Origin of the sequence: Streptomyces sp. NPDC056734 (assembly GCF_042790455.1) — a bacterium.
Lineage (GTDB): Bacteria > Actinomycetota > Actinomycetes > Streptomycetales > Streptomycetaceae > Streptomyces.
The window spans coordinates 197,404-255,074 of sequence record NZ_JBHTZD010000007.1 but is presented as its reverse complement, the minus strand read 5'-3'; the positions used below and the strand labels follow the sequence as shown (position 1 = coordinate 255,074).

At 71.9% G+C, this 57,671-nt stretch carries 44 protein-coding genes and 3 tRNA genes (1 of these 47 running past the window's edge); 27 read left to right on the top strand and 20 right to left on the bottom strand.

Features of this window, described 5'->3' with window-relative positions; all coding sequences use genetic code 11:
• The first annotated feature begins 27 nt into the window (after positions 1–27).
• The 4 genes from ACFRFC_RS13195 to ACFRFC_RS13180 all read left to right on the top strand — a co-directional run bounded on the left by ACFRFC_RS13195 (position 28) and on the right by ACFRFC_RS13180 (position 3,092).
• On the top strand, positions 28–204 hold the full coding sequence (locus ACFRFC_RS13195) for a hypothetical protein (RefSeq protein ID WP_382682363.1): 177 nt from the start codon (positions 28–30) through the stop codon (positions 202–204).
• Entirely contained in the window at positions 204–497 is a 294-nt protein-coding gene (locus tag ACFRFC_RS13190) for a Dabb family protein (protein ID WP_382682366.1), read from the top strand. Before ACFRFC_RS13195 ends, ACFRFC_RS13190 begins: the two co-directional genes overlap by 1 nt.
• A gap of 241 nt (positions 498–738) precedes the next feature.
• Complete coding sequence (locus ACFRFC_RS13185) at positions 739–1,716, top strand: SigB/SigF/SigG family RNA polymerase sigma factor (protein WP_382682369.1); 978 nt, start codon at positions 739–741, stop codon at positions 1,714–1,716.
• A gap of 464 nt (positions 1,717–2,180) precedes the next feature.
• Complete coding sequence (locus tag ACFRFC_RS13180) at positions 2,181–3,092, top strand: RNA polymerase sigma factor SigF (RefSeq protein WP_382682372.1); 912 nt, start codon at positions 2,181–2,183, stop codon at positions 3,090–3,092.
• 188 nt (positions 3,093–3,280) lie between these two features.
• Here ACFRFC_RS13180 and ACFRFC_RS13175 read toward each other — a convergent pair whose 3' ends face one another.
• On the bottom strand, positions 3,281–3,472 hold the full coding sequence (locus ACFRFC_RS13175) for a hypothetical protein (RefSeq protein ID WP_382682375.1): 192 nt from the start codon (positions 3,470–3,472) through the stop codon (positions 3,281–3,283).
• Positions 3,473–3,996: 524 nt separating this feature from the next.
• Between ACFRFC_RS13175 and ACFRFC_RS13170 the strand changes: the two genes are divergently transcribed.
• Together ACFRFC_RS13170 and ACFRFC_RS13165 are read left to right on the top strand one after the other, a co-directional pair.
• Complete coding sequence (locus tag ACFRFC_RS13170; RefSeq protein WP_382682378.1) at positions 3,997–4,449, top strand: MarR family winged helix-turn-helix transcriptional regulator; 453 nt, start codon at positions 3,997–3,999, stop codon at positions 4,447–4,449.
• 84 nt (positions 4,450–4,533) lie between these two features.
• A complete protein-coding gene (locus ACFRFC_RS13165; protein WP_382682381.1) occupies positions 4,534–6,978 on the top strand; it encodes an MFS transporter in 2,445 nt (814 codons plus the stop codon).
• Here ACFRFC_RS13165 and ACFRFC_RS13160 read toward each other — a convergent pair.
• The 8 genes from ACFRFC_RS13160 to bla all read right to left on the bottom strand — a co-directional run bounded on the left by ACFRFC_RS13160 (position 6,953) and on the right by bla (position 18,970).
• The gene (locus tag ACFRFC_RS13160) at positions 6,953–7,870 is read right to left on the bottom strand and encodes a TetR/AcrR family transcriptional regulator (RefSeq protein ID WP_382682383.1); all 918 of its coding nucleotides are present in this window, start codon (positions 7,868–7,870) and stop codon (positions 6,953–6,955) included. The genes ACFRFC_RS13165 and ACFRFC_RS13160 overlap by 26 nt on opposite strands.
• A 39-nt stretch (positions 7,871–7,909) precedes the next feature.
• On the bottom strand, positions 7,910–10,270 hold the full coding sequence (locus ACFRFC_RS13155; RefSeq protein WP_382682866.1) for an MMPL family transporter: 2,361 nt from the start codon (positions 10,268–10,270) through the stop codon (positions 7,910–7,912).
• Positions 10,271–10,564: 294 nt separating this feature from the next.
• The gene (locus tag ACFRFC_RS13150; protein ID WP_382682386.1) at positions 10,565–12,679 is read right to left on the bottom strand and encodes an ArnT family glycosyltransferase; all 2,115 of its coding nucleotides are present in this window, start codon (positions 12,677–12,679) and stop codon (positions 10,565–10,567) included.
• Complete coding sequence (locus ACFRFC_RS13145) at positions 12,676–14,376, bottom strand: glycosyltransferase (RefSeq protein ID WP_382682389.1); 1,701 nt, start codon at positions 14,374–14,376, stop codon at positions 12,676–12,678. Before ACFRFC_RS13145 ends, ACFRFC_RS13150 begins: the two co-directional genes overlap by 4 nt.
• A 13-nt stretch (positions 14,377–14,389) precedes the next feature.
• The gene (locus tag ACFRFC_RS13140) at positions 14,390–15,985 is read right to left on the bottom strand and encodes a sensor histidine kinase (protein ID WP_382682391.1); all 1,596 of its coding nucleotides are present in this window, start codon (positions 15,983–15,985) and stop codon (positions 14,390–14,392) included.
• Positions 15,982–16,722 carry a response regulator transcription factor gene (locus ACFRFC_RS13135; protein WP_382682394.1) on the bottom strand — a complete coding sequence of 247 codons (741 nt, stop codon included), beginning with the start codon at positions 16,720–16,722 and terminating at the stop codon, positions 15,982–15,984. Before ACFRFC_RS13135 ends, ACFRFC_RS13140 begins: the two co-directional genes overlap by 4 nt.
• 333 nt (positions 16,723–17,055) lie before the next feature.
• The gene (locus tag ACFRFC_RS13130; protein ID WP_382682397.1) at positions 17,056–17,949 is read right to left on the bottom strand and encodes a DUF2797 domain-containing protein; all 894 of its coding nucleotides are present in this window, start codon (positions 17,947–17,949) and stop codon (positions 17,056–17,058) included.
• A gap of 67 nt (positions 17,950–18,016) precedes the next feature.
• The gene (gene bla, locus ACFRFC_RS13125) at positions 18,017–18,970 is read right to left on the bottom strand and encodes a class A beta-lactamase (RefSeq protein WP_382682400.1); all 954 of its coding nucleotides are present in this window, start codon (positions 18,968–18,970) and stop codon (positions 18,017–18,019) included.
• Between the two features lie 195 nt (positions 18,971–19,165).
• Here bla and ACFRFC_RS13120 point away from each other — a divergent pair, with 195 nt between their 5' ends.
• The 3 genes from ACFRFC_RS13120 to ACFRFC_RS13110 all read left to right on the top strand — a co-directional run bounded on the left by ACFRFC_RS13120 (position 19,166) and on the right by ACFRFC_RS13110 (position 23,082).
• Positions 19,166–20,113: a LysR family transcriptional regulator gene (locus tag ACFRFC_RS13120; RefSeq protein WP_382682402.1), complete on the top strand. Its 948-nt coding sequence runs from the start codon at positions 19,166–19,168 to the stop codon at positions 20,111–20,113.
• Entirely contained in the window at positions 20,110–21,018 is a 909-nt protein-coding gene (locus ACFRFC_RS13115; protein WP_382682404.1) for a serine hydrolase, read from the top strand. Before ACFRFC_RS13120 ends, ACFRFC_RS13115 begins: the two co-directional genes overlap by 4 nt.
• A gap of 222 nt (positions 21,019–21,240) precedes the next feature.
• The gene (locus ACFRFC_RS13110) at positions 21,241–23,082 is read left to right on the top strand and encodes a CocE/NonD family hydrolase (protein WP_382682406.1); all 1,842 of its coding nucleotides are present in this window, start codon (positions 21,241–21,243) and stop codon (positions 23,080–23,082) included.
• 59 nt (positions 23,083–23,141) lie between these two features.
• Here the strand turns inward: ACFRFC_RS13110 and ACFRFC_RS13105 are convergent.
• Both ACFRFC_RS13105 and ACFRFC_RS13100 read right to left on the bottom strand, forming a co-directional pair.
• Positions 23,142–23,214: transfer RNA gene (locus ACFRFC_RS13105), tRNA-Arg, on the bottom strand.
• Positions 23,215–23,428: 214 nt separating this feature from the next.
• A tRNA-Ser gene (locus tag ACFRFC_RS13100) sits at positions 23,429–23,519 on the bottom strand.
• A gap of 190 nt (positions 23,520–23,709) precedes the next feature.
• On the opposite strand from ACFRFC_RS13100, the gene ACFRFC_RS13095 reads away from it, so the two are divergent.
• Both ACFRFC_RS13095 and ACFRFC_RS13090 read left to right on the top strand, forming a co-directional pair.
• The gene (locus ACFRFC_RS13095; RefSeq protein WP_382682409.1) at positions 23,710–24,210 is read left to right on the top strand and encodes an SSI family serine proteinase inhibitor; all 501 of its coding nucleotides are present in this window, start codon (positions 23,710–23,712) and stop codon (positions 24,208–24,210) included.
• A gap of 300 nt (positions 24,211–24,510) precedes the next feature.
• Positions 24,511–28,890 (top strand): PAS domain-containing protein, encoded by a 4,380-nt coding sequence (locus tag ACFRFC_RS13090; protein WP_382682411.1) that lies wholly within the window; start codon positions 24,511–24,513, stop codon positions 28,888–28,890.
• 96 nt (positions 28,891–28,986) lie between these two features.
• Here ACFRFC_RS13090 and ACFRFC_RS13085 read toward each other — a convergent pair whose 3' ends face one another.
• From ACFRFC_RS13085 to ACFRFC_RS13075, 3 genes are all read right to left on the bottom strand, one after another.
• A complete protein-coding gene (locus tag ACFRFC_RS13085; RefSeq protein ID WP_382682868.1) occupies positions 28,987–30,642 on the bottom strand; it encodes a long-chain fatty acid--CoA ligase in 1,656 nt (551 codons plus the stop codon).
• Between the two features lie 118 nt (positions 30,643–30,760).
• Entirely contained in the window at positions 30,761–31,318 is a 558-nt protein-coding gene (locus ACFRFC_RS13080) for a SigE family RNA polymerase sigma factor (RefSeq protein WP_382682414.1), read from the bottom strand.
• Between the two features lie 495 nt (positions 31,319–31,813).
• On the bottom strand, positions 31,814–32,140 hold the full coding sequence (locus ACFRFC_RS13075) for a hypothetical protein (RefSeq protein WP_382682416.1): 327 nt from the start codon (positions 32,138–32,140) through the stop codon (positions 31,814–31,816).
• Positions 32,141–32,497: 357 nt separating this feature from the next.
• Between ACFRFC_RS13075 and ACFRFC_RS13070 the strand changes: the two genes are divergently transcribed.
• Positions 32,498–33,406, top strand: a complete 909-nt coding sequence (locus ACFRFC_RS13070; RefSeq protein WP_382682418.1) for a bifunctional DNA primase/polymerase — start codon at positions 32,498–32,500, stop codon at positions 33,404–33,406.
• Here the strand turns inward: ACFRFC_RS13070 and ACFRFC_RS13065 are convergent.
• Complete coding sequence (locus tag ACFRFC_RS13065) at positions 33,381–34,448, bottom strand: GlxA family transcriptional regulator (protein WP_382682421.1); 1,068 nt, start codon at positions 34,446–34,448, stop codon at positions 33,381–33,383. The two genes, ACFRFC_RS13070 and ACFRFC_RS13065, sit on opposite strands and share 26 nt — an antisense overlap.
• Positions 34,449–34,738: 290 nt before the next feature.
• Here ACFRFC_RS13065 and ACFRFC_RS13060 point away from each other — a divergent pair, with 290 nt between their 5' ends.
• The gene (locus ACFRFC_RS13060; RefSeq protein WP_382682424.1) at positions 34,739–36,142 is read left to right on the top strand and encodes an erythromycin esterase family protein; all 1,404 of its coding nucleotides are present in this window, start codon (positions 34,739–34,741) and stop codon (positions 36,140–36,142) included.
• Positions 36,143–36,267: 125 nt separating this feature from the next.
• On the opposite strand, the gene ACFRFC_RS13055 is transcribed toward ACFRFC_RS13060, so the two are convergent.
• Positions 36,268–36,354: transfer RNA gene (locus ACFRFC_RS13055), tRNA-Ser, on the bottom strand.
• Positions 36,355–36,414: 60 nt separating this feature from the next.
• Positions 36,415–37,908, bottom strand: coding sequence for a S1C family serine protease (locus ACFRFC_RS13050; protein ID WP_382682427.1), 1,494 nt, complete (start codon positions 37,906–37,908; stop codon positions 36,415–36,417).
• Positions 37,909–38,176: 268 nt separating this feature from the next.
• On the opposite strand from ACFRFC_RS13050, the gene ACFRFC_RS13045 reads away from it, so the two are divergent.
• From ACFRFC_RS13045 to ACFRFC_RS13035, 3 genes are all read left to right on the top strand, one after another.
• Positions 38,177–39,013: a glycerophosphodiester phosphodiesterase gene (locus tag ACFRFC_RS13045; RefSeq protein WP_382682429.1), complete on the top strand. Its 837-nt coding sequence runs from the start codon at positions 38,177–38,179 to the stop codon at positions 39,011–39,013.
• A 328-nt stretch (positions 39,014–39,341) separates the two neighbouring features.
• The gene (locus ACFRFC_RS13040; RefSeq protein WP_382682432.1) at positions 39,342–39,893 is read left to right on the top strand and encodes an ATP-binding protein; all 552 of its coding nucleotides are present in this window, start codon (positions 39,342–39,344) and stop codon (positions 39,891–39,893) included.
• Between the two features lie 385 nt (positions 39,894–40,278).
• A complete protein-coding gene (locus ACFRFC_RS13035) occupies positions 40,279–41,244 on the top strand; it encodes a DUF5926 family protein (protein WP_382682435.1) in 966 nt (321 codons plus the stop codon).
• A 324-nt stretch (positions 41,245–41,568) separates the two neighbouring features.
• Here ACFRFC_RS13035 and ACFRFC_RS13030 read toward each other — a convergent pair whose 3' ends face one another.
• Both ACFRFC_RS13030 and ACFRFC_RS13025 read right to left on the bottom strand, forming a co-directional pair.
• Complete coding sequence (locus ACFRFC_RS13030; protein ID WP_382682437.1) at positions 41,569–42,399, bottom strand: hypothetical protein; 831 nt, start codon at positions 42,397–42,399, stop codon at positions 41,569–41,571.
• 56 nt (positions 42,400–42,455) lie between these two features.
• Positions 42,456–43,121, bottom strand: coding sequence for a bifunctional DNA primase/polymerase (locus ACFRFC_RS13025; RefSeq protein ID WP_382682440.1), 666 nt, complete (start codon positions 43,119–43,121; stop codon positions 42,456–42,458).
• Positions 43,122–43,742: 621 nt separating this feature from the next.
• Between ACFRFC_RS13025 and ACFRFC_RS13020 the strand changes: the two genes are divergently transcribed.
• A complete protein-coding gene (locus tag ACFRFC_RS13020; protein ID WP_382682442.1) occupies positions 43,743–45,185 on the top strand; it encodes a PP2C family protein-serine/threonine phosphatase in 1,443 nt (480 codons plus the stop codon).
• A 142-nt stretch (positions 45,186–45,327) separates the two neighbouring features.
• Positions 45,328–46,833 carry an aminopeptidase P family protein gene (locus tag ACFRFC_RS13015; RefSeq protein ID WP_382682444.1) on the top strand — a complete coding sequence of 502 codons (1,506 nt, stop codon included), beginning with the start codon at positions 45,328–45,330 and terminating at the stop codon, positions 46,831–46,833.
• Between the two features lie 136 nt (positions 46,834–46,969).
• On the opposite strand, the gene ACFRFC_RS13010 is transcribed toward ACFRFC_RS13015, so the two are convergent.
• Positions 46,970–47,419, bottom strand: coding sequence for an ATP-binding protein (locus ACFRFC_RS13010; protein WP_382682447.1), 450 nt, complete (start codon positions 47,417–47,419; stop codon positions 46,970–46,972).
• Positions 47,420–47,619: 200 nt separating this feature from the next.
• Between ACFRFC_RS13010 and ACFRFC_RS13005 the strand changes: the two genes are divergently transcribed.
• The 9 genes from ACFRFC_RS13005 to ACFRFC_RS12965 form a co-directional block, all read left to right on the top strand.
• On the top strand, positions 47,620–48,444 hold the full coding sequence (locus ACFRFC_RS13005) for a hypothetical protein (protein ID WP_382682449.1): 825 nt from the start codon (positions 47,620–47,622) through the stop codon (positions 48,442–48,444).
• A gap of 268 nt (positions 48,445–48,712) precedes the next feature.
• On the top strand, positions 48,713–49,474 hold the full coding sequence (locus ACFRFC_RS13000) for a YcnI family protein (protein ID WP_382682452.1): 762 nt from the start codon (positions 48,713–48,715) through the stop codon (positions 49,472–49,474).
• Positions 49,475–49,555: 81 nt separating this feature from the next.
• Complete coding sequence (locus ACFRFC_RS12995; protein WP_382682455.1) at positions 49,556–50,209, top strand: SCO family protein; 654 nt, start codon at positions 49,556–49,558, stop codon at positions 50,207–50,209.
• Positions 50,206–50,688 carry a copper chaperone PCu(A)C gene (locus ACFRFC_RS12990; RefSeq protein ID WP_382682457.1) on the top strand — a complete coding sequence of 161 codons (483 nt, stop codon included), beginning with the start codon at positions 50,206–50,208 and terminating at the stop codon, positions 50,686–50,688. The genes ACFRFC_RS12995 and ACFRFC_RS12990 overlap by 4 nt, the downstream gene beginning before the upstream one ends.
• A 13-nt stretch (positions 50,689–50,701) precedes the next feature.
• Positions 50,702–52,696, top strand: coding sequence for a copper resistance CopC/CopD family protein (locus ACFRFC_RS12985; protein WP_382682460.1), 1,995 nt, complete (start codon positions 50,702–50,704; stop codon positions 52,694–52,696).
• Positions 52,697–52,705: 9 nt separating this feature from the next.
• Positions 52,706–54,166, top strand: coding sequence for an iron uptake transporter deferrochelatase/peroxidase subunit (efeB, locus tag ACFRFC_RS12980; RefSeq protein WP_382682463.1), 1,461 nt, complete (start codon positions 52,706–52,708; stop codon positions 54,164–54,166).
• Positions 54,167–54,326: 160 nt separating this feature from the next.
• Positions 54,327–55,259, top strand: coding sequence for a prephenate dehydratase (pheA, locus tag ACFRFC_RS12975; protein ID WP_382682466.1), 933 nt, complete (start codon positions 54,327–54,329; stop codon positions 55,257–55,259).
• A gap of 709 nt (positions 55,260–55,968) precedes the next feature.
• Entirely contained in the window at positions 55,969–57,246 is a 1,278-nt protein-coding gene (serS, locus tag ACFRFC_RS12970) for a serine--tRNA ligase (protein WP_382682468.1), read from the top strand.
• Positions 57,243–57,671: the 5' portion of an HAD family hydrolase gene (locus ACFRFC_RS12965; protein ID WP_382682470.1), read on the top strand. Its footprint extends 378 nt past the window's final position; the window shows 429 of its 807 coding nt (coding positions 1–429); it begins with the start codon at positions 57,243–57,245; its stop codon lies off the right edge, out of view. Before serS ends, ACFRFC_RS12965 begins: the two co-directional genes overlap by 4 nt.

Genomic DNA, 57,671 nt, shown 5'->3' with positions numbered 1-57,671 from the left:
GCGAGGGCAGTCCCAAGGGAGGCCGCGGTGGCGGTGAACGCGAAGAAGATCGCCGTCTATGTACTCGTGGTCTTCGCGCTGTACTTGATCATCACGGACCCGGCGAAGGCCGCTGACTACGTCCAGATAGTGTTCGAAGGCATATCGGACGCCGCCAGTGCTGTCGGTGACTTCATGACCTGGGCCGCCAACGGAGGTAAGTGATGATCCGCCATCTGGTTCTGCTCAAGCTCAACGAAGGCGTGGAGCGTGACGACCCCCGCGTCGTGGCGGGTGTCGAGGCGTTCACCGCGCTCGGGGGCACGATCGGGGAACTGCGCTTCTGGGAGGTGGGCTGGAACATCAGCGACCGACCCATCGCCTACGACTTCGCGATCAACTCGGCGGTCGACGACGCCGACGCCCTCAAACGCTATCTCGACCACCCCGATCACCAGGCGGGCGTGGCGTTGTGGCGCGAGTTCGCCACCTGGGTCGTCGCCGACTACGAGTTCTGAGAAACGCCTGGTCGGACCGGCCCGCAGAGCCCACGCAGAGCCCACCCAAAAGCCCACACAGAGCCCTTCGCCGCAATGGCGGAGGGCTCCTTTGCGTCACATGAACCCACGTATGAATCCACGTATGAAGCAATTCACCCTCAACACGGAGTAATACGGTGCTTGCACACAGTGCACATGTCTTGTGATGCTATGACCGCTTTTGACGGATGAGTTGACAGATTACGAGGTGGAGTTGACCGTGCCGGCCAGTACTGCGCCTCAAGCACCGCCCCAGGGCTCCCCGGCGGACACGCCCCGGCGGCCCCCGATGGGCGCACCCCAGCAGTCCCCGGCAGACCTACCGCCCCGCGCGGAGCCACAGTCCCCGGCAGACCCGCACCCCCCGGCGGTCCCACAGCCCCCGGCGGACCCGCAGCCCCCCGCCCCCGCCCCCGCCACCCCGCAGCGCAGCACCCGGGGGGCCGACACCCGGGCGCTCACCCAGGTGCTGTTCGGGGAGCTGAAGCAGCATCAGCCGGGCACGCCGGAGCACAACCGGGTGCGCGGCGCGCTCATCGAGGCCAATCTCCCACTCGTGCGCTACGCCGCCGCCCGCTTCCGCTCCCGCAACGAGCCGATGGAGGACGTGGTCCAGGTCGGCACCATCGGGCTGATCAACGCCATCGACCGGTTCGACCCGGAGCGGGGCGTGCAGTTCCCCACCTTCGCCATGCCGACGGTCGTCGGGGAGATCAAGCGCTACTTCCGGGACAACGTCCGCACCGTCCACGTACCGCGTCGCCTGCATGAGCTGTGGGTGCAGGTCAACAGCGCGACCGAGGACCTGACCACCGCCTTCGGGCGCTCCCCGACCACCGCCGAGATCGCCGAGCGGCTGCGGATCTCCGAGGACGAGGTGCTGTCCTGCATCGAGGCCGGGCGGTCGTACCACGCCACCTCGCTGGAGGCCGCCCAGGAGGGCGACGGCCTGCCCGGGCTGCTGGACCGGCTCGGGTACGAGGACCCGGCCCTGGACGGGGTCGAGCACCGGGATCTCGTACGGCATCTGCTGGTGCAGCTTCCGGAACGCGAACAGCGAATTCTGCTGCTGCGGTACTACAGCAATCTCACCCAGTCCCAGATCAGCGCGGAACTCGGCGTCTCGCAAATGCATGTCTCCCGGCTGCTGGCGCGCAGTTTCCAGCGGCTGCGGACGGCGAACCGCATCGACGCCTGACCCGGCCGCGGCCGGCCCGGGGTGGCCGGAAGCGGCCCGCGCCGGGCCGGAAGCGGAGCGTCCGGTGACGCGTGACCGGCTGGGCGGCAGGGACGTATCCGGAGCGGGTGGGCCGCGCGGGGGCCGGGGCGGCGGTGGCCGGTCCGGATGAGCCCTGCGGGCGGACCGGACCAGACCGGTGAGTGGACCGGCGCACAACCGAAAGCGAGAGCGATCTGTCACCTCCGCGAGCGAATCGCTCAGCAGGGATGTTGGTGGCGGAATCGGGGTGAAAAACCGTCACACCCCCTTTTTCCAGGGCCGATTCGCGTCTCGCATGTCGACATGTCACTACAGCGTGTTGCCGACATGTGACATTCTGCGGGAAGCGCGTTTGCCGTGGCTCCGGCTCCGGTATTCAGGTGAAGGCTGCGCTCCTCGGCAGAGGAGCGGCCACGACCGTCCCGCGACCCAAAGGGGGTGGCATGTCCGCAGACCAGGGCAGCTCGAAGGTGCTCACGCTGACGAAGAGCGATGCGCCCGAGGCGCTCGACACGCTCGGCCCCATCGACGTCATCGACACCACGTCGGCTCTCCCGGCCGTTCCGGCCCCGGCCGCACCGGCCGCCTCGGAAGCCATCGACACCCGCACCCTGTCCCGCTCGCTGTTCCTGCGGCTCGCCGCCCTCGACGAGAACAGCCCCGAGCGGGCCTATGTCCGGGACACCTTGATCGAACTGAACCTTCCGCTGGTGCGGTACGCGGCGGCCCGGTTCCGCTCGCGCAACGAGCCGATGGAAGACATCGTCCAGGTCGGCACCATCGGGCTGATCAAGGCGATCGACCGGTTCGACTGCGAACGCGGGGTGGAGTTCCCGACGTTCGCCATGCCGACCGTGGTCGGTGAGATCAAGCGGTTCTTCCGGGACACCTCGTGGTCGGTGCGGGTGCCGCGCCGGCTCCAGGAGCTGCGGCTGGCCCTCACCAAGGCCAGCGACGAACTCTCCCAGAAGCTGGACCGTTCCCCGACGGTCACCGAACTGGCCGCGGTCCTCGGTGTCTCCGAGGAGGACGTGGTCGACGGCCTGGCCGTGGGCAACGCCTACACCGCGTCGTCGCTGGACTCCCCGGCACCCGAGGACGACGGCGGCGAGGGCTCCCTCGCGGACCGCCTCGGCTACGAGGACACCGCGCTGGAGGGCGTCGAGTACCGCGAGTCCCTCAAGCCGCTGCTGGCCAAGCTGCCGCCCCGCGAGCGCCGGATCATCATGCTCCGGTTCTTCGCCAACATGACCCAGTCCCAGATCGGCGAGGAGGTCGGCATCTCCCAGATGCACGTCTCCCGGCTGCTCACCCGGACCCTGGCCCAGCTGCGCGAGGGCCTGATCTCGGACTAGGCGCCGGCTCTCCGGCCGAGGTCACCTTGCGGGGGTTCGGCCCCCGCACGGCTTCTTTCTGGCGTGCCGTCAGCCAAGGCGGCACCGCTTTCCGCGTACGCCGTCGGTGGCGCCGCCTTCGCAGGGGGTACGGCATCGGCGGCGCCGGACGGACGTGGGGGTTCCCCCTACGGACGTGGGGGTTCCCCCTACTTCAGCGCCAGCCAGGCCACCGCCGCCACGATCACGACCGCCGCGACCACGCCGAGGATCAGGCCCAGCCTGGGGCCCGAGGAGGTCTGCTGGGGGCGGCTGGTCTGGGGGTCGTCGACGAAGGCGCGGAACATCTGGGTGCTGCCCGCGGGGTCCGGGGTGCCCTGGGGGTTCTGGGAGTTGGCCATGGGTCGAGACCCTAGCGAAGTCGCTGGCGCTGGCCCAAGCGGGGGTTCCGTGACCGGGGCTTGTGGTGTGAACCGGCGTTCGGTCTTCTGGGGGCTCTGCCCCCAGACCCCCCTTTCGGCCTGAACGGCCTCGTCCTCAATCGCCGGACGGGCTCAGACGGTGCGGACCGGCCCTCGCCGAGCGCCATACGGGCTGAGCGGATGCCGACCGGTCCTCGCCGATCGCCGGACGGGCTGAGCGGGTGCCGACCGGCCCTCGCCGATCGCCGGACGGGCCGAGCGGGTGCCGACCGGTCCTCGCCGATCGCCGGACGGGCCGAGCGGATGCCGACCGGCCCTCGTCCATCCGTGCCAGCAGGGCCATCCGCGCGCCTCGCTGCCGTATCCCCCGCCCCACCTGCCTCTTTACATCCGCCAACACTTGCCTTTGCCAAAGTTTTGCTGGTCTCAGCATTCTCTTTATTTGCCTGCAACAACCATCCGCTTTTAAGGTTGCCCCAAGCAACGATATTGGGGAGGGCTGGATGGCGGAGGCGACGCAGTACGCCGAACTGGCGCGGCAGCTCACCGCCGTTGGCGCGGTGAAGCGGGATCTGGCACGGACTCTGCCCCCCTCCTGTCCGGCCGGATCGATCGCCGCTCTGATGGTGATCGACCAGCACGGGGACATCCGGATCGGGCAGCTGGCGGAGTCGCTGGTCGTGGACATGTCCGTCACCAGCCGGCACGTCGCCCATCTCGCCGACCGTGGGCTCATCGAACGCATCTGCGACCCCGCCGACAAACGCTCCCGCATTCTGCGGTTGACCCCCACCGGGCACGAGGTGCTCGACGACATGCAGCGGCGTACCGCCGCGCTGCTGGCCGAGCGGCTGAGCGGCTGGACCGAGGGCGAGATCGGGGAGCTGACCCGGCTGATGACCCGGCTGCGGGCGAGTTTCTGCGAGCACCGGCCGAGTGCTACTGCGAACAGCTGACTGCCGAACGCCAGTTCAAACCCCCCATCCCGGGCAGCCCCGACACCCGTACATCTGCGTATCTGGAAGAAGAAAAGGAAGCCCATGGCAACAACCACACCGGCCGGTGTGCGGGCCCACGCCAAGCACGGGGGAGGCTCCCACGGCGAAGCCATGTCGCACCGGCAGATCATGGAGGCGCTGACCGGGCTGCTGCTCGGCATGTTCGTGGCGATCCTGTCGTCGACGATCGTCTCCAACGCGCTGCCCGACATCATCACCGACCTCGGCGGCGGCCAGAGCGCGTACACCTGGGTCGTCACCGCCTCGCTGCTGGCGATGACCGCGTCCACCCCGCTGTGGGGCAAGCTCTCCGATCTGTTCTCCAAGAAGCTGCTGGTCCAGATCGCCCTGGTGATATTCATGCTGGGCTCGGCGGCGGCCGGACTCTCGCAGAACCCGGAGACCCTGATCACCTTCCGTGCCGTGCAGGGCATCGGCATGGGCGGGCTGTCGTCGCTGGCCCAGATCATCCTCGCGGCGATGATCTCCCCGCGCGAGCGCGGCCGGTACAACGGCTATCTCGGCGCCACCTTCGCCACCGCCATGGTCGGCGGCCCGCTGATCGGCGGTGTCATCACCGACACCTCCTGGCTCGGCTGGCGCTGGTGCTTCTACGTCGGCGTGCCCTTCGCGATCGTCGCCCTGGTCGTGCTCCAGCGCACCCTGCATCTGCCGGTCGTCAAGCGGCGGGTGAAGGTCGACTGGGCCGGGGCCTTCCTCATCACCGCCGCCGTCAGTCTGCTGCTGGTCTGGGTCACCTTCGCCGGGAGCAGGTACGACTGGGTGTCCTGGCAGACGTACGCCATGGTCGGCGGGACGCTCGCGCTGCTGCTGCTGTTCGTGTTCACCGAGTCCCGGGCGAGCGAGCCGATCGTCCCGCTGCGGCTGTTCCGCAACCGGACCATCTCGCTGGCCTCGCTGGCCTCGCTGTTCGTCGGCATCGCGATGTTCACGGGCACGATCTTCTTCTCCCAGTACTTCCAGCTCGCCCGCGACAAGTCGCCCACCATGTCCGGTGTCATGACCATCCCGATGATCATGGGCCTGTTCCTGTCCTCCACCCTCTCCGGCCGGATCATCACCCGCACCGGACGCTGGAAGAGCTGGCTGCTCATCGGCGGTGTCCTGGTGAGCGCCGGACTCGGGCTGCTGAGCACCATCGAGTACGACACCGCCTACTGGCACGTGGCGGTCTACATGGCCCTGCTGGGTCTCGGCGTCGGCATGATGATGCAGAACCTGGTGCTGGCCACCCAGAACCAGGTCGCCCCGAGCGACCTCGGTGCCGCCAGCTCGGTCGTGAACTTCTTCCGCTCCCTGGGCGGCGCCGTCGGCGTCTCCGCCCTCGGCGCGGTCCTCACCCACCGGATCACGCACTACGTCGAACAGGGCGCCGCCTCCCTCGACCCCCGGTCGGCCGCCGAACTGGCCGGCAGCGGTGACACCAACGGCGCCCTCCCGGACATGAACGCCCTGCCCGTCCCGATCCGCACCCTCATGGAGAGCAGCTACGGCAGCGGGATCGCCGATGTCTTCCTGTACGCGGCGCCCATCGCCCTGCTCGCCCTGCTCTGCTCCCTGTTCATCAAGGAGGTGCCGTTGCGCACCCAGGGGGCGCTGGCCCAGGCCGCCGCCGAGGGGGCGGCTGGTCCGGTGGGGAGTGAGGGGGCGGCGGTCGCCGAGGTGAGGGTGCCGGTCATGGTCGCCGCCGGTTTCGGTTCCGGTGGTGGGATACCGGTGCGCGGGGCCGTGCACGGGGCCGAGAGCGTGCCCGTGCCGCAGGCCGCCGTCACGCTGATCTCGCTGGGCGGGCGGCAGCTCGGCCGCTCGATCGCCCAGGGGGACGGTTCCTACGCGCTGGACGCGCCCGGCGCCGGATCATACGTCCTGATCGCCTCCGCCGACGGGTTCCAGCCACAGGCATCCACGATCGTCGTGAACGGTGAGCCGGTCTCGTACGACATCCTGCTCAGTGGGACCAGTGGGCTGACCGGGGTGGTGCGGGCCGCCACGAGCGGGGTGCCGGTCGAGGACGCGATGGTGATCGTGACCGATGTGCGCGGGGATCTGCTGGCCACCCGGAGCACCGGCGAGCAGGGCGAGTTCGCGCTCGGGGAGCTGGTGCCGGGGGCGGTGACCGTCGCCGTCACCGCCGTCGGTTTCCGGCCACGGGCGCTGCCTGTGGAGGTCGGGGGCACCGGGGTCACCCGGATCGAGGTCGAACTGGACGCGGGGGCCCGGGTCCAGGGGGTCGTCCGCGTCCCGCACGGGCCGCTCGCCGATGCCCGGGTCACCCTGGTCGACGCGGCCGGGAACGTGGCCGGCACCGCGACCACCGGGGCGGACGGGGCGTACGCCTTCACCGATCTGGACAGCGGGGAGTACACGGTCATCGCGACGGGCCATCCCCCGGTGGCGACCTCGCTGACCGTCTCCGGACCCGGTGTCGACGACCACGACATCAGCCTCGGCCACCCCGGCGAATGACCCGGCGAACGGCCGTTGCGCACGACCTTGTGGGGAGAACGGGATGGGACTGACCGCGCGGATCCGTACGCGGGACGGGTGGGCCGTGTCGCACGCGGTCGTCACGGTGATGGACCGAGCCGGCGCGCAGGTGCTGCGGGTCGAGGCGGACGGGGAGGGCGCGGTGCGGGATCCGGCCGCGCTGGCGCCCGGGGCGTACACCGTGATCGTCACGGCGGTCGGGTACGTGCCCGAGGCCCGCAGCGTGATCGTCACCGCGAGCGGCCGGGCCGAACTCGGCCCCCTGACGCTGGCCCGGCAGGGCGGCACCGAGCTGCCCCCGCCGGGGCCGGGGACCATCGACCCGGCGCACTCCAGCGTCGGCGCGGCGCATCACCCCCCGGACCTGCCGGGAGAAGGCCAGGGACCTCGGGCCGATGTTGAGGTAGCGGCGGCCGGCCAGCGGGGACAGCCACGGGTGGCGGACCAGCAGCCCCCGGTACTGGGTGGCCAGAGCGCGCAACTGTGCACGCCAGTCGGCGTCAGGGGCGTTTGCGTCGGGCAGGTCGAGTTCGCCGTGGACGGCGTCCAGGGCGAGTTCGAGGAGGTCGTCCTTGGTGTCGACGTACCAGTACACGGACATCGCGGTCACCCTCAGCTCGGCGGCCAGGCGGCGCATCGAGAACCCGCCGAGCCCCTCGGCGTCCAGCAGCCGGACGGTCACCTCGGTGATCCGGTCCCGGTCGAGGTGCGGCGGCCGCGGCCCGCTTCCGCCGCCGCCCCCGGTCCCAACGGTTCCCCCGGTTCCGCCGCTGCCCCCGGTTCCCCCGGTTCCGCCGCCTCGGCCGCCCCGCCGCGCGTCCCGCTCCGTCAGCCAGACGCTGACCCGCACACCGTCCTCGGCCTTGGCCATCCGCGCACCTTCCTCGGCAGTCCCGCACTGCCGACAAGGCTAGGGTCCTTCTGACGGATCACCAGAAGCACCCCGGGGCCCTCGGCCGACGACGGGCGGCTGGGGCTGGGGCTGCGGCTGGGGCTCGGGCTGCGGCGTGGCAGATGTCGGCCGCACGCCGGGCTGCGGCTGGGGCTGGGACTGCGGCGGCTCGGGCTGGCGCGGCTCGGGCTGGCGCGGCTCGGGCTGGGGCTCGGGCTGGGACTGCGGCGGCTGGGCGGAGCCCTTCCCCACCTTCTCCCCCTCCGCGTCGATGTGCGGCAGCAGCCGGTCCAGCCACTTCGGGGTCCACCAGGCGTGCGGGCCGAGCAGGGTCATCACCGCCGGGACCAGCAGCAGCCGTACGACGGTCGCGTCGATGAGGACGCTCACGGCCAGGCCCAGGCCCAGCATCTTGACCACGATGTTGTCGCTGATGATGAACGCGGCGAAGACGCTGACCATGATCAGGGCCGCGCAGGTGATGACCCGGGCGGTGATCTCCAGGGCGTGCGCGACCGCGGCCCTGGCGTCGCCCGTGCGGAGCCAGCCCTCGTGGACGCGGGAGAGCAGAAAGATCTCGTAGTCCATGCTCAGGCCGAAGATGATCGCGAACATCATCATCGGGACGTAGCTCTCGATGGGGACCGTGCCCGAGACGCCGAGGGCCGGGCCGCCCCAGCCCCACTGGAAGACGGCCACGACGACCCCGTACGAGGCCGCGATGGACAGGACGTTGAGGACGGCCGCCTTCACCGCCACGAGGAGGCCGTGGAAGACCGCCAGGATGATCAGGAAGGCGAGGGCGACCACGACCCCGATGATCAGCGGCAGCCGCTCGGCCACGATGTCCCGGAAGTCGACCTGGGCGGCCGTGGAACCGGTGACATAGCCCTTGGCGGCGGTGCCCTTCAGGGCGGCGGGGAGGGTGTCGTGGATCAGCCGGTTGGTCAGGGCCGTGGTGTCGGCGCTCTGCGGGGACGTCGACGAATAGACCGTGGCCAGCAGGACGTCCCCGTCCCCGGCGGGCATCAGCGGGGTGACCGTCGCCGCGCCCGGTACGGCGTTCAGGGTCCGCTGCGCCTGGGCGGCGACGGCCTGGCGCTGGCCCGCGGGCACCGCGGTCTGGTCGACGACGACGGTCAGCGGGCCGTTGGAGCCGGGCCCGAACGCGTCGGTCATCAGGTCGTACGCCCGCCGGTCGGTGAAGGACGTGGGGTCGGCGCCGTCGTCGATATGGCCGAGCTGGATGGAGAAGACGGGGATCGCGAGGACGACGATGGCCGTCACCCCGGCCGCCAGATAGCGCAGCGGCCGGCGCTGCACCCGCCGCGCGTACCGGTGCCACATCCCCTGCGGTGCCTCGCCGGGCGGGGCGTCGGTCTCGGCGACCGGGCGGCGCACATGCCAGCGGTCGATCTGATTGCCGATCAGCCCCAGCAGGGCCGGGACCAGCGTCAGCGCGCCGAGCACCGCCGAGATCACGGTCACCGCGGCGGCGGCCCCCAGCTTGCCGATGAAGGAGACGCCGGAGGCGTACAGGCCCGCCAGCGCCACGATCACCGTGCAGCCGGAGACCAGCACGGCCCGGCCGCTGATGGCGCTCGCCAGCCCGGCCGCGCGCACCGGGCTCGCACCGTCGATGAGCCGCTGGCGGTACCGGGTGATCAGGAACAGGGCGTAGTCGATGCCGACGCCGAGCCCGATCATCGTGGCCAGGGTCGGGGAGACGGTGGCGAAGGTGAAGGCGGCGGCGAGCAGTCCGAGACAGGCCAGTCCGCCGATCACCCCGATCAGCGCGGTGAGCAGCGGGATGAAGGCCGCGATGACACTGCCGAAGCCGATCAGCAGTACGACGACGGCCACCGCGAACCCGATCAGCTCGCTGATCCGGTCGTTGGCCACGGGCCGGGCCAGCTCGCCCAGCGATCCGCCGTACTCGACCTGCGCCCCGGCCGCCCGCAGCGGCTGTACGGAGTCGTCGACGCCGTGCAGATAGCTCTCGCCCAGGTTGGAGGGCATCACGTCGAAGCGGACGGTGATGTAGGCGGTTCTGCCGTCGGTGGCGAGCGGGCCGGTGCCCGGGGCGGCCGACGGGGTGGTCAGCGGGTTCTGCACCGACTGCACGTGCGGGAGTTTCTGGAGGTCGCCGACCGTCTGCGCGATCTCGGTGCCGAGCGCGGTCAGGGGCTGTCCGGCGTCGTGCAGCACGATCTGGGCGCTGTAGCCGCCGGCCGCCGGGCTGTGCTGCTTGAGGATGTCGCTGCCGTGCTGGGACTGGGCGCCGGGCAGCTCGAAGTTGTCGGCGTAGGTGCCGCCGAAGGTGCGTTCGAGGACTTGGAGCCCGGCCATCGCGGCCAGCCACGCCACGATGACGATCACGAAATGGCGGGCGCACCATTCCCCGAGCCGTTGCAGGAGGCCGGATCTCGCCCGGCTCAGGGCGCTTGACACGCTCTCATTGGATGCCGGGGTGGGCGTCCCGGCATCCTGAGGGGGGCCACATGGGCGACTTGGGCCGCATAGGCCGTATGGGCCGTATGAACAGGTGCCCCGGAGCAGCTCGCTCCGGGGCACCTGTTCATGGTGCGTGGCACCCGCTCATGAAGCAGGGCACCTGTTCATGAAGCGGGGCACCTGTTCATGGCGTGCGGGCCATGGATATGGATACGGTCCTCAGCCCGCGGCCGGGCTCACGGGCTGGGTCAGGTCGTAGAACGTGCTGGTCCCGGCCGTGACCTCGGTGAAGTTCTGCTGGACCCAGGTGGAGATCTCCGCCGCGGTGCCGCCGTCACCGCCCCCGCCGAAACCGCCGGAGACGATGAAGTAGTGGATCTGCCCCTCCTCCACGTACTGCTGGAACTGGGCCAGCGTGGGCGACGGGTCGGTGCCGTTGAAGCCGCCGATGGCCATCACCGGATCGCCGGTGGCCAGCTGGTAGCTCGCGGCGTTCTGGGCGCCGACGGCCGCCGCCGACCAGGTGAACCCGTCCGAGTCCTCCAGCAGTTGCTGGGCCTCGTCGCTCACGGCGGCCCCGTCGAGCAGTCCGCCCATCGCGCCGCCACCGCCCGTACCGCCGCCCGTACCGCCACCGGTGCCGCCGCCCTGCGCGGTGCCGCCGCCCGGGGCCTGGCCGCGCGTTCCGCCGGCGAAGCCGCCACCGGCGGGGGGCTGTCCCGTCTGGCCGCCGCCCTGCTGGCCCTGGGTGCCGGGCGGGAGCCCACCGGCGCGGGTGCCGCCCCCGGCACCCCCGGCACCACCGCCACCGCCGCCGCCCCGGCCTGCCGTGACCGCCGGACCGGCCGTCACGATCGACCCGGTGTGTCCCACGTCGAGCGTGCTCAGGGTGTACGCCGTCGGACCCGCGAGCACGGCGAGCGCGCCGAGTCCGAGGACGCCGAGGGTCAGCGGACGGCTCAGCCGGGTGACGAAGACCAGACCGAGCGCGGCGGTCAGACCGCCGATCAGCACCAGCCACTTCAGCCACGGCAGATAGTCGGCCGACCGGTTGAGCAGCACGTATCCCCAGGCCGCCGTCACCGTCACGGCGCCCGCGAGGGTGAGCGAGGCCCAGGCCCGGCCGCGCTCCTCCCACAGCACCGTCGCGCCCATGCCGATCAGCGGGGCGATGTAAGGGGCGAGGGCGACGGTGTAGTACTCGTGGAAGATGCCCTGCATGAAGCTGAACACCACCATGGTGATCAGCATCGCGCCGCCCCACAGCAGGAACGCCGAGCGGGCGGTGTCCGTGCGTGGCGCCCTGCGCAGCAGCCAGATCGCCGCGAGGAGCAGGATCAGCGCGGCCGGGATCAGCCAGGAGATCTGGCCGCCGACGGTCGAGGTGAACATCCGGTCCCAGCCGACCGTGTCCCCGCCGCGCCCGCCGCCGACGCTGCCGGCCTCATCGCCGTTGAGCCGCCCGAGGCCGTTGTAGCCGAAGGTCAGCTCCAGGAAGGAGTTGGTCTGCGAGCCGCCGATGTAGGGGCGGGAGGACGCCGGCCACAGTTCGACGATCGCGACCCACCAGCCGCCCGCGAGGATGACCGCGAGCCCGCCGAGCAGCACCTGGCCGATCCGCTTGCGCACACTCGTCGGCGCGAGGACGAGATAGATGAGGGCCAGCACCGGCAGGATCAGGAACGCCTGGAGGGTCTTGACCAGGAACGCCAGACCGATCGCCGCGCCCGCCCACATCAGCCACTTGGTCTGGGCCTGCTCCAGCGCGCGCAGGGTGCAGTACACGGCGGCGGCCATCAGCAGGGCGAGCGCGGCGTCCGGGTTGTTGAAGCGGAACATCAGCGCGGCGACCGGGGTCAGCGCGAACACCGCCATGGTGATCAGCCCGGCCCCGGCGCTGAACCGGCGGCGGACGGCGGCGTACAGCACGCCTGCCGTGGCGACCGCCATCAGCACCTCGGGGAAGAGGATCGCGAAGGAGTTCAGCCCCAGCAGCCGTACCGACAGGGACATCGGCCACAGGGACGCCGGTGGTTTGTCGACGGTGATGGCGTTGCTCGCGTCGAGCGAGCCGAAGAAGAACGCCTTCCAGGACTCGCTGCCCGCCTGGACGGCCGCCGAGTAGAAGGAGTTGGCGTATCCGGACGAGGTGAGGTTCCAGGTGTAGAGGGCGCCGATCACCACCAGCGTGGCGAGGAACGCCGGGCGCACCCAGCGCGGGTCCTCGGGCCGCCCGCGCCGGACCCGGTGCAGGAAGGGCGGCTTGCGGTGCGGGGCGGCGGGCTGCGTGCCGGGCACGGGGGCCGGCTCATGGGGCGTGGTCGTCGACGTCATCGGGGGTTCCTCGGGTCCGTCGGATCGGTGTCCTGCGGGTCGCCCGGCCGGGGGCGGAAGGGGTCACTGTCGTAGGGGGTCCGGCCACTGGCGTCATACGTCCGGCCGCTCGCGTCATACGTACGGCTACTGGCGTCGTACGACCGACCGCTCGGGTCATACGTACGGCCGCCGGCGTCGTACGACCGGCCACTCCCGTCGTACGACCGGCCACTCCCGTCACCTGTCCGACCGCTCCCGTCGTACGACCGGCCGCCCGTGTCGTACGGCCGCTGGGGCGGTGGCCCCGGATACGGCTGCCATCCCCCCGCCCCCGATTGGCCGGCGTAGGTCGGGGTGGTCGGGGCGGTCGGGGAGTGCGGGCCCTGCGGGGGCCTCGGGGCGAGGCGCGGGTCGTGCCCGGCGACGATCGTCGTACCGCCGTGGCCGGGGCCCTCGCGGTGGTCCGGGAAGACCCAGATGCGGAAGAGCAGGAACCGCAGCACGGTCGCGGCGAGGTTGGCGGCGATCAGCACGGCCAGCTCGGTGGAGTGCCCGGGGTCGCCGCTCGCCGCGTTCAGGGCGGCGAGGGAACCACTGGTCAGCACCAGGCCGATGGCGAACACGACCAGCCCCTGCGCCTGGTGCCGGACCGCACCCGCCCGGCCGCGCACCCCGAAGGTGAGCCGCCGGTTGGCGGCGGTGTTGCCGAGCGCGGAGACCAGCAGCGCCAGCGCGTTGGCCACCTGCGACCCGGTGAAACCCCGGAAGGCCGTGTACAGCAGCAGATAGAAGAGGGTGGACAGCGCGCCGACCACACAGAACCCGACGAGCTGGCGGGCCAGCCCCTTGGGTACGTTCGTCAGCTGACGGTCGCGCGGATCGTCGCCGAACGGGCGGGTCAGCCGGTCCAGCGGCAGCGAACCGGTGGCCAGGGCCTTGCCCACCCGCCAGACGCCCTTGAGGTCGTCGGTGGCGGTCCGCACCAGGTGCACGGTGGAGTCGGGGTCGTCGACCCAGTCCACCGGCACCTCGTGGATGCGCAGGCCCGCCCGCTCGGCGAGCACCAGCATCTCGGTGTCGAAGAACCAACCCGTATCCTCCACCAGCGGCAGCAGCGCCCGGGCGACATCGCCGCGGATCGCCTTGAAGCCGCACTGGGCGTCGGAGAACCGGGCCTGGAGCGAGCCGCGCAGGATCAGGTTGTAGGAGCGGGAGATGAACTCCCGTTTGGCGCCGCGCACCACGCGGGAGCTTCTGGCCAGCCGGGAGCCGATCGCCAGGTCCGAGTGGCCCGAGATCAGCGGCGCCACCAGCGGCAGCAGCGCGTTGAGGTCGGTGGACAGATCGACGTCCATGTACGCGAGGACCGGGGCGTCGGAGCCGGACCACACCGTGCGCAGGGCACGGCCGCGGCCCTTCTGCTCCAGCCGCACCGCGCGGACCCCGGTGAGGGTGTCCGCGAGCCGGGCGGACACCTCGGGGGTGGTGTCCGCCGAGGCGTTGTCGGCGATCGTGATGCGGAACGGGTAGGGGAAGGTACGGGTGAGGTGCTCGTGCAGCCGCAGCACACACGGCTCCAGATCCTTCTCCTCGTTGTATACGGGAATCACGACGTCGAGGACCGGCGCTCCGGCCGCCGTGGCCGGGAGATGCTCCCGGGCCGGCAGCGTGGGGGGTTGGGCGCCGCTTGAAGGCGCCCGAGAGTCGGTTCGCATGGAACGACTGTTGTCACGTGCCCTGTCGCACCCATGTGGTGGCGCTGTGCTGTGGCTGTGATTGGTGTTGCCAGTTCATTGCACGCGCCTGGGGCCCTTCCAGCGCGGGCAGATGGACCGTGAACACCGTGTGTCCGGGCCTGCTGTCGACGCTCACCGCACCGCCGTGCGCGGTCGCCACGGCCTCCACGATGGCCAGGCCCAGGCCGGTCGAGCCGGTCGAACCGGCCCGCCGGGTGCGCCCGGAGTCGCCGCGCGCGAACCGCTCGAAGACATGCGGCAGCAGTTCGGGCGGGATGCCGGGCCCGTCGTCCTGCACGTCCACGCACAGCCCCGGCGCACCGCACCGCACCCGGGCGGTGACCGTCGTACCGGCCGGGGTGTGGGTGCGGGCGTTGGCCAGCAGATTGACCAGCACCTGCTGCAACCGGGCCGCGTCCGCTCTGACCAGCGCGGGCTCCTCGGGCAGCGCGAGCCGCCAGTTGTGGTCCCGCCCGGCGGCGCGCGCGTCGCTGACGGTGTCCACGACCAGCGGTACGAGATCGGTCTGCTCGAACTGGAGCGGCCGGCCGGCGTCCAGCCGGGCCAGCAGCAGCAGATCCTCGACCAGCAGCGTCATCCGGGCCGCCTCGGACTCGATGCGGCGCAGCGCGTGCCGGGTGTCGGGGCCGACCTCCTCGCGGCCGCGCCGGGTCAGCTCGGCGTACCCGCGGATCGAGGCCAGGGGGGTACGCAGCTCATGGCTGGCGTCGGCGACGAACTGCCGGACCCGCATCTCGCTCTGCTGGCGGGAGTGCAGCGCCCCGTGCACATGGTCGAGCAGCCGGTTGACGGCGAGGCCGACCTGGCCGACCTCGGTGTGCGGGTCGGTCTGGAACTCCGGGACCCGCTCGTCGAGGTACACCTCGCCGCTGTGCAGCGGGATCTCGGAGACCCGGATGGCGGTGGCGGCGACCCGGCGCAGCGGGCGGGTGGCGACGTTGACGATCACCACGCCGGCCAGCGAGGCGGCGATCAGCCCGGCGGCGGTCACACTGATCTCGATCAGCAGCAGGGTGCGCAGGGTGTTGCTGACGTCGGTGGTCGGTATGGCCACGTAGTAGTCGCGGGAGCCGTCCGCGTTGGTGCCGAACTGGACCCGGTACTCGCCGAGTCCGGGAATGTCGATGGTGTGCGGGTTCCCGTCGCGGGGCGCGGAGTCCAGCGCCGCTATCTGCGACTGGTTCAGGTTCTGGGGCTGGGTGTAGTCGGCGGACCGGTCGCCGACCACGGCGCTGACGACGGTGCCGCCCACCAGTTCGGCGCCGATGGTGCCCTGCGGCTGCGGGCCGCGCGTCACGAAGTCGACGAGATCGGCCGGGTCCTTCTTGACCGACTTGCCCAGTCCGTCTACGTACGGCCCCGGCCCGACCACCCGCGCGACCGACTCCCCGAGCCGGGCGTCGAGTTCGGCGTACAGATGCGAGCGCAGGGCGACCGTGGTGACGGTGCCGATCACCGCGCACACCACGGCGATCAGCACCACGGAGGCGACGACCAGCCGGGACCGCAGCGTCCGGGGCTGACCCGCCGGGCGCCGCCACGGTCGCGGCTGTCGCCATGGGGTCATGACGTGGCGGGCTTGATCAGATATCCCGCGCCGCGCCGGGTGTGGATCATCGGCTCGCGCCCGGCGTCGATCTTCCGCCGCAGGTAGGAGATGTACAGCTCGACGACATTGGCCTGACCGCCGAAGTCGTAGGACCACACCCGGTCGAGTATCTGCGCCTTGCTGAGCACCCGGCGCGGATTGCGCATCAGGAACCGCAGCAGCTCGAACTCGGTCGCGGTCAGATGGATGCCCTGCCCGGCGCGGGTCACCTCGTGGCTGTCCTCGTCCAGCGTGAGGTCACCGACGACCAGGACGGAGTCGGAGCGGCGGTCGGCGGCGCCGGAGCGGCGGATCAGCCCGCGCAGCCGTGCGACGACCTCCTCCAGGCTGAACGGCTTGGTGACGTAGTCGTCCCCGCCGGCCGTCAGCCCGGCGATCCGGTCCTCCACCGCGTCCTTCGCGGTCAGGAACAGCACCGGTACTTCGGGCAGTTCGCGGCGCAGCCGCCCCAGCACGGTCAGCCCGTCCATGTCGGGCAGCATCATGTCGAGCACCACGGCGTCCGGCCGGAACTCGCGCGCCGTCTGCACGGCCCCCTGGCCGTCGCCGGAACTCCGGATCTGCCATCCTTCGTAGCGCAGGGCCATGGACAGCAGCTCGGTGATCGACTGCTCGTCGTCCACCACAAGCACCCGGACGGGGCTCCCGTCCGGCCTCAGCAGTTCGGTGCGCCCTTGGGGCGAGGTCGTGGTCATACCGGACACCTTTTCCGCGGCCTCTTAGAGGGCCCTTTCCAGAACCTGTGATTTCTCTGAGAAATCCACAGCGGGGTCCAAGGAAGGGCTGGGGCAGGGGGTGAGGAAGGGTGGGACGGCTCGTGGCAAAGGCTCGTGGCAAAAGGGCCGGTGGCGAGAGGGCGGGGAGGCAGCAGGGCGGCCGCAGGGCGGCCATCGAGCGGCTACAGAGCGGCCATAGAGCGGCCATGCGGCATGGAACGGCCATAGGGCGACCATGGGAAGGCCGCGGGGCGGCCATGGGGAGGCCACCTCACCATGGAGAGGCTGCGGGGCGGCCCTGGGAAGGCCGCCTCAGAACAGCCCGTCCTGCCGATGCGCCTCCTTCGCGAACTCCCGCACCGGCACGGACACCTCCCCGAGCCCCCCGCCACCCCCGTCGGCGGCCACCGGCATCAGCTCCCACCCCCGCATCAGCCGCGTGTCGAGCACGACCACCCCCCGCCCGGTCCGCAGATGCAGATCCGGCCCGGCGGCCGCGACCAGCTCACCGCTGACCGTCCCGCCCGCGACCAGCTCACTCACCTCCCCGAAGGCATCCGGCAGCCCCGCCAGCCCGAACACCCCGACGTGATCCACCACCCCCAGCGGCGCCCGCGTCAGCGACTGGGGCCAGGCGGGCAGCGCCACCGCCCGCGCGTGCAGCTCCCCGATCTCCGCCGCCCGCTCCGCCTCGCCCCCCGCCAGCGCGGAACGCACCGCGCGCTTGGCGGCGTACGGAATCCGGTCGGGCACGCCCAGGGCCGCCCGCAACAGCTCTTCGGCGCGGCGCGCGGCCATCAGCGGCCCGGCGCCCAGCCAGCTGAAACAGACCGCCCCCTGCTCCAGCAGCCGCGCCGGCCCCCGCGCGACACCGGTGATCCCGACCTTGGTCATGCCGGGCCCGAACCACGCCAGATACACGTGGTACGGCCGGGGGTCGTCCGCGATGGTGTCGGCGGCCACCGAGTGCGCCCGGTCCAGCCGCGCGCACTCCTCGCACCGCACGCCGGTACTGCGCCCCGACACCGCCGCCCGCACGGGACACGGATTCCCCCGCGCTCCGACACACGTCCGCCCACCCCCCGTACCGACCCCGAAGGCCACCCTTTTCCCCCAGGTCAGCGCGGACCGCCGACCCCCGTCCCACTCCAGCCCCGGACCCCGTACCGACCACCGCAGTCCCGAGCAACGCCATGACCGACCCATTGCCCGAAGCGTAGAGGCGACCACTGACAACGGGCCGGGGACGGGGGACAACGCCCCCCGGGGGGCGTTAACCCCTCCCCAACCCCTCGATGGCCACAGCCGCCGCCTCGGCGACCACTTCGTCGCGCCGCTCGGCCCCCTCCTGGTCACGGGAGGTGAGGACGGACAGCACGATCGGGTTGCCGCCGTCGTCGGGCCACAGCACGGCGATGTCGTTCCGGCCGCCGTAGCCCGCGGTGCCGCTCTTGTCCCCGACGGTCCAGCCGTCCGGCACTCCGGCGGCGATGAGGGTCTCGCCGGTGGTGTTGGTCTGCATCCAGGTCCGCAGCAACGCCCGCTCGTCCCGCTCCAGCCCCTCGCCGAGCAGCATCGCCCGCAGACTGCCGGTCAGGGCGCGGGGCGTGCTGGTGTCCCGGATGTCCCCCGGCGTGCCCTCGCTCATATCGGGCTCGAAGCGGTCCATCTCGGTGACGTCGTCGCCGAGTTCCGCCAGGACGGCCTCCAGCGCGTCGGGCCCGCCGAGGTCCTCCAGAAGCAGATTGACGGCGGTGTTGTCGCTGTACCAGAGGGTGGCGGCACACAGCTCGCGCAGGCTCATGCCGGTCTCGATGAAGTTCTCGGTGACGGGCGAGTTCTCGACGATGTCCTCGCGGGTGTAGTGCACGACCTTGTCCATCCCCGCCACCCCGTGCTCGCGCAGCACGGCACCGGCGGCGAGCGCCTTGAAGGTGGAGGCGTAGGCGAACCGTTCGTCCGGCCGGTGCCCGACGGTACGTCCCGTGCCGGTGTCGAGGGCGTAGACCCCGACACGGGCGTCGAACTCCTTCTCCAGCGCCTGGAACTCCCGTTTCACGGCCTGGGCGTCCGGCTGTTCATGGTCGGCGGCGGCCTGCGCGCCCACGGTCCGCTGCCCCGCCGCCCCCTGGTTCTCCCCCTGGGCACAGGCGGGCAGGGCGGCGAGCACGAACACCCCGGCCGCGGCGGCGGCACCCCGGCGGACCCGAAGCACGGACGACGTCATGGCATGACCTCCAGAGAGCGAGCGGGGTGACCCCCGGGCCGGAACGGCCTTTCGCCCCTCACCCTGAGCCCCACCCGCCCCGGCCGTCCAAGACGCACCCGTACGTATCCATGCCGTTTCGGCATAGCGGTCGTGGTGCCCGTGGCCCACTGCGCGGCCCCGGTCCCGCGGAGCCGCTTTGGCATAGTGAGAGCTGTGGATCTTCTGGGGGCATGCCGTGCGTTCGTCCATGTGAGCGAGCACGGGAGTTTCACGGTGGGAGCGGCGGCGGCACGGATGGCACAGCCCGTGGCCAGCCGCCGCGTGGCCGCGCTGGAACGGCACTTCGGCGAGCGACTGCTGTCGAGATCGTCGCGTACGGTGGCGCTGACCCCGTTCGGCCGGGACGTACTGCCGCTGGCCCGCCGGTTCGTGCGGCTCGGGGACCGGCTGGAGCACGAGGCGGCGGCCGCCCGGCACCGCCCGCTGCGGCTCGCCGTCCCGCCCGACCTCCCCACCGGCGCGCTGGCCCGGCTGATCGCCGCCGCCCAGCGGCACGGCATCCCCCTGGACCCCCGCCCGGCCGGCCCCGCCGAACGGGCCGAACTGGTCGGCTCACGGGAGGTACGGGCGGCGCTGCTCGCGGTGGCGCCGGACGCGGCGGCATGGACGGTACCGCTCGGCCTCGCGGTCACCGATGCGCCGGGTGCGGGCCCGATCTACCTCGACACCCTGCGCCCGGCCCGCGCGGACGGCGACCGGCGCGCACGCCGTGTCTGGCTCCAGCCGGAGGACGACGTACCGCACATCCGCGACCGGCTGACCCGCCTCCGCGACGCCCTGGGCCTGCGCCCGGCCCAGCTGGCGGTGGCCCCCCACCTCACGGCAGCCGCCGCCGAGGTGCTCGCGGGCGGCGGGGACGCCCTGGTCTGCGCAAGGGGACAGGCCGACGCGCTGGGCCTGCGCTGGCGGGAGATCGGGGAACTGCATCAGGGACCACACGCGGGTCTGACGCGCGGGTACGCACTGGTGGCGGCGGAGGAGGGCGACACGGAGACGACGGACCGCCTCCGCAGTGAATGCGGGAGGCCGATGGCCGCCTGCCTGTACGCGGAGCAGACGGACGAGAGAAACGAGAAGAACAAGAAGATCAGGACCCCATGAAGAACACCGCATCCCTCCTCACCGACCTCCGAGCCACCCTCCGCGAGAGCGGCCTGCACGGATCCTTCCTGGTACGGGACCTGGACACGGGCGAGGAGGTGGGCATCGACCCGGACATCGAGTTCCCGGTGGCGTCCCTGGTGAAGATCCCGCTGGCCCTGGCGACCCTGGAACGCGTCCGCCGGGGCGAACTGGACGCCGCCATGCCGGTGGAGGTGCAGCCGGGCCGGATGACGATCCCGGGCCCGACCGGCATGAGCCGCTTCCGTCATCCGGCGCGGGTGGCGGTGGCGGACCTGGTGTATCTGAGCACCTGCATCAGTGACGGAGTGGCGGCCGACGCCCTCTTCACGCTGACCCCGCCCAGCCAGGTGGCGGCGATCCTCGCGGACCTGGGGGTGACCGGGATCGCCGTACGCCACACCATGGACCAGCTCACCGACACCCCGGCGGAACGCTTCACCGCCTCCGATCTCCACCTCGCCCACGCCCTCGCCATCGACGCGGGCACCCCGGGCCGCGGCCACCGGGTCCCCCAGCTCGACATCTCCCACGCGAACACCGGCACGGCCAGGGCCTTCGTGGACCTCCTCCAGGCGATCTGGCACCCATCCCTCCCACCCGAGGTGGCCACGGCCGTACGGACCCTCCTCGCCGCGAATGTCCTGCGCCACCGGCTGGCCCCCGACTTCGCCTCGGACGCGGCCACCTGGTCGTCCAAGACCGGCACGCTGCTCAACCTCCGGCACGAGGCGGGGGTGGTGGAGCACACCGACGGCCGGCGCTACGCGGTGGCGGCGCTCACGGAATCGCGGGTGGCGGCGGGCCACCAGCCGGGCGTGGACGCGGTGATGGGCCAGGTGGCACGCCGGTTGCGGGACCACGTGCGGGCGTGGGGGACGTAGCGCAAGCCCTTGGACCCGGCATGACGTGCGAGTGAGCCCCCGGCGCGCACGCTCCCCACCACGGCGCACGAGCCACCCCCACTGCCCACCCGGGCTTCCGCACGCCCGGGGCAGAGGGCCGGGGGACGGAAAGGATCCCGCAGATGCCGGGGCCTCCGGCAGACGGGCGTACCGGCCGCCTCGCACGAGCAGGCGGCCGGCGGCAGCGAGAGGCAGGGCTTCGTGAGCAACCCGCAGGACGACGACGCGATCGAGACGGTCACCGCGGCGGAGGTGGGCCGGGTCGCCGAGCAGGGCCTGTACTCGGCCCCCAGCGCGCTGACCCCGGCGGCCGGCCAGGTGGCCGAGGCCCTGATCGCCACGCTCAAGGGCCTGGCCGGCGAACCGCTGCTCCCCGCCGACCTCCAGCAACTGGTGGACCGGGTACGGCAGAAGGCGACCATCGGCTTCCCCTGGATCACCACCGGGGACGGCGTGAAACTGTCGGCGCACACGATCAGGCTGAACACGGACGAGCGCCGCCCGGTGGTGATCGTCCCGGCGGGCTGGACCCCGTTCGGCTGGGCGCTCTTCGAGTGGGCGTATCTGCTGCTGGCGGACCGCGGCTACCACGTCCTCGCCTACACCCCGAGGGGCCTGGGCACCACGATCCAGGTGCCGGGCGGCGCGTACATCGACGGCCCGTTCACGTCCGGGGGCACGATCGATGTGGCCGGCGAGAAGGACTGGGCGGACGGTTCGACGGTGATCGATTACGCCCAGCAGCACTTCAACCCGAGCCGGGTCGGGTTCCTGGGCGAGTCGTACGGTTCGGGCATCAGCCAGCTGGTGGCGGCGCACGACGAGAGGAACCGGGTGGCCGCGGTCGTGGCCCTGAGCACCTGGAGCGACCTGGCCGAGAGCCTGTACCACCATGACACCCGCCACCTGGCGGCGGTGACGTCCCTGATCAACTTCACCGGCGGCCCGAAGGAACGCAAGTTCGACGAGGAGACCCGCCGGATCCTGGACGACTTCGAGGCGGGCGAGAACCTGGACCGGGTGGTGGACTGGGCCGAGACCCGCTCCCCGTCCACATACCTGGACCGCACCAACACCCGCCGAATCCCCACCTTCTTCTCCAACACCTGGCACGAGACGCTGTTCCCGGCGGGCCAGCTGGTCCGCCGGTACGACGAGCTGACGGCCCCGAAGCACCTCAACCTCTGGATCGGCGATCACGCGGCCCCCGAGGGCGCCGCTCTGACGATCCCGTTCAGCGGCCCGAACGTCCCACTGGAGGAGGCGTTCGCCTGGCTGGACCACTACCTCCTGGACGCCGAGAACGACGTGCCCTCCTGGCCCGCGCTGACCAGCCAGGTGATGTTCACCTACGAGACCCGCACGGACCCGTCGACCGGCAAGAACGTGATCACGACCCCGGCGATCCGCGAGCCGAGCCCGACCTGGTCGTCCATCACCACGGCAACGGAGCGCTGGTACCTCACGGAGGGGTCCCCCACCGGCCAGGACGGCGGCCTGGCCCCGGCCCTGGAGACCGGCTGGACCCGCGAATTCACCACCGGCCAACTGACGGACGCGACCGCGGTGGACGCGATCATCACCACCGGCCAGGCGGAATGGACGGGCAACCCGAAAACCTACGACACGGACAAATTCGACCGCCAGCACCTGGCCGTCTGGACCACCCCCGAACCCCCGGACTCCCCCACTCCTGACGGCCCCTCCCGCCGCATCCGAGGCATCCCCGAACTGACTCTCACCCTCCGCAACACGGCCACGTCGGCAACCGTGATCGCCTACCTCTTCGACCTCGCCCCCGACAACACGGCCCGCATCATCACCCACGAGCCCCTGACCCTCCCCACCCTCACCCCCCACGAGAACCACCACGTCACCTGGCCCCTCCAGCCCACCGCCTACGACCTCCCGCCCGGCCACCGCCTGATGCTGGTCCTCAACAGCAAGGACCAGCTGTACTCGGCCGCGGACACGGAAGGCAGCAGGACGACCATCACGTCCTTGTCCGAGGAACCGGCGCAACTGTCCTTGCCGTTGGGCTGACGGGCCCGGGGCCAACTGAAAAAGCCCCTCCGGGATGATCCCGGAGGGGCTTTGACCTGTGCACTCGGCAGGATTCGAACCTGCAACCTTCTGATCCGTAGTCAGATGCTCTATCCGTTAAGCTACGAGTGCTTGTGTGCTGTTTTTTTGTCTCTGCTTTGGGTCCGTGAGGGCCGCTCGCGGCGACAGGAAGAACAGTACATGACTGCCGCCGTCATGTGAAATCCATTGCCCGCACCCTGTATGACCTGCGAAAACGATGCCAGAAGGGCATGGACTGCCGGGCGGGTCGCGCAACGAATCAGGGAGCCCTGCCTGACTCGGCGGGGCTCCCTGATTCTCGGTGCGGAGGCGGAGGGATTTGAACCCTCGATGGGCTTTAAGGCCCAAACCGCATTAGCAGTGCGGCGCCATAGACCGGACTAGGCGACGCCTCCAGCACAACCGTTCGCGCGAGCGCGAATGGCGCGTGCAGATGATGACACAGACGAGCGGGGTGTCACCAATCGCCCCCACCGTACTAGGCGGGCGGGGGACAGGGCAAAGGCGTTCGCGGGGGTGCGGCCGGCGGGCCGTGGTCCGCAACGTCGCGGCCGTCCCGGCGTTAATCAGGTCATGTCGCAGGCCATGTCAAATGTCAGGTCAAATGTCAGGTCACAGGTCACGTCCCCGGGCGGGGCGCGTCGCGTCCTCCGCGTCGGCGTCCTCCTCCTCACCGTCGGGGCGCTCTCCGGCGCTCCCTCCGTCGTCGCCGCCCCCTCCCCCGCGCTGCCGCCGCCCATCCGGCTGGAGGACCGGGTCACCAGTGGGCAGCTGGAGGTCACGCTCCGGGACACCGACGGGAAGGAGACCTCGTACGACGTCTCCTGTCAGCCCGATGGGGGCAGTCATCCCGATGTCCGTGGGGCGTGCGGGGCCGTGGAGCGGGAGGTCACGGCGGGGCGGGATCCGTTCGCGCCGGTCGCGGAGGGGAGCGTCTGCACCATGCTCTACGGCGGGACGGCCACCGCCCAGGTCACCGGCACCTGGTCCGGGCGGCGCGTCGACGCGCGGTTCGAGCGGACCAATGGGTGTGAGATCGACCGATGGAACCGGCTGGTGCCGTTGCTGCCCGAGGCGCGGGGCTAGCCGGCGGGCCCGGGCGCGATCCCCCTTCCTACCCCTTTCTGGGTATTCGTACCTGGGGTGTAAGGGTTTGCCGTAGGGGATGCGGGTGAGGGGTGGAGGTGGCCGGATGTGCCGGTTGGGCGGCCCTGCCGGTACCTGCGCCCCGCCCCGTACCCCGTCACCGGGTCGTGGGACCTCTCTCCCATCCGGCGTCGCGAGCGCGAGCCCAGCCTTTAGACTCCCTCGCGTGACACGTAGCGGGCAGGTTGGCAAGATGGCCCGAGCGGTCGGCAAGGTGCGGTAACAGGGAGGAAGCGTCTCGTGAGCAGCAGGCCATCCCGAGGCGCTGCTCGCCTCGCAGCGATACTCGACGCGCTTCCCGATGCGTTGTTCCTGGTCAACGCCAACGGGACCGTCGTCAACGCGAACACCATCGCGCTGGAGGCATTCGAAGCCCCGGGCACCGCACTCGTCGGACGCGGCCTGCTGGATCTGCTGCCGCAGTTCGACTCCAAGCTGATCCCGGGCGGCATGCGCCGGCCCGATCACATCGACCCACGGGCCCGGACCAAGCCGACCCGGATGGTCGCGCGCCGCACCGACGGATCCGAGTTCCCCGTCGAGGTCACCAGCGCCCATCTGGAGAACGGCCAGCAGGCGTACGACGGATACGGCTACACCTCCGCCCCCGACGAACTGCTGATGCTGGTCGTACGGGATCTGTCCGGGACCGTCGACACCGAGGCCGAGCTGGCGCGCTCGCAGCGGCAGACCGAGATGATCCTGCGCGCCGCCGCCGAGGGCGTGGTCGGCACCGACACCGACGGACGGATCGTCCTCGTCAACCCGGCCGCCGCCCAGATCCTGGGCTACCGCGCCGGTGAACTGGGCGGCAAGGAGCTGCACACCCTCGTCCTGCACTCGAAGGCCGACGGGTCGCCGTTCCCGTACGACGAGTCGCCGCTCGCCGACACCCTGCGGTCCGGGCGCAAGCACCGGGTGCGCGGGCAGGTGCTGTGGAACAAGGGCGGCAACAAGGTCTCGGTCGACCTGACCACCGCGCCCGTGCGGGACGGGGATCAGCTGGTCGGTGCCGTCATGGCCTTCACCGACCGGCGGGCCTACGACACGCTCGCCGCCGAGAAGGACGGTGTCGAGCAGCGGCACGCCGAGGAGCTGGAGCGGCTCTCCGAGGAGCACGCCTCCGATCTGACCGCGCTGCGCCAGCGGCAGGTCACCGAGATCGAGGAACTGCGCGAGGCGCACACGGAGGAACTGGCGGCCGGTGAGGACCGCTACGCCGCCCTCGCCGAGCGCGAGAAGGACCGCTACGAGGCCCTCGCCGGGCGGCACGAACAGCTCCTCACGCTGCTCGCCGACTCCCTGCGCGGCCCGCTCGACGAACTCCGCCGTGATCTGTCCGCCCTCGCCGCCGACGACGCCGGTCAGCTCTGGCCCGAGGCCAATCAGGTGCTGCACCACCTGTCCGCCGGTTACTCCCGGATCACCACCCTCATCGACAACGTCCTCGGCTACCAGCGGCTGGACAGCGGCACCGACTCCGTCACCCGTACGAAGGTCATGCTGGACTCCGTCGTCGCCTCCGGGGTCGACGGGGCCGTCGAGCTGATCGGGCCGGGGCGGGTGCAGTTCGCCGTGCACGCGCCGCCCATCGAGGCCGAGGTCGATCCGGTGCTGCTCGCCACCGCCCTCGCCCATCTCGTCGCCGATGTGGCCGGCGTCGACTCCACCGGCAACTCGCCCGTCTCCGCGGGCGGGTACATGGACAACACCGTCGTCGTGGCGGCGGCACAGCGCGGTGAGGTCGTACGGATCGAGGTGCGCGGACCGTACGCCGGGGGCGACCCGGTGCACGAGCCGATCGTGCGCGGGATCGTGCGCGCCCATGGCGGGGTGCTCCAGACCCATGTGGTGCCGGGGATGAGCGGCAGCGCGTATGTGCTGGAGGTGCCCATCGGGGGTGGCGCCGGGGCGGTGGCCGCGCCGCCGCGCCCCGAACTGTCCTCCGGGTCTTCCTCCGGGCTGCCTTCCGGCGCCCAGAGCCCCGCCGATCAGCATGCCGACCCTGGCGCCGATCACACCTCCGGCGGTGGCCGGCGACGGGCCCGGCGGTCCTCCGTCGACGCCTTCCTCGACAGCGAGGTGCCGGGGGCGGGCGGTGACGCCGACGGGCCCACGCCCACCGGACGGCGGCGTCGGCGCGCGGCCGAGGACGCCGAGGCCCGGGACGGGGAGCAGGCGGCAGGCGCGGCTCCGGCCGAGATCGAGAGCGGCGGCGGTAGCGGGGGCGGGGGCGGGACTGGTAGCGGGAACGACGGGGCCGCTCCGACCGGGCGGCGGCGGGGGCGGCCCGCCGACGTGCACCCTTCGGGCTCGGCGGGAGCGCCGGGCGCTCCCGCGCTCATGGCTCCGCCGTCCGCCGCAGTCGAGCCGGTGGCCGCCCAGGGGCATGCTCCTCACGCGCTCGGGCCAGGGGTTTCGCAAGGTGCCGTCGTCACCGCCGCCGAGCACGCGGCCGGGGCCGCCGCCTCGGGGTCGGGGCTGGGCGGGACCGTACCGCCGCAGGGGGTGCCCGCCGGGGCCTCTGGGGCCTCCGGGCGACGGGCCCGGCGGGCCGGTGGGGGCGGTGGGGACGGTGGGGAAGCGCCCGCCGCGCTGCCGCCCGCGCTTCCTGCGGCCGGTACCGGCGGTTCCGTCGGGTCGGCCGCCGGGTCGGACGACACCGAGGGCGGGGATCCCTCCGGCCGGCGCCGTCGTGCGCTCGCCGCCGCGCAGGAACGGGCGGTGGCTCAGGAGGCGGCTCCTCGTACGGTGTTCGCGCTGCCGCCCGCCGAGGCGGATCGCGGGGCGGAGGTTCCGCAGGTTCCGCAGCAGGTTCAGGGTCAGGTTCCGGTTCAGGTTCCGGTACCGGGCTCCATGCCGGTGGCTCCGGCTGCGCCCTCGCCCATGCCCGTGCCCGCGCAAGGGGTTCCGGACGGGCGGCATGACGCCGTACCCCACGATCAGGCCGATGACCACACGCCGCCGCAGCCGCATCCCTCCGGGGCTCCGGCGGGCGTGCCCACCGGGCGTCGGCGGCGGGCCGTCGCCCCGCCCGGGCTGGAGACGGGGCAGGGGGCCGGAGCGGGTGAGGCTCCCGCGCCGGTCGGCTCGGTGCCGGGGGGGCACACGGGTGGTCATGTGCCGGTGCCCGCGCAGGGCGTTCCGGCGGGTGAGGCCGTACGGCCCGGTGGCCGGCCGGTGACGCAGTCCCCATCGGCATCCGCACCCGCCGCGGGCCCGTCGACCCCGGCCCCGGGCACCCCTCTCCCGCCGGAGACCGCGCCTGCGCAGCGGGCCGCCCAGCCGCTTCCCGCCGAGGCGGCGGCTCCCACGCCACCCGTCGCGCCGGTCGACCCCGACTCCACCCAGGGCAGGGCCATAAGCGTCCGCACACTGGGGCAGGGCGTGCCCTTCAACCGGCAGGCCGCACAGGTCCAGCAGGCCCAGGCTCAGCAGGCCCAGGGCCAGCAACCGCAGGTCCAGCACCAGCAGATGCCGGGGCAGGTCCCGCCGCAGGGGCACGTACATGGGCATCCGCAGGGGCAGGGGCAGGGGCACGTACCGGCGCAGGCGCATGTCCAGGCCCAGCCTCAGGCTCCGGCGGCCGGTGGTGGTGGCACCCCGGCGCCCCACAACCCCTCCGGTTCCGGCCGGCGGCGCAAGCTGGGCACCCGGAACGAGCCGGCCGGGGCGCAGGAGCCGCAGGCCCGCCCGCATCCCGCCGCCGAGCAGGCTCCCGTAGCCGCCCCCTCCGCGCCGCAGTCGCGGGCGGCGCAGCACACCGAGGGCGCCGGACGGTCGTACGCCATCGGCGCTCCGGACGAGAACGCGGCCGAGGGGCCCGAGCCGCTGGACGGGCCCGGGGGAGCCGTCGAGGTGCCGGATCCGCCGCGTCCGCAGCCGATGGACGACGAGTTGCCGCCGGAGCCGCTGGACAATCCGCGGCGGCTGCTGGTGTGGCCCGCGCCGGACGTCTCCACCCAGCAGGCGCTCAGTGACCGGGGTTACCGGCCAGTGATCGTGCACTCGCGCGAGGAGGTGGACGCGCAGATCGCGGCGTTCCCGGCGGCGCTGTTCGTCGACCCGCTGACCGGGCCGATCACCCGGACCGCGCTCCAGTCGCTGCGGCAGGCGGCGGTGGCCGCCGAGGTGCCGGTGATGGTGACGGCCGGGCTGGGACAGGCGACGCGCGAGGCGGCGTACGGTGCCGACCCCGCCGTACTGCTGAAGGCGCTGGCGCCGCGGGACAGCGAGCAGCATCCGCCCCGGGTGCTGCTGATCGAGGAGCACGCGGAGATCGCGCTGGCGCTGACCGCGACGCTGGAACGGCGCGGGATGCAGGTGGCGCGGGCCGCGAGCGACGCGGACGCGGTGGCGCTGGCGGGGCAGTTCCGGCCGAACCTGGTGGTGATGGACCTGATGCAGGTGCATCGCAGGCAGGTCGGGATCGTGGACTGGCTGCGGGCCAACGGGCAGCTCAACCGCACCCCGCTGGTCGTGTACACGGCCGCCGTCGACCAGGCGGATCTGCCGCGGCTGGCCTCCGGCGAGACGGTGCTGTTCCTGGCCGAGCGGTCCACCAGTACGGAGGTGCAGAGTCGGATCGTGGAGCTGCTGGCGAGGATCGGGACGAACTGACGCGGGGTGGGGGTGCCCTACGGGTTTCGTCCCTACGGTCCCTAGGGACCCTAGGTATTGACGAACGAAGCCTGTAGAGACACCCCCCCCCGTCCGTCAGATCTCCGTTATCTCCAGTTCCCCGTCCGCGTACTGCCTGCGCAGCACCTTCTTGTCGAACTTGCCGACGCTTGTCTTCGGGACGGCCGGGAGGATCGTCCAGCGTTCGGGGAGCTGCCACTTGGCGATCTTGCCCTCGTCGGCGAGGAAGGCGCGGAGGGTCTCGAAGTCGGCGGTGGCGCCCTCCTTGAGGACGACCGTGGCCAGCGGGCGCTCGCCCCACTTCTGGTCGGGGACGGCGACGACGGCGGCTTCGGCGACGGAGGGGTGGGCCATCAGCGCGTTCTCCAGCTCCACCGAGGAGATCCATTCGCCGCCGGACTTGATGACGTCCTTGGCACGGTCGGTGAGGGTGAGGAAGCCGTCGGGGCTGATCGTGCCGACGTCGCCGGTCTTCAGCCAGCCGTCCGCGGTGAACTTGTCGGCGGGGCGCAGGGGTTCGCCGTCGACGCCGTTGTAGTACGCGCCGGCTATCCAGGGGCCACGGACCTCCAGCTCGCCCGCCGATCGCCCGTCCCAGGGGAGGCGCTCGCCGCCGGGGCCGGTGAGCCGGGCCTCGACGCCGGTCGGGAAACGGCCCTGGGTGATGCGGTAGGCGAATTCCTCGTCCGTGCCGGCCGCGTGGGCCGGGGGCCGGGCCACCGTGCCGAGCGGGCTGGTCTCCGTCATGCCCCAGGCGTGGCAGACCCGCATGCCGAGCCGGTCGAACGCCTCCATCAGGGCCGGCGGACACGCGGAGCCGCCGATGGTGACCTGGGTGAGGGAGGAGACGTCCCGGGGGTGGGCGGTCAGCTCGCCGAGCAGGCCCTGCCAGATGGTCGGGACGGCGGCGGCGTGGGTGGGCTGGACGCGCTCGATCATCTCGGCGAGCGGGGCGGGCTGGAGGAAACGGTCCGGCATCAGCAGATTGACGCCGGTCATGAAGGTGGCGTGGGGCAGGCCCCAGGCGTTGACATGGAACTGCGGGACCACGACCAGGGAGGTGTCCCGGTCGGTCAGGCCCATGGACTCGGCCATGTTGACCTGCATGGAGTGCAGATAGACCGAACGGTGGGAGTAGACCACGCCCTTGGGGTCGCCGGTGGTGCCGGAGGTGTAACACATGGCGGCGGCCTGCCGCTCGTCCAGCTCCGGCCAGTCGTACGCGGTCGGCTTGCCGGCCAGCAGCTCCTCGTACTCGTGCACCTGGACGCCCGCTGTCGTGGCCGCCTCGATGAGGGCGGAGCGGTCGCCGGGGCCGGAGACGACGACGTGCCGGAGGGTTTTGAGGTGGGGGAGGAGGGGGGCGAGGAGGGGGAGCAGCGAGCCGTTGGCTATGACCACGCGGTCGGCGGCGTGGTGGACGATCCAGACGAGCTGCTCGGGGGGCAGCCGGAGATTGAGGGTGTGCAGGACGGCGCCCATGGAGGGGATCGCGAAGTACGCCTCGACGTGGGGGGAGTTGTTCCACATCAGCGTGGCGACCCGGTCGTCGGGGGCCACGCCAAGGTCGTCGCGCAGGGCGTGCGCCAACTGGGCGGCGCGGGTGCCGATCTCGGCGTAGGAGCGGCGGTGCGGCTCGGCCTCGCCGGTCCAGGTGATCACCTGTGATGTGCCGTGGATCGCGGCTCCGTGGGTCAGGATCCTGGAGATCAGCAACGGTACGTCCTGCATGGTGCTCAGCACGGCGTCCTCCCGGGGCGACTTTGCCTACGCGGCGGTAACGTTTGCGCTGATTCTGCTCACGTACCGCTCGGTATGTCACTAGATCCGGGCGATCCATAGCCTCACGCTAGCGGACCAGCACCAGTTCAGGGTCCTCTCTCAGCTTGCCCAGGGCGCGGGAGACCGCCGATTTCACCGTGCCGATCGAGACGCCGAGCACTTCGGCCGTCTGGGCCTCGGAGAGATCCTCGTAGTACCTGAGGACCACCATCGCGCGCTGCCGGTCCGGCAGGCGCATGATCGCCCGCCACATCGCGTCGTGCAGCGCCTGGCGCTCGGCCGGGTCGTCGCCCGACGGCTCCGCCTCCGGCTCGGGCAGCTCGTCGCAGGAGAACTCGTCCACGCGCCGCTTGCGCCACTGGGAGGTGCGGGTGTTCAGCAGGGCACGGCGGACATAGCCGTCGAGGGCACGGTGGTCCTCGATGCGCTCCCAGGCGACATAGGTCTTGGTGAGCGCGGTCTGTAGCAGGTCCTCCGCGTCACTGGGGTTGGCGGTGAGCGACCGCGCGGTGCGCAGCAGCACCGGCCGGCGGGCCCGTACGTATGAGGAGAAGGACGGGTAGGCCGCATGCGGCGAGGGCCGCCGGGCGGCGTCCGAAGCGCTGGTGCAGACGGGTGTGGTCATGGCTCCACGCTAGGAGTGAGACGGCATCACGCGGATCGCCCGTAGGTGCCGAAGCGAAGTCCCCCTCAGGTTGTAGGGGTGGGGGTGGCTGCACCTCCCAGAGGTGGACTGCGGGTGGAGAGGTACTGGGGTTTCCCCTCAGGGGTGGGGCGGGGGCTCGGGGGTGGGGTGGAGGCTTCAGGGGTGGGGCGGGGGGGAGCTGCCTGGGTGGGGGTGGAGGTGGGTGGGGGGACCTGCGGAGGCAAGGGTGCAGGCGGGGGGCCTGTGGGGGCTGGGGGGGGGAGGTAATGGGTGTCCTGTGGCGGGGGCCTCATCCGTGCCTCCCCAGGACCAGCGCCGACGTTGGTACCCCGGTACCGGACGTGGCCGGCGAGAAGACCGCCGAAAACGACTGCGCGGCGATGCCGGAGCATCGCCGCGCTGACGCTGTTTCCCCACAGAGCACACCCACACAGAAGGGACGACGGGCGGCCGGCCGGACCGGCCGCCCTCACCTCACCAGAAGAGCGGGGTGAAGCTGACCGCCACGTTGTCGTTGCCCTGGTTGACGGCTGTGAAGGCGGAGCCGTCGACCTGGGCGGTGTTGCTCTGGTTCGAGGCGCCGTCGCCGATCGCCTGCTGCTGGGTGGTGGCCGAGTTGCCACTGTTGTCGCCGCCGACGCCGCTGCCGAGGCTGCCCTGAATGGCGTTGGTGACGGTCGCGCTCGATCCGTCGTTCGCGAGAGCACCGTTGTCGGCCGCCGCGACGCCGGTGAACAGGGCGGCGGCGAGCGGGAGGGCGGAGACGGCGGCGATGACGCGAGCGGTACGGATGCTTGCCATGTGTATTTCCTCCGGAACGGGGACACCCGGCTTCGTGAGCCGCGATGAGTGAAGTACGGCTGATTCCAAGGCAGTTGGCCATCCGCCTCGGTGCTGTGCACGACGTCGCGAGATCAGAGTTGCCCACCGAATCCCCGGCGAACCAGGCCGGAAGCACTGATTCCCTCTGAAGCGTGATGACAAGTCGATAAACCCCTTTCCTCACACTCTCCTCCCAGGTCAGGACACGCGGGACGACACGACCCAAGCGCGGGAAGGGGTGAAGCGTTTCGGCAGATTTCCGGTCAATCCCCCAAGCCGGGCGCGTCGGGGTCGCCCCCTCTTCCCTTTCTCGAACATGCGTACGAACATGGAGGCATGGCGACCATCGACCGGCAGGCCACGGCCCTGGCCCTCGCACACGCCCTGTCAGCCGCGGAGCGCGGCCTGGCCGTCCTCCCGCTGTCCGGGACGAAGCTCCCGGCGTTGCGGTCCCCGCACCGCGACGCCCCCGCGACCACGGCGTCCTCCGCGCCCGTATCCGCGCCTGTTTCCACCCCCTGCCACGGCGAGTGCGGGCGCTTCGGGCACGGGGTGTACGACGCCTCGACCGACCCGTTCCGCATCCGCGAGATGTTCGCCGCGGCGCCCTGGGCGACCGGTTACGGCATCGCGTGCGGACTGCCCCCGCACCACCTCATCGGCATCGACCTGGACACCAAGTCGGGCACGGACTCGACGGCCGCCCTGCGGGAACTGGCCCTGCGCCATCTGTTCACCATCCCGCCGACGGTGGTGGTCCTCACCCCGTCGGGCGGCCGGCACCTGTGGCTGTGCGGCCCGCCGGACGTCGTCGTGCCCAACTCCGCGAGCCGGCTGGCCCCCGGTATCGACGTACGCGGCGCGGGCGGCTATCTGGTGGGCCCGGGATCCCGTACGGAGTTCGGTGTGTACGCCACGACGCCGGGCACCGCCCATCTGCCGCCCGCGCCCTGCCCGCCGACGCTGCTGCGGCTGCTGCTCCCGCCGCCGACGTCCGGTCCCCGCCACGCCGCGCCCTCCGGGGGCAATGGCCAGGGCCTGGTCCAGTTCGTGGCCGCGGCGCACGCCGGGCAGCGCAACACCCGCCTGTTCTGGGCGGCCTGCCGGGCGTACGAGAACGGCATCGGCCAGTCCCTCACCCCGTCCCTGATCGACGCGGCGGTCTCGACGGGCCTGTCGGAGCGGGAGGCCCGGGCGACGATCGCGTCGGCGGAGCGGCTCACGGGGGATCGGCGGGGGCCATAGGGGGTGCAAGGCGTGCAGGGGGTGCAGGGGGTGCAGGGGGCGGTTGGAGGGACCGCGGAGGGGCCTCCCCCGTTTCCCCCCTGCCCCCTTTCCCCCTTTCCCCCTCCCCACCCCGTTCCCCCGCCCCCGGCCGCCGCGCCGCGAGCCCCGTGAGGGCGCGGTGGGCGCTCCGGTAGGCGCGTGGGCTGGTGCCGGTGCGTCGCTGGAAGTGGTGCCGGAGATTGGCGGGTGAGCCGAAGCCGGTGCGGGCGGCGATCTGTTCGATCGGCGTCTCGCCGTTCTCCAGGAGGGACTGCGCCTGCTGGAGGCGGACGCCGAGCAGGTACTGGAGCGGGGGCTGCCCGGTCTGGGCGCGGAAGCGGCGGTTCAGGCTGCTGACGCTGACTCCGGCGTGAACGGCGATCTCGTCGAGGGTGAGCGGGCGTTCGAGGTTGGTTTCCAGCCAGCGCAGGGTGGGGCCGATGTCGGTGCGGTCGGCGACCTCGCGCTCGGCTTCCTCGTGGTCGGCGGCGATCTGCTCGTGGAAGGGCAGCAGGATACGCCGGGCGACCTCGGCGGCGACCCGTACGCCGTGGTCGCGTTCCAGCAGGTCGACGGCGAGGTCGATGCCGCCGAAGACACCGGCGGCGGTGAGGAAGGGGCCGTCGGCGACGGAGGGCTCGCCCGACGGCACGGTCTCCACCTGGGGAAAGCGCGCGGCGAACTCGCTCAGCTGCGGCCAGGAGGTGGTGGCGCGGCGGCCGTCGAGGAGCCCGAGGGCGGCGAGGGTGAAGGCGCCGGTGCCGATCGCGGCGATCCGGCAGCCCCGGGCGGCGCAGAAGCGCAGGGCGTCGGCGACGGCGGGGGCGGGCGGCTCGCGGTAGGCGCGGTGGCCGGTGACGAGGACGGTGTCGCCGTCGCCCAGCCCGTCCAGTGTCTCCAGCCCCCAGGGCACGGCGAAGCGCAGAACCGGTTCGCCGGTGGCGACGGTGCCGGTCGCGGCGCAGACGCGTACGTCGTAGTCGACGGTACGGAACTCCCGGGCGGCGGTCGTGAAGACCATCGGCGCGACGGTGAGCTGGTGACCGGGAACCCCGTCACCGACGAGCACACAGATCACCGGCACACGGCCGCCGCTCTCACCACTCCCCCTCGCTCCCCCACCACGCGCCCTCGCTCCCGCGCCCTCATGACCAGAATTTAGCGCAGGGTGAAAGAAGTGCCTCTTTTTATGTGGTTGTGAGTTCCCTGAGGATGAGAAAAGGCACCGGAAGCGAGGGGACGCCCGGGAGCCGCGTCTCGTGGCCACGAGCAGCACCGATCCCGTACCCACCACACCCGAGGGAGACTTCTGTGCCCGCCTCGAACTCACGGACGCCCCGGCTGCGCACCGCGACCCTGCTGAGCGTCACCGGCATCACTTTGCTGACCTCGCTGGCCCTGGCCGCCCCGCTGACCCCGGCGTACGCAGCGGACCGCCCCGGCCACTCGGCCCCGGCCCCGGACACCACGACCGAACGCCAGGTGATCACGGCGATCGACCAGCGGGCCAAGCCCCTGCGCACCACACGACCGGACGCCGCCGCGACCGGCGACCTGACCGCCCTGGCCCGCATGACGAAGGGCGCGACGGTGGTCGGCGTGGGCGAGGCGACGCACGGTTCCCGGGAACTGTTCCAGCTCAAGGACCGCCTCTTCCGGCACCTCGTGCAGGGCGAGGGCTTCCGGGTCTTCGCGCTGGAGATGTCATGGTCGGCGGGGACACGGATCGACGCGTATGTGCGGACCGGCGAGGGCGATCTGCGCCAGCTCATGCGGGAGGAGTTCCAGGGCCCGTACGGCGACTGGAACAACGAGGAGTTCCTGGCCCTGTTCTCCTGGATGCGCGAGCACAACACCGGGGCGCCGGCCGACGACCAGGTCCGGGTGATGGGCAACGACATCGGGGACGTGCACCGCTCCCAGTACGACCGCATCCTCACCTGGGCGGCCGAGAACCGCCCCGATCTGGCCCCCGACCTGCACCGGCGCTACGCCGGCCTCCTCGCCCTGCCCGACTCGATGCAGGAGCGCATGACCACCCTGTCGAACGCGCCGCTGACGGAGCGCCGCGCGTACGACGCGGACGCGAAGGCCGCGTACCAGGCGCTGGAGAGCACGGGCGCCACGGACCCGTGGGTGCTCCAGGAGGCCCGGATGATCACCCAGATGACGACCATGTACACGTACGACGTCTACGCGCCGGACCAGCAGGCCGCCATCAACCTCCACCGCGACCGCGCGATGGCCGAGAACACGGTCTGGTGGCAGCGCCAGACCGGCGACCGCGTCCTGGCCTCCGCCCACAACGCCCACCTGGCCTACGAGTCCCCGAACCCGGAGACCCACCCGGTGATGGAGGGAGCGTTCCTGCGCGACCTGATCGGCGACAAGTACCTGGCCATCGGCACCAGCATCCACAGCGGCGCCTACCGCGCGATGAACACCGCCACCGGCCAGTACGAGGTCTTCGACACCGGCCGCGCGGCCCCCGGCAGCAACGAACACACCCTCGACCGAGCCCGCCCGCGCGACTACTACGTCGACCTCCGCACCCTCACCCACCACCCCAAGGCCGGCCCCTGGCTCGCCACCCCCCGCCCCACCTTCGTGGTCCCCGGCTCCCACCCCAACGAGCCCGCCCCGGTGGCCCTCTCCCGCTCCTTCGACGTCCTGATCCACCTGCACCGGGTGAACGCGTCGGTACCGCTGCCGTAGCGGGCCGGGCGGCAGGGGCCGCGTAGGCGGGTCCAGAAGCACGCCGAAGTCCAGGACCACGCAGAAGGGGTGCCACTCCGGAGAGTGGCACCCCTTCTGACCTGCAAGCAACTGCCCTACTGCTGCGGTGGGTGTGGGATTTGAACCCACGGTCACATCGCTGCGACGACGGTTTTCAAGACCGTTCCCTTAGGCCGCTCGGGCAACCCACCCCGCGTCAGTGGTGATCCGCTGCGCGGGGACAAGAGTAACCGGGTTCGGTGCGGGGCGGGTCAGCTGTCGCCCACTCGGGAGTCGAGGGTGACGTCGACCGTGTCGGTCTTGCCGTCTCGTTCGTAGGTGAGGGTGACCTTGTCGCCGGGCTTGTGGGTCCAGATCTCGCCGATCAGGGTGGGGCCGCTGTCGATGACGCGGTCGTCCAGCTTGGTGATCACGTCTCCGGGCTCGAGGCCGGCGTCGGCGGCCGGGCCGCCCGGCTCCACTGCGTCGGCGCCGCCCGCGCCGGTGTCGGTGATCTTCGCGCCGCCCGTGCCCTCCTCCAGCGAGACCGAGGCGCCGATCTTGGCGTACACCGGCTTGCCCGTCTCGATGAGTTCCTGGGCGACGTACTCGGCCTGGTTGATCGGGATCGCGAAGCCCAGGCCGATCGAGCCGGACTGGCCGGTGGCGCCGAGGCCGCTGCCCGAGGACTGGATCGCGGAGTTGATGCCGATCACATTGCCCTGGGCGTCCAGCAGCGGGCCGCCGGAGTTGCCCGGGTTGATCGAGGCGTCGGTCTGGAGCGCGCTCATGTACGACGCGTTGGTGCCGCTGCCGTCGCTGGAGGCGACCGGGCGGTTCTTGGCGCTGATGATGCCCGTCGTCACCGTGTTCGACAGCCCGAAGGGGGCGCCGATCGCGATCGTCGAGTCGCCGACCGCCACCTTGTCGGAGTCGCCCAGCGTCAGCGGCTTCAGGTCCGACGGGGCGTCCTTGAGCTTGATGACCGCGACGTCGTACCCCTGCGCGTTCCCGATCACCTCGGCGTCGTACTTCTTGCCGCTCGGGAAGGTCACGCTCACCGTGCCGCCGTCGACGGCGTCGGCCACCACGTGGTTGTTGGTGATGATGTGGCCCTCGGTGTCGAACACGAAGCCCGTGCCCGTACCCCCCTCGCCGCTGCTGGACGCCGCCTCGATGGTGACCGTGCTCGGCAGCGCCGCCGCCGCCACCGCGGCGACCGTGCCCGGGTCGCGCTGCACATCGCCGCCGCTGTCCGACGCGGAGACGGTCGTGGAACTGGTGTCGTCGTCGTTCTTCGCCAGCGTGTACCCGAGGCCGCCGCCGAGGCCGCCCGCGAGCAGCGCCGCCACCAGGACGCCCGCGAACAGACCGCCCCGGCCGCGGCCGGACTTCGGCGCGGGCGGCTGCTGCTGGTACGTCTCTCCCCACGGCCCGCCCGGATCTCCCGGACCACCTGGACCACCTGGACCTGCCGGGTCACCCGGGTTGCCCGGGTCGCCCGCCGGGGTGCCGAACGCCGCCGTGGGCGGCGGAGGCGGCGGCCACGACGCGTCCGGCGCCGAGGTGCCCGCATCCGCCGGGTACGTCGGGGACTGCGGGGGCGTCTCAGCGGCGTACGGAGACGTCGCCGGGGGTTCGCCCGGGGCCGGGGGGAGGGGTGTCGTGGGCACGGGGGCCTGTGGCGAGGCTGCGGGCGTGTCCACCGGCACGGGAGGTGCGGACGGGGCCGGTGGTACCGCAGTGCCCTCGTTCTCGGTGCTCACAGCTCTTCTCCTCGATCCACGGCTGTCGTTGTAGGTCCCACTCGGTCAGCCTGTTCAGGTCCGCCGACGACCCGGTGCGCTGCGGCTGTTCCTCTGCTTTTGTATGCCATCAGCTTTTCCCACTGGCTGTCAGAGCGCCATAAGCCAAGCCTGTGTGTCTCCGGACTGTTCTTTATATTGGACTACATGGAGCGTATTCGACTTATTGCTCTTAATGGATGTATCCGGGCGGCGGCGCCGGGACACCCCACGGTGACACCATGACGCGGTGACCCACCCACCGCAGCGCCGCATCCAGGTCGTCGCCCACCGGGGCGCCTCCGAGGACGCGCCCGAACACACACTGGCCGCCTACAAGAAGGCGATCGAGGTCGGCGCCGACGCCCTCGAATGCGATGTACGTCTCACCGCCGACGGCCATCTCGTCTGCGTCCACGACCGCCGCGTCAACCGTACGTCCAACGGCCGCGGCGCCGTCTCCGCGCTGGAGCTGGCCGAACTCGCCGCCCTCGACTTCGGTTCCTGGAAGCGGAGCGAGGACTACCGCACCCGCGACGAGGAGCCCGACTGGGAGCACCGCCCCGAGGACCCCGCGGACACCTCCGTACTCACCCTGGAACGGCTCCTGGAGCTGGTCGCGGACGCCGGGCGCCGGGTGGAACTGGCGATCGAGACCAAGCACCCCACCCGCTGGGCCGGTCAGGTCGAGGAACGGCTGCTGACCCTCCTCAAGCGCTTCGGGCTCGACGCCCCGGCCGCCCCCGAGGACTCCCCGGTACGGGTCATGAGCTTCTCGGCGCGCTCCCTGCACCGCGTCCGGGCCGCCGCGCCGACGCTGCCCACCGTCTATCTGATGCAGTTCGCCTCGCCCCGGCTGCGCGACGGACGGCTGCCCGCGGGCGTCGGCATCGCCGGGCCCTCCCTCCGGATCGTGCGCAACCATCCCGCGTACGTCGAACGCTTCCAGCGCGCCGGCCACCGGGTGCACGTCTGGACCGTGAACGAACCCGAGGATGTCGACCTCTGTGTCGAACTGGGCATCGACGCGATCATCACCAACCGTCCCAGGGAGGTGCTGCGGCAACTCGGCCGCCGCCGCCCATGAGCCCGGACTCCGGCTTCTCCCTTCCGCTCGCCCCGGCCCTCGCCCGCGGCCCTCGCCTCCGGCGTCCTTACCGTCGGAGCCCTTGACCCCGCCCTCGATCTCCCGCCATTCTCCGGGTCTCGGCCACGCCATCGAGTTCCAGCCACACATGCACGATGTCTTGACAGTCTCCTGACAGCCTTCTGACGGCCTCGTCACAGGGTGTGCACCGGCGCGTTCGGTCCGTGTTCGATCGAGGTGAGTGCGTCACAGCACCTGGATTGGCCGGTTTCCGGTACAGGCCAATGGGGCATCCACACCGTGGCGTGGGGCGAAGGAGGTCTCGGGGGTGGCGTTGGTGGTGGCACAAGAAGTGCCCACGTCGTCGAGCATGGCCGTAGCCCATGGCCCGGCGGGCGTGGGGAAAGCAAGGCACCGGATGCGTGACCAGTTGCGCACAGGCGGTGTGGCTGAATCGGTCATTGACGATGCTGTGTTGATCCTTTCCGAACTGTTGAGTAATGCCTGCAAACACGGCCGACCACTGGGCGACGCCCTGGCCGGCGACGGGGACGTCAGAGCCGCATGGCGGGTGGACGCGCGCGGGCGGCTGATCGTGGAGGTCACGGACGGCGGCGGACCCACCCGCCCGGCTCCGGCCACCCCGTCGGTCACCGCCCACGGCGGTCGCGGGCTGAACATCATCACCGCACTGGCCGACGACTGGGGCGTCCGGGACGACGCCCGGGGCGAGGTCACGGTGTGGGTCGTGGTCCACGACAACGTACGGGACCGGCGGTCCGGCCATCGCCGCGACGATTTCGCCGCCCGGGTCGGCGCTCCGGCCCTGTCCGCGATCCCGGACCTGGATTTCACGGACGCGTTCGACGACCTGGATTAGCCCGGGGACGGGCGCCCAAGGATCACCAGGGATCACCCGGGATCAGCAGGGATCAGCAGGGATCACCAGGGGATCACCTGGGAGTCGCCGGGAGTCCGAGGGTGGGACCGCCCCGGGGTGGATCACGGGACCGGTGGCGGTCCGGACCGGCGGACCGCCATGGACGGTCACCATGGGCCGTCGCGATGGGCCGTCGCGATGGACCGTCGCGATGGACCGTCGCGATGGACCGTCGCGATGGACCGTCACCATCGATCATCGCCCTCGATGGTCGCCATGCATCGTCGTCATGGACCGCCTCATGGACCGCCGCCTCCCGTCCCCCCACCCCCGAGCGGCTAGGCTCGCGCCGTACCAGAAGAGCCGTAACCGGGAGACACCCACGATGGCCAAGAAGCGACCCCAGACAAAGGGCGCGCGCCCGCAGCTCACGGACGGAGAGGTCCCGGTCGTCGGCGCGCGTGAGCCCTGCCCCTGCGGCAGTGGCCGGCGCTACAAGGCCTGTCATGGCCGCGCCGCCGCGCAGGCCGTGACCGAGCTGGTGCAACGCCCGTTCGAGGGCCTGCCCGGCGAATGCGACTGGGTGGCGCTGCGCGAACTGGTGCCGGCCGCGACGGTGGAACTGCACCTGCGCGGCGGGCTGCCCGAGGGCGTGCCGTCGGTCACGCTGGCGACCGTGCTGCCGATGGCCTGGCCCGCGCTGCGCCGCGACGACGGCTCGGTGCTGATCGGCCTCCAGAACGACACGGCGTCCGGCGACATCAGCCGCGATCTCGCCGACACCCTCGCCGCCGCGCTGACCGCCGCGCCCGGTACGCCGGTGCAGGGCCGCCGCGCGCCGGCCGACGGGCCCCGGCTCCAGGACGTACTCGACCCCGAGGGCACGTTCGAGCCAGTTGTGCACAGCGGGTTCGAGTTCTGGGTGCCGGACACGGACAACGCGTCGGCCGAGGTGACCGCCTCCCTGGAGCGGGCCAACGCCGCCGCCATCCCGACGGTCAAGCTGACCGACGTCGACGCCGCGTACTGGTGCGAAGCCCCGGACAAGAACCATCTGCGCTGGGTCATGCCGCACCCGGAGGAGAAGCTGCTGGACGCGCTCGCCCGGCTGCACGCGGCGGGCCGCTCCGGTCTCGGCGAGGGCACCCGGCTGGTGGGCTCCTTCCGGGCCCACGGTCTCATCGTGCCGGTCTGGGACCTGCCGAGCGGGATGAGCGCGGAGGACATCGAGAAGCCGGCCGCGGAGTTCGCCGAGCGGCTCACCACCGCGCTGGCCTCGGACGAGCCCCTCTCCGCCGACGAGCGGCGGGCGCGCGGCGGGCTCACCAACCGGCAGGTCACGCTCAGCTGACCGCGCCGGACCGTCCGGGCGGCGGCTGACTGGTCGGTCAGCCGTACGCGCCGGGGCACCGCGTCCGCCGGAGGTCGTCAACTCCCGTCGCCAACAAGCCAGTCGGTGTCCGGATAGCCGAGCAAATGCTGAGATCGAATTTGCTAACCGCCGATCTCTTGTTACCGTTCCCATAGCCCGGTTGCTGGTGCATCCCCCGTCGCCAGCAACCGGGTCTTTCTCTGCCCACCGCCCGCCCCGCCCCGAGCGGGCCGTCCGTACGGCGGTGGCGCTACCGCACCCGACCCGCGTCCCCGCAGGTCATCGCCCCGCCCAGCGCCTCGGTCAACTCCCCGCCGACACCGTCGAGTTGCTCCCCGAGCGCAGCAGCAGCGGCCCCTGACCCGACGCGTCCGCGAACTCCGCGACCGCCGAGTAGTGCTCCAGATCCCCCCGCGTCCGCTCGCGCGGCGTCTCACACTCCGCCGGTTCGTCGCCCGCGTCCGTCGCACAGTGCAACGTCACCGTGCGACCACCGGGTCCCATCAGGGTGAGTACGGCGGTCAGGGCGTCGCCGGTCGCATTGCGGTAGTAGGTGCGCGCCCAGGTGTCCTCGCCCTGGGTCAGCACACAGGTCTGCGCCTCGATGCCGTCGGGCGAGGTGAGTTCCGGGCCACAGCGGGCGGCGGTGGCCAGCCCGATGCCGAGCCGCAGCGGTGTGTCAGGGGCAGAGCCGGTTCCGGAGTTGATTCCGGAACCGGCCCCCGAAGCCGACCCGGCCCCAGACGCGGATCCGGGCCCGGACCCCGCCCCGAACCCGGAATCGGATTCGGATTCGGAGTTCGAAGGAGCCGTCTGCCCGGCGCCCGGCCGATCCTGCGCCCGGAGATCGTCCCGGCCGGCCTGACCGGCCTGACCGTCCTGGCCGTTCCGGCCGTCCCCATGGCCCCGGCCACCCTGGCCCTCGTCACCGACGACCGGGCCCGTCCCGTCGCCGGAAGAGCCCTGTCCACCCGGCGACACGCCCGCCGCACCGACCGTCCGTCCGCCCCCACCGGCATCCCCGCCCCCATGTCCGTCCCCCTCCCCGCCCACCGGCCCCGCGGACGCCACCGCCAGCGGCAGTACGACAGCACACATCGCGAGGCCCGCTAGGGCGACAAGACGGGGGTTCATGCCTGGGACGATAACGAGCGGGGACGGGCGCCCGGTTCCGGCGGCGCCCGACACCCCTACAACTCGGGCGCGCTCACACCCGTACGAGTGAGCGCCTCGACGACCGCGTCGACCACGGCCTCGACATCGGGCACCCATGGCGCGGCCGAGCCGGGCAGCGGCGCGCGCTCCCAGCGGATCTCGCCCTGCACGGTGGTGGACGGCGGCAGGGCGATATAGCCGCCCTCGCCGTGGAAGCGGAGCGAGCCGGGGACGAAGTCCTTGGCGTAGAGCAGTTCGCCCAGCTGTTCCATCGAGTACGGGCGCACCAGCAGCGCCCAGCGGGTGGGCGAGGCGACGACCGGGCCGAGCCGCATGCCGCCTCGGTCGAGCGCGTCGAGGGCGCGCGCAGCGGCCGGGGCCGGCAGGCTCACCGCGCAGGGCGCGCTGCCGCCGGTGGCAAGGATGACCGGGGCCGTGGGGCGGTTCGCCCACCACCAGCGCACCATGCGCTCGTCGGTGGTGGCCGCGAGCAGGCCCGGGTCGAAGGGGTGCGCGCCGGGGACCGTGCAGTCGGGGTCGGGGCAGCCGCAGCGGGACCGGCCCTGCGGGTCGGCCGCCACGCCCGGGAGTACGGGCCACTGCCACTGCGTCGCGAAGGTCAAAGCCGCGCCGACCACCTCAGGTCTCCCGCCGTTCCGCCTGGACAGGAGCCTGCGTCGCCTTCCGAGGATCTCGCGCATGAGCGCTCGTTCCTTTCCGTTGCACGCCTGGCAACACCGTGGGTTCACATCACACCATGTGTCGATCACTTCACTGTGCGTACCTATGGGCGCATCACACCCCGGCCGTGGGCACGGGGAACCCCTATGGGTCGAGCGTTTGGCTGCGTCCGCTGCCGTTCCGTCCATACTGCGGCTGTCCGGAGCACGGACGTGGCGGGGGGTGGCGAAGTCTGGCGTTTTCGGGTCGCGCTCTTACTCTTCGCCGCCACCACGAGAGGATGGGGCACGGTCGTCGGTGGCTAAGACGCCCGGGTCCGTCGCCAGGTTCCGGGTGGCCCCCAACCACCCCCGGCCTTCACCGAGTACGTACCCATCACGACCGCTGTGACGCTCCGTCGAGCAAGGCCAGTCGACCCCAATCACCCGATACATGGGGCAGTTTTAAGCCAACTTTGCCTTAACGCAAGGGGAACCACGATTCATCACGTCAGCCCCCTGGACACCAGGAATCCCAGCAGGACAATGCTGGACATCCCCTCACGAGTGCGTGTACATGTGGAGACACTGCTAGCGGCGCAGAATGACATGGGGGTTTGCGATGCTTTTGAGCAGTAAGCACCGGTCGGAAAGCCGGACACCATGAACGCCCCGCACCCTCCGAAAGTGGCCGGAATCGATGCAACGGTTCCCTCGCCCGCACACACTGTCGCGCCCGCGCCCGCGACCTCCGGCGCCTCAGCCGACGCATCCGGCCCTACCGGCCCTACCGGCACTTCCGGCCCCGTCGGCACATCCGGTCCGGGCGCGTTGCTCCAGGACCGGCTTGCGGGCTGGGTCTCCGACCTCACCACCCTGCACGAGCTGACCGAACGCCTGGCCCGCACCGACACCCTCCCCGACGCCCTCCAGGAAATGCTGCGCGCGGGCGCCGCCCTGGTGGGCGCCCGGCGCGGTCTGGTCGTAATGGAACCGGCCGACGGGCTCGGCCCCCGCTCCACCGTCGGCCTGGGCCTGGCCCCGGCCGATCTCGGCCATCTGGAGACCGTCCCGCGCGGTTCGCTGCCGTACGGCGAACTCCTCGACACGCCCGCCGGGCTGCCCGGCGGGGTGGCCGAGATCGTGCGCGCGGATCTGTTCGCCGAGGACGGGCTCGACCCCCGCCACCGCGAGGTCGCCGCCCGCCTGGGCTACGCCGCCAGCTATGCCCTGCCGCTGTCCACCCAGGGCGCCGGCCGGCTCGGTGCCGCCGTCTGGCTGTATGACGAGCCCGCCGAACCGGTGGAGCGGATGCGGCATCTCGCCGGCCTCTACACCCGGTACGCCACCGAGCAGCTCGCGCGGCTGCTGGAGGTCGAGCGCACGCGCGCGTGCCTGAAGACCATCTCCGAGGAACTGCTGCCCTCGCGGCTGCCGCGGGTGTCCGGCGTACAGCTCGCCGCCCGGCACCGCACCGGGCCACGCGGCGGCGGCGACTGGTACGACGCGCTGCCGCTGCCCGACGCGGCCCTCGGGCTCGCCGTGGGCTCGGTCACCGGGTCCGGGCCGAGCGCGGTCGCCGCGATGGGGCGGCTGCGGGCGTCCCTGCGCGCGTACGCGGTGATGGAGGGCGAGGATCCGGTGGCGGTCCTGTCGGACCTGGAGCTGCTGCTGCGGCTCACCGAGCCCGCGCGCTCGGCCACCGCCCTGTTCGCCTACTGCGAGCCCGCGCTCGGCAAGCTCACCCTCGCCGGGGCCGGGCACTGCCCGCCGCTGCTGATCGGCGAGCGGCGCACCGAGTTCGTGGAGACGTCCGTGTCCGCGCCGCTGGGCATGCTCGCCTGCTGGGAGGCGCCGAGCGTGGAGGTGCAGGCGGAGGCCGGTGAGACGGTGCTGCTGTACACCGACGGGCTGCTCCAGCGCACGGGCGATCCGGTCGACCGCGCGTTCGCCCGGCTGCACGCGGCGGCGGCCGGGACCCCGAAGGCGGCCCGCCGGGACCCCGAGGCGCTGACCGACCATGTGCTGCGGGCCGTCCTGCCGGACGGGCTGGACGCGACGGACGGCGCGGAGGACGTGGTGATGCTGGCGGCGCGGTTCGAATAGGGCCTGCGCCCCGTACGGCGCCGGGAGGAGTACGCACCCCGTCGCCGCACGTAACGGGCATTCCGGTACTGGACCCCCGTCCGAACGACCGTACGATGGACGGGGTCCAGTGCCGTACCCATGTCCCATCAGGAGGATTGCCGTGGCCGACCAGCTCACCCCGGAGCACGCAAAGACCCCGGAGAGCCCGGAAATCGATCCGGAACTCGATGCGGAGACCGCGTCGGAGAAGCCGGTCAAGCCGCGCAAGAACGGGCTGTACCCCGGCGTGTCCGAGGAGCTGGCCGAGAACATGAAGGCCGGCTGGGCCGACACCGAGCTGCACGACCTGGCGCCGATCGCGCAGGCCGCCGAGACCGCCGTCCGCCGCGCCGCGCTCTCCACCCGCTTTCCCGGCGAGCGGCTGGTGATCCCCGCGGGCCGGCTGAAGACCCGCTCCAACGACACGGAGTACCCCTTCCGCGCCTCCGTGGAGTACGCGTACCTCACCGGCAACCAGACCGAGGACGGCGTGCTCGTCCTGGAACCGCGGACCGGGGGGCACACGGCCACGATCTATCTGCTGCCGCGCTCCGACCGGGAGAACGGCGAATTCTGGCTCTCCGGGCAGGGCGAGCTGTGGGTGGGCCGCCGCCACTCGCTCTGCGAGGCGGCCGAGCTGTACGGCATCCCGGCCTCCGACGTGCGCGCGCTGCCGGACGCACTGCGCGAGGCCACCGGCCCGGTGCGGGTCGTGCGCGGCTACGACGCCGGGATCGAGGCGGCCCTGACCGACAAGGTCACCGGTGAGCGCGACGAGGAGCTGCGGGTCTTCCTCTCCGAGCAGCGACTGGTCAAGGACGGGTTCGAGATCGCGGAACTCCAGAAGGCCGTCGACTCGACCGTCCGGGGCTTCGAGGACGTCGTACGCGTGCTCGACAAAGCGGAGGCCACGTCCGAGCGGTACATCGAGGGAACGTTCTTCCTGCGCGCCCGCGTCGAGGGCAACGATGTCGGCTACGGCTCCATCTGCGCCGCCGGGGCGCACGCCTGCACGCTGCACTGGGTCCGCAACGACGGGCCGGTGCGCGCGGGCGACCTGCTGCTGCTGGACGCGGGCGTCGAGACCCACACGTACTACACCGCCGATGTCACGCGCACGCTGCCGGTCAGCGGGCGGTTCAGCGAGATCCAGCGGAAGATCTACGACGCCGTCTACGACGCCCAGGAGGCCGGCATCGAGGCGGTCCGGCCGGGCGCGAAGTACCGGGACTTCCACGACGCCTCCCAGCGGGTGCTGGCCGAGCGGCTGGTGGAGTGGGGGCTGGTCGAGGGGCCGGTGGAGCGGGTGCTCGAACTGGGGCTCCAGCGGCGCTGGACGCTGCACGGGACCGGGCACATGCTCGGCATGGACGTCCACGACTGCGCCGCCGCGCGGACCGAGTCGTACGTCGACGGGGTCCTGGAGCCGGGGATGTGCCTGACCGTGGAGCCGGGGCTGTACTTCCAGGCCGACGATCTGACCGTGCCCGAGGAGTACCGGGGGATCGGGGTGCGGATCGAGGACGACGTGCTGGTGACGGAGGACGGGAACCACAACCTGAGCGCTGCGCTGCCTCGGCGGTCGGATGCGGTGGAGGGGTGGATGGCCTCGCTCGGGCGGGGCTGAGGTCGTTCGATGTCGTTCGATGTCGTTCCTCGGGCGCGGGTGGGTTGTGGCTGGTCGCGCAGTTCCCCGCGCCCCTGGAAGCCTCGCCTGAAAGCCGCGAAGGCGGGTGCCCGGTCCCGCCCCGGGAGCGCCGAGGTCAGACGGCCATCAGTGGTGCGTCCTTGCGCCACTTGAGCAGTTTGTCGAAGCTGACCACCGCGCCGGCCCGGCCCGGCTTGTTGACGATGCGGACATGGTCGGCGAGTTCCCGGATGAGGTAGAGACCCCGGCCGTTCTCGGCGTCCTCCGCGGTCGCGGGGCGCGGCGGACGGTCGGCCGTGAAGCCGGGACCGGAATCCGTGACTTCGATACGGCACATCTCCCCGTCGAGGTACGCCGTGACGCGATAGGCCCCCGAGAAGGTGCCGGGGGCGGTGCTGCCACCGTGTTCGACGGCATTCGCGCAGGCTTCGCTCAGGGCCACGGAGAGGTCGTACGAGACGTCGGGATCGACGCCCGCGGTCTCCATGGTGCCGAGCAACAGGCGCCGCGCGAGCGGAACGCTCGCGGCTTCACGCCGCAGATGGAGTGACCACCAGATGCTCATGCTCCAGCCTCCTGGCCGCGGCTCGACATACGTTACGTATTGCCGCCCACGCCCGTACGCAATCGCGATTTCACGGTGACTCCGCCCATACAGCGGATGCGACCGCGGTGGCGGTCGGTGTATGTGGGGTGGTAGAGGCACCATGCGGACCACGGCCTGCCGTAGGGGGCGGGTAAGGCCAGTGCGATGATGAGCCCGCCATGACTGCCCCCCAGCCGCGCACGGCGCGCTCCGGGAGAGATCTCCGGATCCTGCGGGCCGCGGTGTTCGCCGCGGTCTGTGTCGTGCTGTCCGCGGTCGGGCACGCCATCGCGTCCTGCGCGGCGGTGCCGCTGTGGGCGCTGGGCACGGGCTTCGCCGGGGTGCTCGCGGTCGCCGTGCCGCTCGCCGGGCGGGTGCGGTCGCTGGGCGGGATCGCCGGGCTGCTCACGGCCGGGCAGATCGCGCTGCACACCCTGTTCGGGCTGGGCCAGCACCGTACGGCGACGGCCGCCGCCGAGGCCGCCCGCGCCGCCGCCGACAGCTCGCTCGTCGAGCGGGCCGCGCGGCTGCTGTGCGGGACCACCGCCGCCGCGCTCAGCCCGGCCGAGGCGCAGCGTCTGCTGACCGAGGCCCGGCTGGTACCGGGGCCGGGCAGCGCGCCGTCCGCCGCGCACGACCGCGCCGAAGTGCTGGCCGACTCCGCCGGTTCGTCCGCCGTACTGCTGCCGTCCCTGCCGATGCTGCTGAGCCACGTCCTGGCGGCGCTCGCCGCGGGCTGGCTGCTGCGGCGCGGGGATCTGGCGCTGCTGCGGCTCGTGGAGCTGTCGGCGCGGGGCATGGCCGAGGGGACGCTCGTACGCTCCCTGTGGGCGGCGCTCGCGCTGGCGCGGGCCCTGTGCGCGGGGCTCGGGGCCGCGCCGGAGGCCGGGCCGCGTGCGGTGCGCGCGGGCGAGTTCGCGGTCCCCGAGCTGTCCACCATGGCGCTCCAGCACACCGTCGTACGGCGCGGGCCGCCCGGCGGCGTGTTCGCCCTCGCCGCCTGACGCGACACCACCACCACTACCGCTACCGGCGTACGGCCCTGTGCGGGACGTACGAATCCGTACGGGTGCTCTGGGACGGGTGCTGCCGCTGTCGTGCGGCACGCGCGTGTGCCTGTTGCCGGTTCTCCGGCGAAAGCAGCCTCTATAGGGGCGTGTTTTCAGGGCACCCGCACGCGCGCGTACCCCTCTTCCCGTCCAACTTCCCGTTCGACTTCCCGTTCGACTTCCCGTTCGACGGATTCTGATTCGAAGTGGAGTGCCTCTCCTCATGAAGGCTTCCCGTATCGCCGCCGCCGGAGCCGTCGCCGCCGCTGCCGTCGTCGTCCTGTCCTCCCCCGCCCTCGCGCATGTGAGCGTGCAGCCGGAGGGGTCGGCCGCCAAGGGCGGCTACGCGGTCCTGGACTTCAAGGTCCCCAATGAGCGCGACGACGCCTCGACCACCAAGCTGGAGGTCAGCTTCCCGGCGGAGCACCCGCTGTCCTCGGTCCTGCCGGAGCCGGTCCCGGGCTGGGACGCCGAGGTCACCCGGTCGACGCTGGACGAGCCGATCGACTCGCACGGCCAGCAGATCACCGAGGCGGTCACCAAGGTGACGTGGACCGCCACCGGCAAGGGCGTCGAGCCCGGCTTCTTCCAGAAGTTCCCGGTGTCCGTCGGCGCCCTGCCGGACGACACCGACGAACTCGTCTTCAAGGCCCTCCAGACGTATTCCGACGACGAGGTCGTGCGCTGGATCGAGGTGCCGCAGGAGGGCCAGGAGGAGCCGGAGTACCCGGCCCCGGTGCTGGCCCTGTCGGCCGCCACTGAGGACCACCACGACGCCGCCTCCGGCTCCGAGGCCGACCAGGAGCCCGCCTCCGCGACCACCTCCACCGCGTCCGAGGAGTCCGGCGGCTCCACCGACACCACCGCCCGCGTCCTCGGCGTCGTCGGGATCGCCGTCGGCGTGGCGGGAGTGGCGTACGGCGTGCTCGCGGGGCGGCGGCGCGACGGCGGCGCCGGTAGCCCCGGTACGGGCGCCTCGGTCTGACATCCGTCCCAGCAGTGGTGAGCGGCGGGACCGTACGGTCCTGTCGCCCACCGGGAACTCCATCCAGAGGAAATCTTTCTCATGCGCAAGAACACCCTCGCCGCGGCGGCCCTGCTCGCCGCGGCCACCCTCACCCTCTCCGCCTGCGGCAGCGGCGACGACTCCGGCTCGCCGATCTCCGTGGTCTCCGAGGAGGCCGGCTCGGACCAGGCGGCGACCGTGCTCGACAAGCCGTTCGAGAAGCCGGATCTGGTGCTGACCGACACCCAGGGCGAGCCGTACGACTTCCGCGCCGAGACCGCGGGCAAGCCGACGCTGATCTACTTCGGCTACACCAACTGCCCCGACGTCTGCCCGCTGACCATGAACAACATCGCGGTCGCCAAGCAGCAGCTGCCGCAGGATCAGCAGGACGAGCTGCGGGTCGTGTTCGTCACCACCGACCCCGAGCGGGACACCGCCGAGGCGCTCGGCGAGTGGCTCAAGGGCATCGACCCGCAGGTGATCGGGCTGACCGGCGACTTCCCCACCATCCAGGCGGGCGCCCGCACACTCGGCATCTCCATCGAGGCGCCCACCGAGGACAAGGACGGCAAGGTCATCTCCACGCACGGCACCCAGGTCATCGCGTTCTCCCCGAAGACCGACGGCGGCTATGTGCTCTACGGCGAGGACGCCACCGTCGACGACTACACCAAGGACCTGCCCAAGCTGATCAAGGGGGAGAACCCGTGAGGCTCCCGGGGAGGCGTACGGCGACGGCCGCCGCCCTGCTGACCGGCGTACTGCTCCTGACCGGCTGCGGGTCCGGCGACGGCTCGGCGGGCGACGGCGGATCGGCCGGCGCCGAGCTGTCCGTCTCCGGCGCCTATATGCCGCAGCCCGTGTCGGACTCCATGGCGGCCGGTTTCCTGACCATCTCCAACAGCGGGGACGAGCAGGCCGAGCTGGTCTCCGTGACCAGCGACGTCGGCGAGGTCACCGTGCACGAGACGGTCGAGGGCTCGATGCGCGCGGTCGAGTCCCTCGCCGTCCCGGCGGGCGGGGAGCTGGCGCTGAGCAGCGGCGGCAACCATCTGATGTTCGAAAAGCTGACGCGCAAGCCCCTGGAAGGCGAGAAGGTCGCCGTGAAGCTGCACTTCGCGGGTCTCTCGCCGGTCGACGTCGAGATGCCGGTGAAGGCGGCGACGTACACCCCCGCGTCCGGCGAGTGAGGGAAGGACCACCTTGACGTACTCCATCGCCCCCCGTCTGCGGAGCCTGGTGCTGCTGCTCGTGGCGGTCACCGGCGCGCTGTTCCTGGGCGCCGCACCGGCCTCCGCCCATGCCGCGCTGACCGGCAGCGACCCCCAGCAGGGGGCGGTGGTCGAGCAGGCCCCGGCCCAGGTCTCGCTGACCTTCTCCGAGCCGGTCTCCGCCCCCGAGGGCAGCCTGCGCGTCCTCGACCCCAAGGGCGCACGCGTTGACACGGGCACGCCGGACAACACCGGCGGCACCACCTACGTGGTGAAACTGCACGCGGGCCTGCCCGACGGCACGTACACCGTCACCTACCAGGTCGTCTCCGCCGACAGCCATCCCGTCGCGGGCGCCTACACCTTCTCCATCGGCGCCCCTTCCGCGACCTCGGCCTCCGTCGAGGGGCAGAACAACGGCGGCGGGGTCGTCGGTGCGCTGTACGACACCGGGCGGTATGTGTCGTACGCCGGGTTCGTCCTGCTGGCCGGTGGGGCCGCCTTCGTCCTCGTCTGCTGGCAGCGCGGGTCCGGGGTGCGGGCCGTGCAGCGGCTGGTGGTCTCGGGGTGGGTCGCGCTGACCGCGGCGACGCTGTGGCTGCTGCTCCTGCGCGGCACGTACACCACGTCCGGCAAGCTCGCGGACACCTTCGATCTGGACCTGCTCGGCGAGGTGCTCCAGACCAAGACCGGCGCCGCGCTGGTCTCCCGGCTGCTGCTGCTCGCCGCCGCCGCGCTGTTCATCGCCGTGCTCTTCGGGGCGTACGACAAGCGGGAGGACGCGGAGAAGCGGGATCTGACCTTCGGGCTGGCCGTGGGCGGAGTCGTGGTCGCCGCCGGGCTCGCGGCGAGCTGGGCGATGGCCGAGCACGCCTCGACCGGCATCCAGACCGGTATCGCGATGCCGGTGGACGTGCTGCACCTGCTCGCCGTCGCCGCCTGGCTGGGCGGCCTGTGCACGTTGCTCGTCGCGCTGTACCGGGCGCCCGCCGAGACGCCCCTGGACTCCGCCGCTGTCCACCGCTTCTCCCGGGTCGCCTTCGGCAGTGTGGTCGTCCTGGTGGTGACCGGCATCTACCAGTCCTGGCGCCAGCTCGGCTCCTGGGCCGCCTTCACCGACACCCGCTACGGCCAGTTGCTGCTGGTCAAGCTGGGGCTGGTGGCGGTGCTGGTGGGCGTCGCGTGGATGTCCCGCCGCTGGACGGCCCGGCTGGCGGAGGGGGCGGCCGGGGGTGGGGGGCGCGCGAAGGTGACGGCGAAGGTGACGGCGAGGGCGACATCGAGGGCGGTGGGGGCCGCCTCTTCGTCGTCGGCTTCATCTGCCTCGTCATCTTCTTCGTCGGCTTCCTCGTCGGCTTCTTGGTCGGCTGCGTCGGCTTCGTCGGCTACGTCCTCGTCGCCCGGCGCCAGCAAGCGGGCCGCGCAGCTCGCCCGGCAGCGGGCCGCCACCGAGACGGCCACCCGGAAGCGGCTGCGGGACGCCGACCCCCAGCGCTTCGGGCTGCGCCGCTCGGTGCTCGCCGAGGCCGGGGTGGCCGTCGTCGTACTCGCCGTGACGACCGCGCTGACCTCGACCGAACCGGGCCGTACGGAACTCGACGCCAAGGCCGCCGCGGCTTCCTCGGCCGCCTCGTCCCCGGCGACCGGGGCGGTGACGCTCGACCTGCCGTTCGACACGGGCGGCGAGGACGGCAAGGGCGTCGTACGGGTCGACCTCGATCCCGCGCGGGTCGGCGCCAACGACGTGCACGTATATGGCGAACGGCCCAACGGACGGGCCTTCGACCTCCCCGAGGTGAAGCTGGCCTTCACCCTGAAGTCCGAGGGCATCGGGCCGCTGCCCGTGGTCCCGGACCACATCACCACCGGGCACTGGTCGGCGAGCGGGGTGCAGATCCCCATGGCGGGCGAATGGGAGATCGCCGTGACCGTACGGACCTCCGACATCGACCAGGTGACCGTCTCCAAGAACGCGCAGATCGGCTGAGCACAGATCATGGCTGACCACACGGCGGACCACACGGCTGACCACAGGACGGACGACAAGGCGGAAGGCGGCGGGGCGAACGGCGACCGGGCGGACGGCAGGACGGACGCCACGGCCGACGGCGGGACGCACGCCACGGCCGACGGCAGGGCGGGCGGCAGGGCAGGCGACGGGGCCGACCAGGCCGTGCCGGGGGCCCGGACGGAAGCGGCCCCCCTCCGGGACGGCACCGCCCCGAAGGCCCGCCCCCGGGGCGGTTTCTCGCGGCGGACCCTCCTCGGCACCGCCGGTGCCACCGGGCTCGTCCTCGGTGCCGCCGGAGGAGCCGTCGGCTATGCCGCCGCGCCCGCCGAGGCGACCCCGCTGGCCTCGGTCGGCGCCGAGGAGGCGATGTTTCACGGGAAACATCAGCCCGGCATCACCACGGCCATGCACGCGTGCGGCCATCTCCTCGCCTTCGACCTGGCGGCGGGCGCCGGACGCAAGGAGGCCGCCGCGCTGCTGCGCCGCTGGTCGGAGACGGCCCGGCGGCTGATGGCGGGCGAACCCGCCGCCCAGGACGACACGGATGTGGCCCGTGACGCCGGGCCGTCCGCCCTCACCGTGACCTTCGGTTTCGGGCACAGCTTCTTCGGGCGCACCGGCCTGGAGCAGCAGCGGCCTGCCTCCCTCGACCCGCTGCCCGACTTCTCGTCCGACCAGCTCGACAACGCCCGCAGCAACGGCGATCTATGGGTGCAGATCGGCGCCAACGACTCCCTGGTGGCCTTCCACGCCCTGCGCGCGATCCAGAAGGACGCGGGCAGCGCGGCCCGCGTCCGCTGGCAGATGAACGGTTTCAACCGGTCGCCGGGGGCCACCGCCCGGCCCATGACCACGCGCAACCTCATGGGGCAGATCGACGGCACCCGCAATCCGCAGCCGTCGGAGGCCGATTTCGAGGAGCGGATCTGGGTGCCGGGCACGCCCACGAAGGACCCCGAGTGGATGGCGGACGGTTCATACGTCGTCGTACGCCGGATCCGCATGCTCCTCGACGACTGGGAGCGGCTGCCGGTCAAGGACCAGGAGGACGTCATCGGGCGCCGCAAGTCCGACGGGGCGGCGCTGTCCGGGGGGACCGAGACCACCGAGATGGAGCTGGACCGGACCGACGCCGAGGGCGGTCTGGTGGTGCCGATCAACGCGCACGCCCGCATCAGCCGACCCGATCAGAACGGGGGTGCGGCGATGCTGCGGCGGCCGTTCTCGTACCACGACGGCTTCGACGGCGACGGGGTGCCGGACGCCGGGCTGCTGTTCGTGTGCTTCCAGGCCGATCCGCTGCGTGGCTTCGTACCGGTGCAGCGGAAGCTGGACCGGGGGGACGCGTTGTCGGCGTTCATCCGTCATGAGGCGAGCGGGCTGTTCGCGGTGCCGGGGGGCGCGGTGGAGGGGGGGTATGTGGGGCAGGGGTTGCTGGAGGGGTGACGGGGGTCGTCAAGGGGGCGGGACGGAGGGCGCTGCGGGGGCGGGGACGGGGACGGGGGTCGCTGCGGGGCGTGAGGGGAGGGTGAGGGGGCTGGGGCCCGGGTGGCGCCTACGCGACCGACCGGTCACCCCCTCCTCCCGGGCCCATTAGGGTGAGGGCATGCCAGCGAGCTATGCGTATCTCGGTCCTGAGGGCACCTTCACCGAAGCCGCCCTGCGGACGCTTCCGGAGACGGCCACCCGGGAGCTGATCCCGTATGTGTCCGTGCAGTCCGCGCTGGACGCGGTGCGCGCGGGCGAGGCCGAGGCCGCGTTCGTGCCGATCGAGAACTCCGTCGAGGGCGGCATCACCACCACCCTGGACGAGCTGGTCGCGGGCGAACCGCTGATGATCTACCGCGAGGTGCTGCTGTCGATCGCCTTCGCGCTGCTGGTCCGGCCCGGTACGACGCTGTCGGACATCAAGACGGTCTCCGCGCACCCGGCGGCCCAGCCCCAGGTGCGCAACTGGCTCAAGCGGAACCTTCCGGACGTGCACTGGGAGTCGGCCGCCTCGAACGCGGACGCGGCCCGGCTGGTCCAGGAGGGTCAGTACGACGCCGCCTTCGCGGGCGAGTTCGCCGCCGCCCGGTACGGCCTGGAGGCGCTGGAGACCGGGATCCACGACGCGGAGAACGCGCAGACCCGGTTCGTGCTGGTGGGCCGCCCGGCCCGGCCCGCGGCGCCGACCGGCGCGGACAAGACGTCGGTGGTGCTGTGGCAGCGCGACGACCACCCGGGCGCGCTGCGCGATCTGCTCGGCGAGTTCGCCAGCCGGGGCATCAACCTGATGCTGCTCCAGTCCCGCCCGACCGGCGCCGGCATCGGCAACTACTGCTTCTGCATCGACGCCGAGGGCCATATCTCCGACCGCCGGGTGGCCGAGGCCCTGACCGGGCTGAAGCGAATCTGCCTCCAGGTGCGGTTCCTGGGCTCGTACCCGCGTGCGGATGTGACTGCCGCGGATCTCCGGGCGCCGCTGCCCGGGACGTCCGACGACGAGTTCATGGCGGCGGCGGACTGGGTCGCGCGCTGCCAGGACGGTCGGTTCTAGAACGCGGGGGCGGGTCCTACGGGTCCCGCCGGGTCCCGCCCGGGTATCGCCGGGTACTCCGGCTGCCGCAGAGGGCCGCAGAGGGCCGCAGGGTCGGCCTGATCCCACCGGTCCCCTCTGTCACGCCCTTCGCATCCGTGGTACCCACCACACCAGCCATGCCTGCCACATTCGCCACACCAGTCCTACCTGCTGATTTTCGTTATCCACAGAAGTTATCCACAGGTGGGCTTCTCGACCTGGGGACAAGTCGACACTGTGGCGCCGGCCGGTCGACAAATCGCCCCACAGGCCCCCGCTTCGTCCACCGATGGGCAGGTCACCCTTCGTCCACTGTTCTCCATCGGGCAACTCTTGAGAGTTACTCATTTCCACTCGAACGTGGGCTTAGGTGAGGTTTCAACCGGGAATCCCGGAGGTCGGCCGGACGATTCGGAGTGATCAATTCCAACGTCCACAGATCTTCCACACAGCCTGTGGATAACTCCTCGCGAGCGCGTACCCCTGTGGACAACCGAGCCGCCAAGTCCCTTTCCCCGCAAGGAAATCCGGTCAACCGGGCACCGCCGGGGTCCCCCGTTCCAGGGAAGGGCAGCGACTTTTATTGACACGCGCGACAATTCCCCCATAACCGTACGTAACAGCCCGTAAGCCGCACCGCCCTTTTATGGGTCGTGAGCCGTCCTCGCACACCGGTAGCCTGGAGCGCGTGATTGACCTTCGCCTGCTCCGTGAGGACCCCGACCGTGCGCGCGCCTCCCAGCGCGCCCGTGGAGAGGATGTCGCCCTCGTCGACTCCCTCCTGGCCGCCGACGAGCGGCGCAGGTCCTCCGGCGTTCGCTTCGACGAGCTGCGCGCCGAGCAGAAGCAGCTCGGCAAGCGGATCCCCAGGGCCACCGGTGACGAGAAGGCCGAGCTGCTGAAGCAGGCGAGCCAGCTCTCCGCGGACGTCAAGGCCGCCGACGCCGAGCGCGACGCCGCCGCGACCGAGACCCAGGAACTCCTCGTCCAGCTGTCCAACCTCGTCCACCCCGACGTGCCCGTCGGCGGCGAGGAGGACTTCGTCACCCTGGAGACGCACGGCACGATCCGCGACTTCGGCGCCGAGGGCTTCACCCCCAAGGACCACCTGGAGCTGGGCACGCTGCTCGGCGCGATCGACGTCGAGCGCGGCGCGAAGGTCTCCGGCTCCCGCTTCTACTTCCTCACCGGCGTCGGCGCGCTGCTGGAGCTGGCCCTGGTCAACGCGGCGATCGCGCAGGCCACGGCGGCCGGTTTCACCCCGATGCTGACCCCGGCCCTGGTCCGCCCCCAGTCGATGGCGGGCACCGGCTTCCTCGGCCAGGCCGCGCAGGACGTCTACCACCTCGACAAGGACGACCTCTACCTGGTCGGCACCTCCGAGGTCCCGCTCGCCGCGTACCACATGGACGAGATCCTCGACGCCGACCGCCTCCCGCTGCGCTACGCCGGCTTCTCGCCGTGCTTCCGCCGCGAGGCCGGCTCGCACGGCAAGGACACCCGGGGCATCTTCCGCGTACACCAGTTCGACAAGGTCGAGATGTTCTCGTACGTCGCTCCCGAGGACTCCCAGGCCGAGCATCAGCGCCTGCTGGACTGGGAGAAGCAGTGGCTGACCTCGCTGGAGCTGCCGTACCGGGTGATCGACGTGGCCTCCGGCGATCTCGGCGCCTCCGCCTCGCGCAAGTTCGACTGCGAGGCGTGGATCCCGACGCAGGGCAAGTACCGCGAGCTGACCTCGACGTCCGACTGCACCGAGTTCCAGTCCCGCCGGCTGTCCATCCGGATGCGTGACGGCAAGACCGTCCGCCCGCTGGCCACCCTCAACGGCACGCTGTGCGCCGTACCGCGCACGATCGTCGCGATCCTGGAGAACCACCAGCAGGCCGACGGCTCCGTCCGCGTCCCCGAGGTGCTGCGCCCCTACCTGGGCGGCCGGGAGCTGCTGGAACCGGTGGCCAAGTGAGCGCCGCTCCCCTCGCCTACCGACTGATCGCGACCGACCTGGACGGAACGCTTCTGCGCTCCGACGGGTCGGTCTCCGGCCGCACCCGTGACGCGCTCGCCGCCGCCACCGAGGCGGGCGCCGCGCATATCGTCGTGACCGGCCGCGCGGTCCCCTGGACCCGCTCCATCCTCGACGACCTCGGCTACCAGGGCCTCGCCGTCTGCGGCCAGGGCGGGCAGGTGTACGACGCCGGAGCGCACCGCCTGCTGACCTCCGTCACCCTGGACCGGCAGCTCGCGGCCCTCGCCCTCGCGAAGATCGAGGCGGAGGTCGGCCCGCTGTTCCTGGCGGCGAGCCGGGACGGCCTGGACGGCGATGTCCTGATCGGCCCCGGATACGCCCTGCACGGCGCCCTGCCGGCCGTTCCGTTCACGGACGTGTCC

Bases quoted from the DNA above. Each gene is read 5' to 3' on its own strand.
- ACFRFC_RS13150 (WP_382682386.1), bottom strand. From the start codon at position 12,679: ATGACGTCGACGACCACGCCCCATGAGCCGGCCCCCGTGCCCGGCACG.
- ACFRFC_RS13005 (WP_382682449.1), top strand. From the start codon at position 47,620: ATGACTGCCCCCCAGCCGCGCACGGCGCGCTCCGGGAGAGATCTCCGG.
- ACFRFC_RS13085 (WP_382682868.1), bottom strand. From the start codon at position 30,642: ATGCAGGACGTACCGTTGCTGATCTCCAGGATCCTGACCCACGGAGCC.
- ACFRFC_RS13070 (WP_382682418.1), top strand. From the start codon at position 32,498: ATGGCGACCATCGACCGGCAGGCCACGGCCCTGGCCCTCGCACACGCC.
- ACFRFC_RS13180 (WP_382682372.1), top strand. From the start codon at position 2,181: ATGTCCGCAGACCAGGGCAGCTCGAAGGTGCTCACGCTGACGAAGAGC.
- ACFRFC_RS13135 (WP_382682394.1), bottom strand. From the start codon at position 16,722: ATGACCACGACCTCGCCCCAAGGGCGCACCGAACTGCTGAGGCCGGAC.
- ACFRFC_RS13190 (WP_382682366.1), top strand. From the start codon at position 204: ATGATCCGCCATCTGGTTCTGCTCAAGCTCAACGAAGGCGTGGAGCGT.
- ACFRFC_RS13160 (WP_382682383.1), bottom strand. From the start codon at position 7,870: ATGGCCAAGGCCGAGGACGGTGTGCGGGTCAGCGTCTGGCTGACGGAG.
- ACFRFC_RS13010 (WP_382682447.1), bottom strand. From the start codon at position 47,419: ATGAGCATCTGGTGGTCACTCCATCTGCGGCGTGAAGCCGCGAGCGTT.
- ACFRFC_RS13080 (WP_382682414.1), bottom strand. From the start codon at position 31,318: ATGACCACACCCGTCTGCACCAGCGCTTCGGACGCCGCCCGGCGGCCC.
- ACFRFC_RS13115 (WP_382682404.1), top strand. From the start codon at position 20,110: ATGAAGAACACCGCATCCCTCCTCACCGACCTCCGAGCCACCCTCCGC.
- bla (WP_382682400.1), bottom strand. From the start codon at position 18,970: ATGACGTCGTCCGTGCTTCGGGTCCGCCGGGGTGCCGCCGCCGCGGCC.
- ACFRFC_RS13020 (WP_382682442.1), top strand. From the start codon at position 43,743: ATGAACGCCCCGCACCCTCCGAAAGTGGCCGGAATCGATGCAACGGTT.
- ACFRFC_RS13025 (WP_382682440.1), bottom strand. From the start codon at position 43,121: ATGCGCGAGATCCTCGGAAGGCGACGCAGGCTCCTGTCCAGGCGGAAC.
- ACFRFC_RS13075 (WP_382682416.1), bottom strand. From the start codon at position 32,140: ATGGCAAGCATCCGTACCGCTCGCGTCATCGCCGCCGTCTCCGCCCTC.
- pheA (WP_382682466.1), top strand. From the start codon at position 54,327: ATGCCAGCGAGCTATGCGTATCTCGGTCCTGAGGGCACCTTCACCGAA.
- ACFRFC_RS13065 (WP_382682421.1), bottom strand. From the start codon at position 34,448: ATGGTCTTCACGACCGCCGCCCGGGAGTTCCGTACCGTCGACTACGAC.
- ACFRFC_RS13030 (WP_382682437.1), bottom strand. From the start codon at position 42,399: ATGAACCCCCGTCTTGTCGCCCTAGCGGGCCTCGCGATGTGTGCTGTC.
- ACFRFC_RS13095 (WP_382682409.1), top strand. From the start codon at position 23,710: ATGTCAAATGTCAGGTCAAATGTCAGGTCACAGGTCACGTCCCCGGGC.
- efeB (WP_382682463.1), top strand. From the start codon at position 52,706: ATGGCTGACCACACGGCGGACCACACGGCTGACCACAGGACGGACGAC.
- ACFRFC_RS13035 (WP_382682435.1), top strand. From the start codon at position 40,279: ATGGCCAAGAAGCGACCCCAGACAAAGGGCGCGCGCCCGCAGCTCACG.
- ACFRFC_RS13000 (WP_382682452.1), top strand. From the start codon at position 48,713: ATGAAGGCTTCCCGTATCGCCGCCGCCGGAGCCGTCGCCGCCGCTGCC.
- ACFRFC_RS12995 (WP_382682455.1), top strand. From the start codon at position 49,556: ATGCGCAAGAACACCCTCGCCGCGGCGGCCCTGCTCGCCGCGGCCACC.
- ACFRFC_RS13130 (WP_382682397.1), bottom strand. From the start codon at position 17,949: ATGGGTCGGTCATGGCGTTGCTCGGGACTGCGGTGGTCGGTACGGGGT.
- ACFRFC_RS13170 (WP_382682378.1), top strand. From the start codon at position 3,997: ATGGCGGAGGCGACGCAGTACGCCGAACTGGCGCGGCAGCTCACCGCC.
- ACFRFC_RS13140 (WP_382682391.1), bottom strand. From the start codon at position 15,985: ATGACCCCATGGCGACAGCCGCGACCGTGGCGGCGCCCGGCGGGTCAG.
- ACFRFC_RS13145 (WP_382682389.1), bottom strand. From the start codon at position 14,376: ATGCGAACCGACTCTCGGGCGCCTTCAAGCGGCGCCCAACCCCCCACG.
- ACFRFC_RS13175 (WP_382682375.1), bottom strand. From the start codon at position 3,472: ATGGCCAACTCCCAGAACCCCCAGGGCACCCCGGACCCCGCGGGCAGC.
- ACFRFC_RS13165 (WP_382682381.1), top strand. From the start codon at position 4,534: ATGGCAACAACCACACCGGCCGGTGTGCGGGCCCACGCCAAGCACGGG.